Source organism: Methylorubrum rhodinum (genome assembly GCF_014199935.1).
GTDB lineage: Bacteria > Pseudomonadota > Alphaproteobacteria > Rhizobiales > Beijerinckiaceae > Methylobacterium > Methylobacterium rhodinum.
On the sequence record NZ_JACHOP010000023.1, the window covers coordinates 1 to 57,671 of the forward strand.

48 protein-coding genes (1 of these 48 running past the window's edge) are annotated in these 57,671 nt (G+C 70.4%); 27 read left to right on the plus strand and 21 right to left on the minus strand.

Translation table 11 applies throughout. The features are described from left to right. The 3 genes from HNR00_RS20245 to HNR00_RS20255 form a co-directional block, all read left to right on the plus strand. A partial coding sequence (locus HNR00_RS20245; protein WP_183572400.1) for a UDP-glucose dehydrogenase family protein occupies positions 1 to 957 on the plus strand: 957 nt, incomplete at its 5' end. Positions 958 to 1,413: 456 nt separating this feature from the next. Continuing rightward, positions 1,414 to 8,844, plus strand: coding sequence for a type I polyketide synthase (locus HNR00_RS20250; protein ID WP_183572403.1), 7,431 nt, complete (start codon positions 1,414 to 1,416; stop codon positions 8,842 to 8,844). Further along, complete coding sequence (locus tag HNR00_RS20255) at positions 8,841 to 10,214, plus strand: aminotransferase class I/II-fold pyridoxal phosphate-dependent enzyme (protein ID WP_183572404.1); 1,374 nt, start codon at positions 8,841 to 8,843, stop codon at positions 10,212 to 10,214. The genes HNR00_RS20250 and HNR00_RS20255 overlap by 4 nt, the downstream gene beginning before the upstream one ends. 183 nt (positions 10,215 to 10,397) lie before the next feature. Here HNR00_RS20255 and HNR00_RS20260 read toward each other — a convergent pair whose 3' ends face one another. From HNR00_RS20260 to dxs, 7 genes are all read right to left on the minus strand, one after another. Continuing rightward, positions 10,398 to 11,069, minus strand: a complete 672-nt coding sequence (locus tag HNR00_RS20260) for a spermidine synthase (RefSeq protein WP_183572406.1) — start codon at positions 11,067 to 11,069, stop codon at positions 10,398 to 10,400. 138 nt (positions 11,070 to 11,207) lie between these two features. After that, the gene (shc, locus tag HNR00_RS20265) at positions 11,208 to 13,208 is read right to left on the minus strand and encodes a squalene--hopene cyclase (RefSeq protein ID WP_183572408.1); all 2,001 of its coding nucleotides are present in this window, start codon (positions 13,206 to 13,208) and stop codon (positions 11,208 to 11,210) included. A gap of 42 nt (positions 13,209 to 13,250) precedes the next feature. Further along, positions 13,251 to 14,552 (minus strand): hydroxysqualene dehydroxylase HpnE, encoded by a 1,302-nt coding sequence (hpnE, locus tag HNR00_RS20270; protein WP_183572411.1) that lies wholly within the window; start codon positions 14,550 to 14,552, stop codon positions 13,251 to 13,253. Continuing rightward, positions 14,552 to 15,397 carry a presqualene diphosphate synthase HpnD gene (hpnD, locus tag HNR00_RS20275; RefSeq protein ID WP_183572413.1) on the minus strand — a complete coding sequence of 282 codons (846 nt, stop codon included), beginning with the start codon at positions 15,395 to 15,397 and terminating at the stop codon, positions 14,552 to 14,554. Before hpnD ends, hpnE begins: the two co-directional genes overlap by 1 nt. Continuing rightward, on the minus strand, positions 15,394 to 16,284 hold the full coding sequence (gene hpnC / locus HNR00_RS20280; RefSeq protein ID WP_183572415.1) for a squalene synthase HpnC: 891 nt from the start codon (positions 16,282 to 16,284) through the stop codon (positions 15,394 to 15,396). The genes hpnD and hpnC overlap by 4 nt, the downstream gene beginning before the upstream one ends. Then, on the minus strand, positions 16,281 to 17,306 hold the full coding sequence (hpnA, locus tag HNR00_RS20285; protein ID WP_183572417.1) for a hopanoid-associated sugar epimerase: 1,026 nt from the start codon (positions 17,304 to 17,306) through the stop codon (positions 16,281 to 16,283). The genes hpnC and hpnA overlap by 4 nt, the downstream gene beginning before the upstream one ends. 318 nt (positions 17,307 to 17,624) lie before the next feature. Continuing rightward, entirely contained in the window at positions 17,625 to 19,598 is a 1,974-nt protein-coding gene (gene dxs / locus HNR00_RS20290; protein WP_183572553.1) for a 1-deoxy-D-xylulose-5-phosphate synthase, read from the minus strand. 332 nt (positions 19,599 to 19,930) lie between these two features. Here dxs and HNR00_RS20295 point away from each other — a divergent pair, with 332 nt between their 5' ends. From HNR00_RS20295 to ettA, 4 genes are all read left to right on the plus strand, one after another. Next, positions 19,931 to 20,197: a hypothetical protein gene (locus HNR00_RS20295; protein WP_183572419.1), complete on the plus strand. Its 267-nt coding sequence runs from the start codon at positions 19,931 to 19,933 to the stop codon at positions 20,195 to 20,197. Between the two features lie 41 nt (positions 20,198 to 20,238). Further along, positions 20,239 to 21,081, plus strand: a complete 843-nt coding sequence (locus tag HNR00_RS20300) for a DNA/RNA non-specific endonuclease (protein WP_246390848.1) — start codon at positions 20,239 to 20,241, stop codon at positions 21,079 to 21,081. A 14-nt stretch (positions 21,082 to 21,095) separates the two neighbouring features. Continuing rightward, entirely contained in the window at positions 21,096 to 21,368 is a 273-nt protein-coding gene (locus HNR00_RS20305; protein WP_183572424.1) for a hypothetical protein, read from the plus strand. A 175-nt stretch (positions 21,369 to 21,543) separates the two neighbouring features. Next, positions 21,544 to 23,196, plus strand: a complete 1,653-nt coding sequence (gene ettA, locus HNR00_RS20310) for an energy-dependent translational throttle protein EttA (RefSeq protein ID WP_183572426.1) — start codon at positions 21,544 to 21,546, stop codon at positions 23,194 to 23,196. Between the two features lie 291 nt (positions 23,197 to 23,487). Here ettA and HNR00_RS20315 read toward each other — a convergent pair whose 3' ends face one another. The 8 genes from HNR00_RS20315 to HNR00_RS20350 form a co-directional block, all read right to left on the minus strand. Further along, the gene (locus tag HNR00_RS20315; protein WP_183572428.1) at positions 23,488 to 25,086 is read right to left on the minus strand and encodes a cytochrome c; all 1,599 of its coding nucleotides are present in this window, start codon (positions 25,084 to 25,086) and stop codon (positions 23,488 to 23,490) included. A 135-nt stretch (positions 25,087 to 25,221) separates the two neighbouring features. Further along, positions 25,222 to 25,485, minus strand: coding sequence for a hypothetical protein (locus HNR00_RS20320; RefSeq protein WP_183572430.1), 264 nt, complete (start codon positions 25,483 to 25,485; stop codon positions 25,222 to 25,224). Between the two features lies 1 nt (position 25,486). Beyond that, positions 25,487 to 25,984, minus strand: coding sequence for a TspO/MBR family protein (locus HNR00_RS20325; RefSeq protein WP_183572432.1), 498 nt, complete (start codon positions 25,982 to 25,984; stop codon positions 25,487 to 25,489). Further along, entirely contained in the window at positions 25,981 to 27,171 is a 1,191-nt protein-coding gene (locus tag HNR00_RS20330; protein WP_183572434.1) for a geranylgeranyl diphosphate reductase, read from the minus strand. Before HNR00_RS20330 ends, HNR00_RS20325 begins: the two co-directional genes overlap by 4 nt. Before the next feature lie 4 nt (positions 27,172 to 27,175). Continuing rightward, complete coding sequence (locus HNR00_RS20335; RefSeq protein WP_183572436.1) at positions 27,176 to 28,543, minus strand: BCD family MFS transporter; 1,368 nt, start codon at positions 28,541 to 28,543, stop codon at positions 27,176 to 27,178. Then, entirely contained in the window at positions 28,540 to 29,427 is an 888-nt protein-coding gene (gene chlG, locus HNR00_RS20340; RefSeq protein ID WP_183572438.1) for a chlorophyll synthase ChlG, read from the minus strand. Before chlG ends, HNR00_RS20335 begins: the two co-directional genes overlap by 4 nt. A gap of 177 nt (positions 29,428 to 29,604) precedes the next feature. Beyond that, a complete protein-coding gene (ppsR, locus tag HNR00_RS20345) occupies positions 29,605 to 31,071 on the minus strand; it encodes a transcriptional regulator PpsR (protein ID WP_183572440.1) in 1,467 nt (488 codons plus the stop codon). Between the two features lie 27 nt (positions 31,072 to 31,098). Then, on the minus strand, positions 31,099 to 31,986 hold the full coding sequence (locus HNR00_RS20350; protein WP_183572442.1) for a cobalamin B12-binding domain-containing protein: 888 nt from the start codon (positions 31,984 to 31,986) through the stop codon (positions 31,099 to 31,101). Between the two features lie 254 nt (positions 31,987 to 32,240). On the opposite strand from HNR00_RS20350, the gene bchF reads away from it, so the two are divergent. Genes bchF through hemA form a run of 14 tightly spaced genes read left to right on the plus strand, consistent with a single transcriptional unit; the run spans position 32,241 to position 47,797 of the window. Continuing rightward, positions 32,241 to 32,744, plus strand: coding sequence for a 2-vinyl bacteriochlorophyllide hydratase (gene bchF / locus HNR00_RS20355; protein WP_183572444.1), 504 nt, complete (start codon positions 32,241 to 32,243; stop codon positions 32,742 to 32,744). After that, a complete protein-coding gene (locus tag HNR00_RS20360) occupies positions 32,741 to 34,012 on the plus strand; it encodes a ferredoxin:protochlorophyllide reductase (ATP-dependent) subunit N (RefSeq protein ID WP_183572446.1) in 1,272 nt (423 codons plus the stop codon). The genes bchF and HNR00_RS20360 overlap by 4 nt, the downstream gene beginning before the upstream one ends. A 2-nt stretch (positions 34,013 to 34,014) precedes the next feature. Continuing rightward, complete coding sequence (gene bchB, locus HNR00_RS20365; protein WP_183572448.1) at positions 34,015 to 35,607, plus strand: ferredoxin:protochlorophyllide reductase (ATP-dependent) subunit B; 1,593 nt, start codon at positions 34,015 to 34,017, stop codon at positions 35,605 to 35,607. Beyond that, positions 35,582 to 39,298 carry a magnesium chelatase subunit H gene (locus tag HNR00_RS20370; RefSeq protein ID WP_183572450.1) on the plus strand — a complete coding sequence of 1,239 codons (3,717 nt, stop codon included), beginning with the start codon at positions 35,582 to 35,584 and terminating at the stop codon, positions 39,296 to 39,298. Before bchB ends, HNR00_RS20370 begins: the two co-directional genes overlap by 26 nt. Then, positions 39,295 to 40,188, plus strand: coding sequence for a ferredoxin:protochlorophyllide reductase (ATP-dependent) iron-sulfur ATP-binding protein (gene bchL, locus HNR00_RS20375; protein ID WP_183572452.1), 894 nt, complete (start codon positions 39,295 to 39,297; stop codon positions 40,186 to 40,188). The genes HNR00_RS20370 and bchL overlap by 4 nt, the downstream gene beginning before the upstream one ends. A gap of 13 nt (positions 40,189 to 40,201) precedes the next feature. Next, the gene (gene bchM, locus HNR00_RS20380) at positions 40,202 to 40,930 is read left to right on the plus strand and encodes a magnesium protoporphyrin IX methyltransferase (protein ID WP_183572454.1); all 729 of its coding nucleotides are present in this window, start codon (positions 40,202 to 40,204) and stop codon (positions 40,928 to 40,930) included. After that, the gene (locus HNR00_RS20385) at positions 40,927 to 42,372 is read left to right on the plus strand and encodes a BCD family MFS transporter (RefSeq protein WP_183572456.1); all 1,446 of its coding nucleotides are present in this window, start codon (positions 40,927 to 40,929) and stop codon (positions 42,370 to 42,372) included. Before bchM ends, HNR00_RS20385 begins: the two co-directional genes overlap by 4 nt. A gap of 16 nt (positions 42,373 to 42,388) precedes the next feature. Continuing rightward, positions 42,389 to 43,162, plus strand: a complete 774-nt coding sequence (gene puhA / locus HNR00_RS20390; RefSeq protein ID WP_183572458.1) for a photosynthetic reaction center subunit H — start codon at positions 42,389 to 42,391, stop codon at positions 43,160 to 43,162. Then, positions 43,159 to 43,827, plus strand: a complete 669-nt coding sequence (gene puhB / locus HNR00_RS20395; protein ID WP_183572460.1) for a photosynthetic complex putative assembly protein PuhB — start codon at positions 43,159 to 43,161, stop codon at positions 43,825 to 43,827. Before puhA ends, puhB begins: the two co-directional genes overlap by 4 nt. Before the next feature lie 16 nt (positions 43,828 to 43,843). Continuing rightward, entirely contained in the window at positions 43,844 to 44,329 is a 486-nt protein-coding gene (gene puhC, locus HNR00_RS20400) for a photosynthetic complex assembly protein PuhC (RefSeq protein WP_183572462.1), read from the plus strand. A 13-nt stretch (positions 44,330 to 44,342) separates the two neighbouring features. Next, the gene (locus HNR00_RS20405) at positions 44,343 to 44,639 is read left to right on the plus strand and encodes an O2-dependent cyclase accessory protein (RefSeq protein WP_183572465.1); all 297 of its coding nucleotides are present in this window, start codon (positions 44,343 to 44,345) and stop codon (positions 44,637 to 44,639) included. Then, positions 44,636 to 45,724, plus strand: a complete 1,089-nt coding sequence (gene acsF, locus HNR00_RS20410) for a magnesium-protoporphyrin IX monomethyl ester (oxidative) cyclase (RefSeq protein WP_183572475.1) — start codon at positions 44,636 to 44,638, stop codon at positions 45,722 to 45,724. Before HNR00_RS20405 ends, acsF begins: the two co-directional genes overlap by 4 nt. A gap of 1 nt (position 45,725) precedes the next feature. Further along, positions 45,726 to 46,535 (plus strand): putative photosynthetic complex assembly protein PuhE, encoded by an 810-nt coding sequence (puhE, locus tag HNR00_RS20415; RefSeq protein WP_183572477.1) that lies wholly within the window; start codon positions 45,726 to 45,728, stop codon positions 46,533 to 46,535. A gap of 44 nt (positions 46,536 to 46,579) precedes the next feature. Next, the gene (gene hemA, locus HNR00_RS20420; protein WP_183572479.1) at positions 46,580 to 47,797 is read left to right on the plus strand and encodes a 5-aminolevulinate synthase; all 1,218 of its coding nucleotides are present in this window, start codon (positions 46,580 to 46,582) and stop codon (positions 47,795 to 47,797) included. Positions 47,798 to 47,942: 145 nt separating this feature from the next. On the opposite strand, the gene HNR00_RS20425 is transcribed toward hemA, so the two are convergent. Next, a complete protein-coding gene (locus HNR00_RS20425) occupies positions 47,943 to 48,860 on the minus strand; it encodes a metal ABC transporter substrate-binding protein (RefSeq protein WP_183572481.1) in 918 nt (305 codons plus the stop codon). A gap of 184 nt (positions 48,861 to 49,044) precedes the next feature. Here HNR00_RS20425 and HNR00_RS20430 point away from each other — a divergent pair, with 184 nt between their 5' ends. The 6 genes from HNR00_RS20430 to HNR00_RS20450 all read left to right on the plus strand — a co-directional run bounded on the left by HNR00_RS20430 (position 49,045) and on the right by HNR00_RS20450 (position 53,871). After that, a complete protein-coding gene (locus HNR00_RS20430) occupies positions 49,045 to 49,560 on the plus strand; it encodes a Spy/CpxP family protein refolding chaperone (protein WP_246390841.1) in 516 nt (171 codons plus the stop codon). An 87-nt stretch (positions 49,561 to 49,647) separates the two neighbouring features. After that, positions 49,648 to 51,438: an ABC transporter ATP-binding protein gene (locus HNR00_RS20435; RefSeq protein ID WP_183572483.1), complete on the plus strand. Its 1,791-nt coding sequence runs from the start codon at positions 49,648 to 49,650 to the stop codon at positions 51,436 to 51,438. 18 nt (positions 51,439 to 51,456) lie between these two features. Further along, positions 51,457 to 51,753 (plus strand): hypothetical protein, encoded by a 297-nt coding sequence (locus tag HNR00_RS20440; RefSeq protein WP_183572485.1) that lies wholly within the window; start codon positions 51,457 to 51,459, stop codon positions 51,751 to 51,753. Beyond that, positions 51,750 to 51,875 (plus strand): hypothetical protein, encoded by a 126-nt coding sequence (locus tag HNR00_RS25870; protein WP_281383339.1) that lies wholly within the window; start codon positions 51,750 to 51,752, stop codon positions 51,873 to 51,875. Before HNR00_RS20440 ends, HNR00_RS25870 begins: the two co-directional genes overlap by 4 nt. An 85-nt stretch (positions 51,876 to 51,960) precedes the next feature. Beyond that, positions 51,961 to 53,001, plus strand: a complete 1,041-nt coding sequence (locus HNR00_RS20445; protein WP_183572487.1) for an aldose epimerase family protein — start codon at positions 51,961 to 51,963, stop codon at positions 52,999 to 53,001. Between the two features lie 318 nt (positions 53,002 to 53,319). After that, complete coding sequence (locus HNR00_RS20450) at positions 53,320 to 53,871, plus strand: GbsR/MarR family transcriptional regulator (protein ID WP_183572489.1); 552 nt, start codon at positions 53,320 to 53,322, stop codon at positions 53,869 to 53,871. Positions 53,872 to 53,892: 21 nt separating this feature from the next. Here the strand turns inward: HNR00_RS20450 and rsfS are convergent, their stop codons facing one another. From rsfS to HNR00_RS20475, 5 genes are all read right to left on the minus strand, one after another. Further along, positions 53,893 to 54,309 (minus strand): ribosome silencing factor, encoded by a 417-nt coding sequence (gene rsfS, locus HNR00_RS20455; protein WP_281383340.1) that lies wholly within the window; start codon positions 54,307 to 54,309, stop codon positions 53,893 to 53,895. Between the two features lie 593 nt (positions 54,310 to 54,902). Next, the gene (locus HNR00_RS20460) at positions 54,903 to 55,154 is read right to left on the minus strand and encodes a hypothetical protein (protein WP_183572492.1); all 252 of its coding nucleotides are present in this window, start codon (positions 55,152 to 55,154) and stop codon (positions 54,903 to 54,905) included. Positions 55,155 to 55,183: 29 nt separating this feature from the next. Continuing rightward, on the minus strand, positions 55,184 to 55,618 hold the full coding sequence (locus HNR00_RS20465; RefSeq protein WP_183572494.1) for a PRC-barrel domain-containing protein: 435 nt from the start codon (positions 55,616 to 55,618) through the stop codon (positions 55,184 to 55,186). Positions 55,619 to 56,218: 600 nt separating this feature from the next. Then, positions 56,219 to 56,824, minus strand: a complete 606-nt coding sequence (locus HNR00_RS20470) for a nicotinate-nucleotide adenylyltransferase (RefSeq protein WP_183572496.1) — start codon at positions 56,822 to 56,824, stop codon at positions 56,219 to 56,221. A 16-nt stretch (positions 56,825 to 56,840) separates the two neighbouring features. Next, positions 56,841 to 57,671: the 3' portion of a glutamate-5-semialdehyde dehydrogenase gene (locus tag HNR00_RS20475; protein WP_183572499.1), read on the minus strand. The gene runs 468 nt beyond the window's last position; only the last 831 of its 1,299 coding nucleotides appear in the window; its start codon lies off the right edge, out of view; its stop codon occupies positions 56,841 to 56,843.

Genomic DNA, 57,671 nt, shown 5'->3' on the forward strand with positions numbered 1-57,671 from the left:
GTCGTGACCAAATCGACCGTGCCGGTCGGCACCGGCGACGAGGTCGAGCGCATCATCCGCGAGGCCAACCCGGCGGCGGAAGTCGGCGTCGCCTCCAACCCCGAGTTCCTGCGCGAGGGCGCGGCCATCGGCGACTTCAAGCGGCCCGACCGCATCGTCATCGGCGCCGAGGACGCGCGCGCGGCGGACGTCATGCGCGAGGTCTACCGCCCGCTCTACCTCAACGCCGCGCCGATCATCGTCACGGGGCGCCGCACGGCGGAGCTGACCAAGTACGCCGCCAACGCGTTCCTGGCGACCAAGATCACCTTCATCAACGAGATCGCGGATCTCTGCGAGAAGGTGGGCGCCAACGTGCAGGAGGTCGCCCGCGGCATCGGGCTCGACAACCGCATCGGCTCCAAGTTCCTGCATGCCGGCCCCGGCTACGGCGGCTCGTGCTTCCCCAAGGACACGCTGGCGCTGGTCAAGACGGCGCAGGACTACGCCACGCCGATCCGGATCGTCGAGACGGTGGTCTCGGTCAACGACCAGCGCAAGCGCGCGATGGCGCGCAAGGTGGTGACGGCGGCCGGCGGCTCGGTGCGGGGCAAGACGGTGGCGCTGCTGGGTCTGACGTTCAAGCCGGACACGGACGACATGCGCGACGCGCCGTCGCTGTCGATCATCGCGGGTCTCCAGGACGGGGGCGCGAAGGTGGTGGCCTACGATCCGGAAGGTCTGGAGCAGGCGCGGCCGCTTCTGACCGGGGTGAGCTATGCCGAGGACGCGTATTCCTGCGCCTCGGGGGCGGACGTCCTGGTGATCGTGACCGAGTGGAGCGCGTTCCGGGCGCTGGATCTGCCGCGGCTGAAGGGGCTGATGAACGCCCCCGTGCTGGTCGACCTGCGCAACGTCTACACCCCGGCCGAGGCCGAGAAGCACGGCTTCGCCTATACCGGCGTGGGCGTTGCATAGTGCTCAGGGCGGAGGACGCCCGGCCGGATCGGCCTCGCGTCCTCCGCCTCTGATGTTGCAGTGCAGTTCTTCTGAGCGCCGTCCGGCGAAATCTTGTGCAACGGCAACGCGGCCGGCGCCGCTCGGCTGGGCACTCGCGCCCTGCTTGTAGGGCGCCGGAAACGACTTTCTGAAGTCTTCGGCGTGTCCTTACGGCGCTCGCGGCGAAATTGTGGCCGAACTCGACCGCGCGCAGCGCCGCCGAAGCTATCATTCGGCAGTCCTGGCCCGTGCCGTTTCGGCATACGCTCCCGCGTCGACTGATGAATACGCGCCACACAATCTCCCCATCTGATGGATTAAGGGGATGAGGCGACCGCGCGGGTTGGAGCGGCCCGGCGACCGTATTAGAGCTTCGGCTCTGCGGTCGCCTCGGGGCTGGTGCCCGCGTCGGAATCACGAGCGTAACGGATCGACGTGACAAACCGCAAAGACATCGCGATCGTCGGCCGCGCCTGCCGCCTCCCCGGCGCCTCCAGCGTCGAGGGGCTGTGGCAGCTCCTCACCGAGGGCCGCTGCGCCGTCTCGCGCATCCCCGACGACCGCTGGTCGCTGCCGGCCTACGCCCATCCGCGGGCCCAGGAGCGCGGCAAGAGCTACACCTGGGCCGCGGGCATCCTCGACGACATCTGGTCGTTCGATCCCGGCGTGTTCGGCATCTCGCCGCGCGAGGCCGAGCAGATGGACCCGCAGCAGCGGCTCTTGCTCGAACTCACCTGGGAGGCTTTCGAAGATGCCGGCCTGCGCCCGTCCTCGGTCGCGGGCTCGGACATCGGCGTGTTCGTCGGCGCCTCCTCGCTCGATTACGGCAACCTGCGCGTGCTCGATCCGGCCTCCAGCGACGCCTACGCCGCCACCGGCAACACGCTCTCGATCATCTCGAACCGCATCTCCTACATCTTCGACCTGAAGGGGCCGAGCTTCACCCTCGACACCGCCTGCTCGTCCTCGCTGGTCGCGCTCAACGCCGCGATCACGGCGATCGAGGCCGGTCAGGTCGACACCGCCGTGGTGGCGGGCGCGAGCCTGTTGGTCAGCCCGTTCAACTTCATCTCGTTCTCCAACGCGCAGATGCTCTCGCGCACCGGCCTGTGCCAGGCGTTCTCCGCGAACGCCGACGGCTACGTGCGCGCCGAGGGCGGCGTCGTCCTGATCCTGCAATCGGCGCAGGCCGCCGCCCGCTCGGGGCGCACGGTGCGGGGACGGATCGCGGCGAGCGGCGTCAATTCCGACGGGCGCACCACCGGCATCACCCTGCCCTCGGGCAACGCGCAGGCCGCGCTGCTGGAGCAGGTCTACCGCCAAGCCGGCATCGACGCGGAAAAGATCGCCTTCGTCGAGGCGCACGGCACCGGCACGCCGGTCGGCGACCCGATCGAGGCGGGCGCCATCGGCGGCAAGCTCGGCAAGACGCGGCGGGCGCCGCTGCCGATCGGCTCGATCAAGACCAATATCGGCCATACCGAGCCGGTCTCGGGCCTGGCCGGCCTGCTCAAGGCGAGCCTTGCCCTGGAGCACGACGTCTTTCCGGCCTCGCTGCACGCGGCCGAGCTGAACCCGGACATCCCGTTCGAGGCCCTGAACCTCGCGGTCAACCGCGCCCCGCTGGCGTTGACCCGCGGTGCGGAGCGCTTCGCCGGCGTCAACTCCTTCGGCTTCGGCGGCACCAACGCGCACGTCGTGCTGACCGACCCCGCCCCCGTGACGGCCGCGCCCGAGACCGGCCGCGCCCCGGAGGTGCTGCTGCTCTCGGCCCAGAGCCGCGCGGCGCTGAACGACCTCGCCCTCGACTACGCCGCCCGCCTCGATTCGGCCTCGGCCGAGGAGACCACCCGCATCGCCGCCGCCGCCGCGCATCGCCGCGAGCGCCTGCCCGTGCGGCTCGCCGCGCCGCTGACCGCGGGCATCGACCTCGCCGCCGCGCTCCGTACGCTGGCCGAGGGCGAGGGCGACGACGCGGCGGTCGTCGGGCAGGCGGTCGAGCGCAACGCCGACGTCGCCTTCGTCTATTCGGGCAACGGCAGCCAGTGGGTCGGCATGGGCCGCGAGGCCTATGACGGCAACGCCACCTTCCGCGCGCGCTTCGACCGCACCGACGCGCTGTTCGCCCCGCTCTCGGGCTGGTCGCTCAAGGAGGCGATGTTCGCCGACGACCTCGACAGCCGCCTGTCGCTGACGCGGGTCTCGCAGCCGCTCATCTTCGCGATCCAGAGCGCCTCGACCGCCGCGCTCCGCGCCAAGGGCCTCGCGCCGAAATTCGTGCTCGGCCACAGCGTCGGCGAGATCGCGGCGGCGGAAGCCGCCGGCATCCTCAGCCTGGAGCAGGCCGTCCGGGTCATCTTCCATCGCAGCAAGCATCAGGAGACGACGCGGGGCTTCGGCACCATGGCGGTGCTGCTCGGACCGGTCGAGGAGATGGAAGTTTTTCTCGCCGACTACCCGACGCTCGACATCGCCGCCTACAACAGCCCCAAGGCGATCACGGTCGCCGGCCCCGAGGCCGTCATCGAGTCGGCGATGAAGGCGTTGACGCGCAAGCGCCGCCGCGGGCGCAAGCTCGACCTCGAATATCCCTTCCACGGCCGCCTGATGGACCCGACCGAGCGTCCGCTCCTGCGCGACCTCGACGGGCTCAAGGCGTCCGCCGGCCACACCGCCATGGTCTCGACCGTGACCGGCACGGTGCTGCCCGGCGCCCGCTTCGGCGCGGGCTACTGGTGGCGCAACATCCGCGAGCCCGTGCGCTTCTGCGACGCCCTGCAGGAGGCGACCCGCCAGGGCGCCCGCGTCTTCGTGGAAGTCGGCCCACGCGCGACCCTGCTGCCGCATATCGGCGACGCCGTCGAGCCACTGGGCATCGAGGTCGCCTCGGTCGGCGTGCTCCACCGCAAGCCGGTCGGCGCCGACCCGATCGCCAAGGCCGTCGCCGCCGCCCTGGTGGCCGGCGCGCGTGTCGATGAGGCGCTGCTGTTCGGCGACGATCCGGCCGGCCCCGTCGCCCTGCCGCTCTATCCGTGGCAGCGCCGGAGCTTCCGCCTCGGCGAGACCGCGGAAGTCGTCGGTGCCGTGGTGCCGCGGCCCTATCACCCGCTGGTCGGCGCCCGCGTGTCCTCCGACGGCCTCGAATGGCACGGCCATCTCGATCCGGCCCTCGTGCCCGACCTCGAAGACCACCGCATCGACGGTCAGGTGATCCTGCCCGGCGCCGCCTTCGTCGAGATGGCGCTGCACGTCGCCCGCGAGTCGCTGCGCGCGGACGTGGCGACGCTCGCCGATGTCGAGATCGTGGCCCCCATGGTCTTCGCCGAGGAGGCCCTGCGCGAGGTGCTGGTGCGCCTGTCCGGCCATCAGATCCAGATCCTCAGCCGCCCCCGCCTGACCCAGGCCGCGTGGCAGCTCCACGCCTCGGCCAAGATCATCGAGGGCGACTTCCCGGCCCCCCTGCGTCGCGACGTCGGCCTCCCGGCGGATCACGCGGTGGCGGGCGAAGACCTCTATCGCCGGGCGCTCGCCTCCGGCCTCGGCTTCGGCGAGAGCTTCCGTCAGGTCGCGGCCTCGGCGCGGATCGACGAGACCACCATCGTCTCCGAGCTGAAAGCCGCGGAGGCCGATTCCCGCTACGGCCTCGTGCCGTCGCGCCTCGATTCCTGCTTCCACGGCCTGATCCTGCTCTTCGCCGAGCTGATGGGCGAGGGCGCCACCAAGGCTTACGTGCCGGTTCGCTTCGGCGAAATCCGCCTGCTGCGCCCCGGCGCCGTGATCGCGCGGGCCGAGATCCGCACGCGCCGCTGCAACGAGCGCTCGATCCTGGCCGACTTCACCCTCCTCGATACGGACGGCGCGGTGATCGCCACCATCCGCGAGGGCCGGTTCCAGGCCCTGCGCGCCAAGTCCGGCAGCGACCTCGATGCCTTCGCCATCGCGCAGGTCCGCGAACTCGCCACCGAACCGACCGCCCTGCCGCTGGAGCGCCGCCCGGCCCTGGCCGAGCGCCTGCGCCCGGCGCTCGCGGGCGCCACCGCCCGCAACGATGCCGAACTCGGCCCCGGCCACCTCCTGCTGGAGGGCTGGGCGACCGCGCTCGCCTACCGCCTCACGGAGGGCCTGAGCCGCAACGGCACGGTCGATCTCGCCGATCCGCGCCTGCCCGCCTCGCTTCGCCCCTGGGCGGTCAACGCCCTCTACGCCCTGGAGAGCAGTGGGCTTGCCACCCACGACGCCTGCGGGCGCGACGGCGGACGCTGGCGCATCCGGCAGGACGTGACCCTGCCCTCGCCCGAGGAGACGATGCGCTGGATCGCGGCGGACCAGCCGGAGCTGTCCGCCGAACTGGTGCTGCTCGCCGACACCACGGCGCTGGTCGCCCGCCTGCTCGCGGGCGAGCCCGTCGCCTCGGCGAGCCTGCCGCCCGCCGCCATCGACGCGTTCCACCTGCGCAGCGCCACCGCCCGGGCGTCGGCCGCGACGGTCGCCGACATCGTCGAGCGCAGTCGCGAGCGTCTGCCCCGTGACCGGGCGTTGCGCATCCTGCAAGTCGGCTTCGGCCCGCTCTCGGCGCTCGCCGCCGCCTTCGCCCGGCACACCGGCGCCGTCCTGAGCGTCTTGGAGACCGACCGGCGCTTGGCCGAGCGCGCGCGGCTGGCCCTCCACGCTCGCGTCACCGTCATCGAATCGGCCGAGGAACTGCCTGCCGATTCCTTCGACCTCGTGCTCGCCAGCGACGTGCTGCACCGGGCCGAGCCGAGCCTGCCGGCCCGCATCGGCGCGGCGCTCGCCACCGGCGGCCTGCTGATCGCCGTCGAGCCCGGCGCCTCGCTGTTCCGCGACCTCGTCTTCGGCTTAGGTCCCGACTGGTTCTCGGAGATCGTGCCCGATCAGCCGCTCTCGCGCCTGCCCGACGTGACCGGCTGGCAGCGGGCCTTGAGCGCCACCGGCCTCGTGCGCGTCTCCGCCGACCGGGCGGCGTCGGCCAACGGCGGCGACCTGCTCCTCGTCGCCGAGGCCCCGGCCCGGCCGGTCTCCGGCCACGGCCAGAGCTTCGCCTTCGTCGTCGGCTCGGACGACACGTTCGGGGCCGAGACCGCCTCGTCGCTGGCGACCCTGCTGATCGCCAGCGGCGTCCACGTCTCGATCATCCTCGATTCCGAGCAGTCGCTGCGGGAGCTGGAGCGCGAGACCCCCGACACCGTGGTGTTCCTGGCCGGCGCCTTCGCGCAGGAAAATGCATCCGAGGGCGAGGCCGCCGCGCGCCTGCGCGACCGCTGCCTCAGCCTCAAGCGCTGTGCCGAGCATCTCGGCAACCGCCAGACCCGGCTCTGGGTGATCGCCCCCGGCGCGACCCGCGACGCGGGCGGCGAGAGTGCGGCCGTCGAGGCCGGCGTCTGGGCCTTCAGCCGCACGCTCGCCAACGAGGCGGCCAACCTCGACATCCGCCGGGTCGATCTCGCCCCGGCCCTGTCCTCGAAGCTCGCCGCCGAGCGCCTGCGCGCGTTGATCCTGTCCGGCACGGCCGAAACCGAGGTCGTGCTCGACGCCGACGCCACCCGCGTCGTCCGCTTCCACCCCGGCCGCGCCGCGGGCATGGGCGGCGAGGCCGCGCCGGCGGCGCGACTGGAGCGCTCCAATACGGGGGGCCTCAACGAGATGGTCTGGGGGCCGGCGGAGCGCGCCGCCCCCGGCGCGGGCGAGGTCGAAATCGCGGTCGCGGCCACCGGCCTCAACTTCCGCGACGTGCTCTGGGCGCTCTCTATGCTCCCGGAGGAAATCCTGGAGGACGGCTTCGCCGGCCCGCGGCTCGGCCTCGAAGTCTCCGGCCGCATCGCCGCCATCGGCCCCGGCGTGGTCGATTTCAAGGTGGGCGATCCGGTCGTCGCCTTCGCGCAATCGGGCTTCGCCACCCACGTGGTCGTGCCCGAGATGGTCGTGGCGCCGATGCCGGAGGGGCTCGATCCGTCCGCCGCGGCCACCGTGCCGGTCGCCTTCCTCACCGCGTACTACGCGCTCGTGACCTGCGCCCGCCTGCGCAAGGGCGAGTGGCTGCTGGTCCATGGCGGCGCGGGCGGCGTGGGCCTCGCCGCGCTCCAGATCGCCCAATGGAAGGGCGCCCGCGTCATCGCGACCGCCGGCTCGCGGGAAAAGCGCGCCCTGGTCGAGGCTCTGGGCGCCGAGCACGTGCTCGATTCCCGTTCGCTCGCCTTCGTGGACGATGTCCGCCGCATCACCGGCGACGGCGTCGACGTGGTGCTCAACTCGCTGTTCGGCGAGATGATGGAGCGCTCGCTCAACTGCCTGCGTCCGTTCGGCCGCTTCGTCGAGTTGGGCAAGCGCGACTACGTCGCCAACACCCATATCGGCCTGCGCCCGTTCCGCCGGAACCTCTCGTATTTCGGCGTCGATCTCGATCAGGTGCTCCAGCACCAGGGCGAGGACGGCGCGCGGATGTTCCGCGAGGTCATGGCGCTCTTCGCCGACGGGGGCCTGCGTCCCCTGCCCTACCAGCCGTTTGCCGCCGAGGAGACCTCGGACGCGTTCCGGCTGATGCAGCAATCGGGGCATGTCGGGAAGATCGTGGTGACGCCGCCCGCTCCGGGCAGCGTCGCCCGCATCCGGCGCAACGCCTTCACGGTGAGCCAGGAGGGCGTCCACCTCGTCACCGGGGGCCTCGGCGGCTTCGGCATCGAGGCGGCCCGCTGGCTCGCCGATCGCGGCGCCACCCGCATCCTGCTCGTCGGCCGCTCGGGCAAGCCGAGCGATGACGGCCGCGAAGTCATCGCCGCGCTGGCCGCGCGCGGCGTCCGCATCGAGACGAAGGCCTGCGACATCACCAGCCGCAAGGCGGTCGATGCGCTGATTGCCGGCATCGAGGCCGGCGGCGAAAAGCTGGCCGGCGTGATCCACGGCGCGATGGTGCTTCAGGACGGCCTGATCGCGGCGATCGAGCCGGATACGCTCGACACGGTCATCGCCCCGAAGGTGATCGGCGCGACCCATCTCGACGCCGCCACCCGCGGCCGGGCGCTCGACTACTTCGTGCTGTTCTCCTCGGCCACGACCTTCATCGGCAATCCGGGCCAGGGCTCGTATGTCGCCGCCAACGGCTTCATGGAGGGGCTGGCCCGCCAGCGGCGCAAGCTCGGCCTGCCCGCGCTCGCGGTCGCCTGGGGTGCCATCGGCGATGTCGGCGTGCTCGCCCGCAACAAGGGCGTGATGGACACGCTCGCCTCCCGCGTTGGCGTCACGCCGATGGAGGCCCGCCGCTGCCTCGACCTGATGGCCGAGGCGCTGGAGGGCCAGGGCCCTGACGCCGACGAGGGCGTGATCGCGATTGCCGCCATGCACTGGGGCAAGGCGCGTGAGCGTCTCGCGACGCTCCGCTCGCCGAGCTACGGCAGCCTCGGCACCGACCAGCAGGCGGAATCCGGCGCCGTCACCGCGATCAACATCGGGGCGCTCCTGCGGAGCACGGACATCGACGCGGTTCGGAAAGTCGTCGCCGACGCCATCGTCGAGGACATCGCCCGCATCCTGCGCCTGCCCAAGGACGACATCAGCCGCGTGCGCCAGCTCTCCGAGATCGGCCTCGATTCGCTGATGGGCGTCGAACTCGGCGCCAGCCTGCAGGAGCGCTTCGCCCTCGACGCGCCGCCCGCGGGCATTTCGTCCGGCCTCACCGTCAACGAACTGACCGAGACGCTGATCCAGGCGGTCGCCGCCCCGGTGGACGAGGCGGCGGGTGTGACGCTCAGCCTCTCCTCGAAGCACGTCAGCAATCTGGACGCCGCGACCCTGGTGCCGTTCAACGAGCTGGTCGAGCGGAACGTCGCGGACATCAAAGAGATCCTGCCATGACCCAGTCGTCGCGCCCGCAGGACGGGCGCGCCGCGCTCGCCGGCTTCGTCACCAACCGGCTCGGCCGCGCCAACGCCGCGCGCCCCGAGCCGGCGGCGGAGACGCGCGCGCCCGCCCGCTCCGAACACCAGAGCTTCGAGAAGCTGACGGGCTACCGCGAGCTGAAGCTCCAGCGCTCGGCCGCCGACCTGATCGGGCTGAACAACCCGTTCTTCCGCGTCCACGAGACCCGCGCGGCGGCGACCACGCGGATCGACGGCAAGGCGTTGGCCAACTACTCGTCCTACGACTATCTCGGCCTCAACGGGCACCCGGCCGTGAGCGGGGCGGCGCGCAAGGCGATCGAGGCGTTCGGCACCTCGGCCTCGGCGAGCCGGCTGGTGGCGGGCGAGCGGCCGGTCCATCTCAAGCTGGAGCGGGCGCTGGCCTCGCATTACGGCACGGAAGCCTGCGTCATCATGGTGAGCGGGCACGCCACCAACGTCACCGCCATCGGCGCCATGCTGGAGCCGGCGGACGTGATCTTTCACGATGCGCTGATCCACAACAGCGTGGTCACGGGCGCGCAGCTCTCCGGGGCGCAACGCCGCTCCTTCGCCCACAACGACCCGGCCGCCCTGGAAAAGCTCCTGGAGGCGACGCGCCACGAACATCGCCGGGCGCTGATCGTGGTCGAGGGGCTCTACAGCATGGACGGCGACGCGCCGGATCTGGCCGCCTTCGTCGAACTGAAGCGCCGCTACGATTGCTGGCTGATGGTGGACGACGCCCACGGCCTCGGCGTGCTCGGCCGCACGGGGGCCGGCCTGCACGAGCATTGCGGCGTCGAGGCCTCCGACGTCGATATCTGGATGGGCACGCTGTCGAAGGCGCTCTCGTCCTGCGGCGGCTATGTCTGCGGGCCGGGGGTGCTGATCGAGTACCTGAAATGCACCGCGGGCGGCTTCCTCTACAGCGTCGGCATGTCCCCGCCGCTCGCCGCCGCCGCCGAGGCCGCCCTCTCGGTGATGCATGCCGAGCCCGAGCGCGTCGAGCGCCTGCGCCGCAACGGCGGGCTGTTCCTGACGGCGGCCAGGAAGCGCGGCCTCAACACCGGCACGAGCCTGGGCCTCGCGGTGATCCCGGTCATCGTCGGCGATTCGCTCAAAGCCGTGACGCTCTCCGACCGCCTGTTCAAGCGCGGCATCAACGTCCAGCCGATCATCCACCCGGCCGTGCCGGAGCGTTCGTCGCGGTTGCGCTTCTTCATGACCTCCGAGCACACGCCGGAACAGATCGCCGAGACGGTGGCGGCGGTGGCGGAAGAGTTGGCGGCGCTCGAGACCGGCGCGACGCTGATCGAGCAGTTGATGGCGCGCCGGGGGGCGTAAAGCGCCCAAACCCTCCCCCCTCTGCGGGGGAGGGTGTCCGCGGAGCGGACGGGAGAGGGGAACCACGGTTCCGCTTGGCCGCCCTCGACGCGAATTCTCTGGAAACGTCGTTCCCCTCACCCGACCCCCTTCGGGGGCCACCCTCCCCCGCGGAGGGGGGAGGGTTTTTGCCGTCGCGATTGATCAGGGCTTCCCGGCCAACCAGATCACGTGCCGCGCCCCGCGCTTGCCCCGCGCCCGCGTGGCCACTTCCTCGACCGTGAACCACGCCTGCCCGAGCCGCCGGGTGAAGGCCGCGTCGGGATGGGCCGACCACACCGCCAGCACGCCGCCGGGGCGAAGCGCCGCGCTGGCGGCCGCGAGGCCGGCAGTGTCGTAGAGACAGTCGTTGGCCGCGCGGGTAAGGCCGTCGGGGCCGTTGTCGACGTCGAGGAGGATCGCGTCGTAGGCGTTCACCCGCTCGCGGATCAAAGCCGCCACGTCGGCCGCGCGGATCGTGACGCGGGGATCGTCGAGGCTTCCGCCGGTCAGTTCCGCCATCGGCCCGCGGGCCCATTCCAGCACCGCCGGCACGATCTCGGCGACGGTGATCGTAGCTTTGGGCGGCAAATGGTCGAGCGCCGCGCGGAGCGTAAAGCCCATGCCGTAGCCGCCGATCAGCACCCGCGGCGCGGCGACGCCTGCAACCCGCTCGGCGGCGAGCCGGGCCAGCGCCTCCTCCGAGCCGAAGAGGCGGCTGTTCATGAGTTCGGTGCGGTCGAGCTGGATCGAGAACTCGGTCCCCCGCCGCATCAGCCGCAGCGTGCCGGCTTCGCCGGGGATCGGGGCGGTGTCGAGGTGTTCCCAGGGGATCATGCGTGGCGACGGTCTCTCCTCCCCCTTGCGGGGAGGAGTTGGAGGTGGGGGTGGCTCAGGAGGAAACGCAGCGGTGCCGCCTGCACGACCCCCACCCTCGATCCCTCCCCGCAAGGGGGAGGGAAGAAAACGTCGCGCTTACATCCCGAACTGCACTTCGCGGCTGTTCCCCCGCTTCAAATTGCGGAAGCGCGCCATGGCCCAGAGGGGGAAGAACTTCGGATAGCCGTGGTAGCGGAGGTAGAACACCCGCGGGAAGCCGGTGGCCGTGTAGCGCTCCTCGCTCCACAGCCCGTCGCCACCTTGCGTGCGCAGCAGGTAGTTGACGCCCCGCGCCACGGCCGGATCGTCGACCTCTCCCGCCGCCATGAGGGCGAGCAGCGCCCAGGCGGTCTGCGAGGCAGTGGAGTAGCCCGGCTCGAATTCGGGGTTGAGCTTGTAGGACGAGGCGTCCTCGCCCCAGCCGCCATCCGGGTTCTGGATGCGGATCAGCCACGCCACGGCCTTGCGGATCTCGGGCGACTGCGGATCGACGCCCGCGGCGTTCAGCGCGCAGAGCACCGACCACGTGCCGTAGATGAAGTTCATGCCCCAGCGGCCGTACCAGCTCCCGTCCTTCTCCTGGTCGTTGAGCAGGTAGGTGACGCCGCGGTCCAGCGCGCGGCTCGTCGCGCGGGTCTCGCCGAGCTGCGACAGCATCGAGACGACGCGGGCGGTGACATCCGCGGTCGGCGGATCGAGCAGCGCGCCGTGATCCGAGAACGGGATGTGGTTGAGGTAGTGATGGTTGTTGTCGGCATCGAACGCCGCCCAGCCGCCATCGGCGCTCTGCAGGCCCTCGACCCATTCGCGGGCGCGGGCGATGGCGTTGGAATAGTCCGGCATGTCGCTCACCAGCCCGTGCTGGCGCATGGCGCGGTCCATGGCCATCACGACGACGGCGGTGTCGTCGAGATCGGGATAGTGCGGGTTGGCGTACTGGAACGCCCAGCCGCCGGGGCGCACGTTCGGCTTGGTCTCGGCCCAGTCGCCCTTGATGTCGAGCACCTGAAGGGGCTTGAGCCAATCGAGGCCCGCGCGGGCGTTGGCCTCGGCCTGGGCGCCGCCGGCCTCGAGCATGGCATGGCTGTTCAGCGCCGTGTCCCAGACCGGGGAGAGGCAGGGCTGAACGTAGGCCTCGTCGTCCTTCTCGGCCACAAGCTTCTCGATCGCCTCCAGGGCGATCTTCACCTGCGGATGATCCGGCGGATAGCCCAGCACCTCGTACATCAGCACCGAGTTGACCATGGCCGGGAAAATGGCGCCGAGCCCGTCCTCGCCGTTCAGGCGCTCGCTGGTCCAGGCCACGGCCTTGTCGATGGCGCGCTGGCGGATGCCCTTGGGGAATTTGTCCTGCGTCCGCTGCAGCACGCGGTCGATCGCGCCGAAGATCGGCGTCCACGGCCAGGTGGCGTGCGGCGAGCCCGGCCAGGTGCGCACCGATTCGGGCGGGGTGACGAACAATTCGGCCACGCCGATGCCGCGCGGGTTGATGGCCCGCGGCTTCTTCGCCTGGATGACGAAGAGCGGCACCATGGTGCAGCGGGCCCAGTACGACACCTTGTCGAGGTGGAACGGGAACCACTTTGGCAGGTGCATCACCTCCACCGGCATCACCGGCACGGCGCGCCACGGCACCTCGCCGTAGAGCGCCAGCAGGATGCGGGTGAAGACGTTGGCGTTGGCCGCGCCCCCGCGCTGGAGGATCGCCTTGCGGGCCGCGCGCATGTGGGCGGCCTCGATGTCGTCGCCGATCATCTTGAGGGCGAAATAGGCCTTCACCGTCGCGCTGATGTCGAACGGCCCGTCATGGACGAGCGCCCAGCCGCCATGCGCCTTCGACTGCGTGCGCCGCAGGTAGTTGCCGATCTTGGCCTCCAGCCCGTCCCGCGGCACGGTCGCGCGGAAGTGGTGGAACAGGATGTACTCGGAGGGGATCGTCGCATCCGCCTCCAGCTCGAAGCAGATGTGACCGTCGGACTGCGTCATGGCCGTGAGCGCGCGGGTGGCGTCCTGCACGCCGCGCTCCACGTCGGCGAGCGACACGTCGCGCGTCTTCGGACGGTGCAGTTGCTCGACCTTGCCTGCCGCCTCGCGCATCGCCGTCGCCTCTCCGGACTGTCGTGATGCCGTGGTCATGCTTCAAGCGACTCCCTGTGCCTGTGCCCGCCCGCACATCCCGTTGCGGGACAATGCGAGCGCGGCGTTCGTCCCAGAGCGGACCGCACCCTCGATGGTCGAGGGCAGGCCCGTCTCCGTCCAATCACCCGCCAGAACGAGATTCGGAATGCGCGTCGCGGCGCTTGCGCGCCGCGCGGCCTCGGCGGGCGTGGCCGCGAAGGTCGCCCGCTTCTCCTTGACGATCTGCCAGCTAGGCAATTCCCGTGCTACCCCATTGAGTTCCGCGATCTCAAGCCAGATTTGTCGGGCCAGCTCCTCGCGGGGCGCATCGAGCAGCCGATCGGCCCCGCTGATGGTGACCGAGAAGCGGTCCGGATAGGCGAACAGCCACTCGGTGAGACCGCCGACGACGCCGAGCAGCAGCGGCGCGCCCTCGGGCGGGCGGACCGCGAAATGCGCGTTGACGATGGATCGGAACGCTTTGGGGGTCGGCGTGCCGGGCAGCAGGTCCTCGATCACCCACGGTGGCAGGGCCAGCACCACCGAATCGTCCGGGCCGATCACGGTCGGCTCGTCGGTGAAGTCGAGGCGCTCGACGCGATTCGGCCCGAGGCTGACCGCGCGCAGACGGCGACCGTAGCGGATCTCGGCGCCGCGCTCCGTCAGGAAGCGAATCGCCGGATCGACGAAGGCGGTGGACAGGCCCTCGACCGCCACCAGCGGGCGGCAGGCGCGCCCGCCCGCGCCGAGCGTCTCGCGCAGGATCGTGGCGGCCAGCCCCACATCGCTCTCGCGCGGATCGGTGTTCAGCGCCGCGAGCAGCACCGGATGCCACAGCCGGTCGTAGAGCGGGCCCTCGCAGGCCATCTTCTCGCCGATGGTGCCGCTCTTGCCCGGCGCGCTGCCGGAGGCCGCCATCATCAGCGAGAGCGGCGCGAGATAATCGCGGGCGCGGGTGCCCGGCACACGGCGCCCGGCGCGCAGCACCCACCACGGCAGGCGGCCGGGATTCGGGCGCAGGGTCCAGCGCTCGCCGGTGCGCAGGTCCGCGAACGGGAAGGCGGCCTCGTCCGGGCCGGTCAGCGCGTCGGCGGGCGCGCCGATCCGCTGCATGAAGTCGAGGGTCGAGCGGTTGCCCGACAAGAGCAGGTGGTTGCCGTTGTCGATGGTGAGCCCGAGCGCCGGGTCGTAATACGAGCGGCAGCGCCCGCCCGCCTGCTTGGCGGCCTCGTGCAGCACGACAGGGGTGCCGGCCTCGGCGAGCGAGACGGCCGCCGAGAGACCGGCAAGGCCGGCGCCGACGACGTGAACGGTGCCCGTCATCACACGATCCCGTGGCGCAAGGCGACGAGGAGGAGGGACAGCTTGCCCGGCTTCACCCGCTGGCGCGGGGGCGCCCAGCCGCGGCGGATCACGGCGTCGAGATAGAGCCGGTAGGCCGCGGCCATCAGGCGGGCCGCCTTGGTGGCGCGACGCGGGCTGCGCTCGATGACCGCCCAGGTCTGGCGGTAATGCTCTTGCGCCTCCGCGGCCACGGCCGCGCAGACCTCGCCGAGGCGCGGATGCGCCAGCGCCGTCTCCGGCGTCGGGTTCATCAGGCCGATCCTGTGGAACTTCTCCATCGGCAGGTAGAGGCGCCCGCGCGTCGCGTCCTCGTCGATGTCGCGCAGGATGTTGGTGAGCTGGAGCGCCCGGCCCTGGTGCCACGCGAGCTTGACGCCCGCCTCCTCCGGCATGCCGAAGATGCGCACGGACAGCCGCCCGACCGCGCTCGCGACCCGGTCGCAATAGAGGTCGAGCGTCGCCTCCGTGGGGGCGACGATGTCCTCGGCCGCGTCCATCGCCATGCCGTCGATGACGGCGATGAAGTCGTCGCGCTTCAGGCCGAAGCGGCGCACCGGCTCGACCAGTGGGCGCACGCGTTGAGGCGGATGGCCGGCATAGAGCGCGTCGATATCGGCGCGCCAGCTGTCGAGTTCGGCCGCGCGCAGGTCGCGCGGGCCGCCGTCGTCGGCGACGTCGTCCACCGCGCGGCAGAAGGCGTAGACGGCGTACATCGCCTCGCGCCGCTCCTTCGGGAGCAGCCGCATGGCGGTGTAGAACGACGAGCCCGCCGCCGGGAGCGCCGGGCCGGTCGCGGCCTGCATCGTGGTCGCGGCGGCACTCATCGTCCGGCTCTCGTTTTGGCGGCGCGGGGCCGGAAGGGGCGGCGCAGGAGCGTGACCGCGATGCCGCCGAGCGCGGTCAGCGCGAAGCCGGCCTTGCCGTGATGGACTTTTTCGGAAAGCGGATCGCGGGTCAGCAGGCCCTTGGTCAGGACGACGGCGAGCCGGTGGATCGCGGCGATCTCCAGGCTCAGGCGCAGATCGTCTATGAGGCCGGGCAGCGGCTTGCCCTCCTCCAAGAGGTCGAGGGTGCGCTGCGCGAGTTCGCGGATCACGGCGAGTAGCTCGGGCGTGGCCTTGTCGCGCCCGAGCATCGACACGTCGGCGCCGTGGCGCGCCATGGTGTCGAGCGGGATGTAGACGCGGTTCAGATTGCGGAAATCCTTGCCGCAATCCTGCAGGTGGTTGAGCACCTGAAGCGCGGCGCAGATCGCATCCGAGGTCGGCCACACGCACGCCGGGTCCTCGCCGTGCACGTCGAGGACGAAGCGCCCCACCGGCATCGCCGAATAGCGGCAATAGTGGATCAACTCGTCCCAATCGGCGTAGCGGTCCTTGCGCGCATCCATGCGGAAGGCGTCGAGGAGTTCGAGCGCGTGGGTCGGCGGAAGGCGGTGGGACGCCAGCTCGCGCTTGAGCGGCTCGACCGAGGGGTCCGAGCCGCCCTTGCCGGTGAGCGCGTCGGCGAGTGCGTCCAAGAGTTCGATCTTGCGCTCGGGCGACAGCCCGGTGTGGTCGGCGACGTCGTCGCCCGCGCGGACATAGTTGTAGAAAGCGAGGATCGCGCCGCGGTTCTTCGGGTGGATCAGGTGCGAGGCGACCGGGAAATTCTCGTCGCGCTCGCCCTTGCCGGTGCGGGCGTCGGTGGCGGTCTGAAGGCCGGCGCTCATCGCATGTACCCCGCTCGGCCGAACCAGGAAATCGCGTCCGACAGCCCCTCGCGGTAGGGCCGTGCGGTGTAGCCGAGTTCGGCGCGGGCTTTCGCGTCGGAGAAGAACATCCGGTATTTCGACATCCGCACGCCGTCGATCGTCGCGAGCGGCGCCTTGCCGGTCACTCGGGCGATCTGCTCGGAGAGGAAGGCGATCGGGTAGATCACCGCGTAGGGCAACTTGGTCGTCGGCGCCTTGCGGCCGACGAGGCCCGCGATGTCGGCGAGCATGGTCGCCAGCATCACGTCCTCGCCCCCGAGGATGTAGCGCTCGCCGATGCGTCCCTTGCGGAGCGCCAGCAGATGGCCCGCGGCCACGTCGTCCACGTGGGCGAGGTTGAGGCCGGTATCGACGAAGGCCGGGATTTTTCCTTGAGCGGCATCGAGGATGATGCGGCCGGTCGGCGTCGGCTTCACGTCGCGCGGGCCGATCGGCGTCGAGGGGTTCACGATGACGGCGGGCAACCGGTCGCGCGCCACCATCTCCTCGACGACGCGCTCGGCCACGACCTTGCTGCGCTTGTAGGCGCCGATGGCGGTCTCCGGCGTCAGCGGCCGGGTCTCGTCGGCGGGGGTGCCGTCGTCGTGCGGTTTGATGGTGGCGACGCTCGACGTGTAGACGATCCGCTCGACGCCGGCCTTGAGCGCCTCCTCCATGAGGATGCGGGTGCCGTCGCGATTGGTACGGACGATCTCTTCCATGTCCGGCGCCCACAGCCGGTAGTCGGCCGCGGCGTGGATCAGGTAGCGCCGTCCGCGCATGGCGGCGGCCACCGCCGCCCGGTCGCGCATGTCGGCCTCGACGATCTCGACATCGGGCCAGGTCAGGTTGGTGCGCGGCGAGGAGGCGCGCACGGAGATGCGCACGGAAAAACCGGCGGCGCGAAACACGTCCACCAGGGCGGCGCCCAGGAAGCCGCTGGCACCGGTGATCAGCACCGGCCCCACCTCGAACGGGCCGCTTCGTGTCGGCTCTGTCATGGTACTCGCGTGATCGACCGGGGAGCCCGCGCCCGCCGGCCGGCGGAGGTTGGGGCGAATGGAAGCGCCGCGCCCGCTCAAGTCTCCGATTCGGAGGCCCGAGGCGGTGCGGCGCTTCTCTCATTCATGGCGCAAGGCGGCAAGCTCCGCGCCTGCTCACTCAATCGCGACCGTCATTCCGGGGCCGCGCAGCGGAACCCGGAATCCACGACTGGCCGCGACGCCTCGTGAGGCCGCGCATCACGGGTGGATTGCACGCCTCCAGCGCGCCCCTTCGGGTCCGGGTTCCGCTGCGCGGCCCCGGAATGACGGTGGCGTTTACGCCAGCCGGAGACGGCCCGTGCGGCTGCCCTTCTTCTGCTCGGGGAGCGCCGAGCGCACGGCCTTGAGGATGCCCTCGGCATCGAGCCCGGCCTGCGCGTACATCTTCTCCGGCTTGTCGTGGTCCTGATAGGCGTCCGGAAGCGTGAGCGTCCGCACGCGCACCCGGCCCGCGTCCAGCACGCCGCGTTCGGCGAGCAGGTGCAGCACCATCGCCCCGAACCCGCCGACCGAGCCCTCCTCGACCGTCACCAGAACCTCGTGGTGGTTCGCCAGATCGACCACCAGCTCCGCATCGAGCGGCTTGGCGAAGCGGGCGTCCGCCACCGTCACCGCCACGCCCTCGGCCTCCAGGGCGTCGGCCGCCTTCAACGCCTCCGACAGGCGCGTGCCGAGCGAGAGAAGCGCCACCCGCGCCCCCTCGGGCCGGCGCACCACCCGGCCCCGGCCGATGGCGAGAGGCTCGCCCTTCTCCGGCAGCTCGAGGCCGACGCCCTCGCCGCGCGGATAGCGGAGCGCGATCGGGCCGCTGTCGTGCGCATGCGCGGTCGCCACCATGTGCACCAGCTCGGCCTCGTCGGCCGCCGCCATCACCGTCATGTTCGGCAGGCAGCAGAGATAGGCGAGGTCGAAGGCGCCCGCATGGGTCGCGCCGTCCGCGCCCACCAGACCGGCCCGGTCGAGGCAGAAGCGGACGGGCAGGTTCTGCAAGGCGATGTCGTGCACGACCTGATCGTAGGCCCGCTGCAGGAAGGTCGAGTAGATCGCCACGAACGGCTTGTAGCCTTCCGTCGCGAGGCCGCCCGCGAACGTCACCGCGTGCTGCTCGGCGATGCCGACATCGAAGGTCTTGTCCGGGTGCGCCTTGCCGAACAGGTCGATGCCGGTGCCGCCGGGCATGGCGGCGGTGATGGCCACCACCTTCGGATCGGCGTCGGCGGCCTTGATCAGGCTCTCGCCGAACACGCGGGTATAGGCCGGGGCGTTCGCCTTGGCCTTGGCCTGCACGCCCGACACCACGTCGAACTTGACGACGCCGTGATAACGGTCGGCGGAGGCCTCCGCCGGGCCGTAGCCCTTGCCCTTCTGCGTCACCACGTGGAGCAGGATCGGGCCCTGGTCGCTGTCGCGGACGTTCTTCAGCACCGGCAGCAGATGATCGAGGTTGTGCCCGTCGACGGGGCCGACGTAGTAAAACCCCATCTCCTCGAACATCGTGCCGCCGCCGACCACGAGCGAGCGGGCGTATTCCTCGGCGCGCACGGCGCGCTCGTAAAGGGCCTTGGGCAGGAGCTTGCCGAGCTGCTTGGCGGTCTCGCGCAGGCCCCGGTAGGTGCCGCCCGACGCCAGCCGCGCGAGGTAGGCCGACATCGCGCCGACGGGGGGCGCGATCGACATGTCGTTGTCGTTGAGGATGACGATCAGGCGCGAGTGGAGCGCGCCGGCATTGTTCATCGCCTCGTAGGCCATGCCCGCCGACATCGAGCCGTCGCCGATCACCGCCACCATGTTGCGGCGCTTGGGCGGTTCGGCACCCTTCGCCTTGGCGTCGGCCTCGGCGAGGTCGCGGCCGACCGCCATGCCGAGCGCGGCCGAGATCGAGGTCGAGGAATGCGCCGCGCCGAACGGGTCGTATTCGCTCTCCGAGCGCTTGGTGAAGCCGGACAAGCCGCCGCCCTGCCGCAGCGTGCGGATGCGGTCGCGCCGTCCGGTGAGGATCTTGTGCGGATAGCACTGGTGGCCGACATCCCAGACGATGCGGTCGTCGGGGGTGTCGAACACGTGGTGGAGCGCCACCGTCAGTTCGACCACGCCCAGCCCCGAGCCGAGATGGCCGCCGGTGACCGAGACGGCGTCGATCATCTCGGCGCGCACGGCGTCCGCCACGTCTTGGAGCTTGCTCTCGGGCAGAAGCCGCAGCCGGTCGGGCGTCTCAAGACCCTCGAGGATCGTCGTGTCCGCTAGTGCCAAAGTCGTCACCCATCTCTCGCGGCGGCCCTGCCGACCGGGCGGCGCGTCTCGCGTCGCACCCGGATCGAGAACCGCTCCATCCCAATCCTGCGCATCCCCGCCACTGCGTACCCGCAGTTTGGAAGACATTCGAACAGGCACCCTAACGCGATCCCGTCACAGGATGCCATGATCCGACTGCAACAGCGCCCAAGCATTCGCAGGATTCGTGCATCCCGCCTGCCCTCAGAGTTAAGGGACGCCGCCTGTTTCGCGCAACGATGGGCTCCAAGTATGGAGTTCGAGCGGTTCGATCAACATCGTGCCGCCCCGCACAGGCGATCTCCGGCACGATGATTCCCGTTTTCTCGCTCCCGATCCTGGTGCTCGCGGCTCTGATCGCGACCGCCGCGCCGGCCGCCGCCGCGGATGCCGGCCGCTCCCGGAGCGTCCGCCCGAGCGACTGCGCGTGGCCCGTCCGCTGCCGCCGCCCGCCGGGGCCGCCGGATCGGGACGTGCGGCCGTTCGACGGCACCTACCGCGGGGCACTCGGCCGCCCCTGCGGCATCCGCTGGCGCTACACCCCGTCCGGGCCCCGCCGGGTCCGGGTCTGCTTCTAGCGCTGGCCCCGATGCCCTTCCTCCCCCTCGCCGTCGTCGCGATGCTGGCCCTTTGGCCAAGCCTTTCGCTCGCCGACACGGCACCCGCCTGCCCGGCCCTGTTCGCCGACGGGCGCGCCCCGGTCCTGACCAATCCGAAGCTCGAAGAGCGCACCGTGCCGCTCTGCTTCGACGCCTTCGCGGTGCTGCATTCCGGCGTCGCGCGCACGCCGCTCTACGCCGCCGAACGTCTGACCCGCGCCAGCGTCTCCGCGGCCCGCCGGGTCGAGCGCGACGACGCGTTCCACGACGAGGACCGCCTGCCCGCGGACGACCGCGCCAGCCTGTCGGACTACGTCCATAGCGGGTTCGACCGCGGCCACCTCGCGCCCGCCGGCGACATGCCGAGCGAGGCGGCCCAGGCGCAGTCCTTCAGTCTCGCCAACATCGTGCCGCAGAACCGCACCGTGAACCGCAGTCTGTGGGCCGGCATCGAGGAGAGCGTGCGGCGGCTGGCCTCCGAGCGCGGCGAACTCTTCGTCGTCACCGGCCCGGTCTTCTCCGGCCGCTCGGTCGGCTCGATCAAGGGCCGGGTGCTGGTGCCGACGCAATTGTTCAAGGCGATCTACGATCCGCGCTCCGGCGAGGCCGGGGCCTATCTGGCGCCGAACGAGGCCGGGGGCGATTGGAAGGCGGTCTCGCTCGCGACATTGCGCGACACGGCCGGGATCGACGTGTTCCCCGCTCTCCCCGACGCCGCCAAGGCCAAGGCCATGGACCTGCCCGAGCCACGCGAGTTCTCCCGCGACGAGGTGCGGGGCGAGTCCTGGGGCGACTTCTTTCGACAGCTGGCCCACGACGTGCTCAAGCGCCTCTGGCGCGAACTGATGCGGGCAATTTTTTGAATGCCGGAGGCTCGATGACCCGCCGCAAGACCGACCCCGCCTTCACGCCTTTCGCCGACGATTCCTCGGTGCGAACCATCGCCGACCTCTCGTTCGAGAACGGCACGTCGCGCATCGCGCTGCACGGCACCCTCGACATCACCCGTGACCGCGAGGGACTGCGACGCACGCGCGATCTGAAGGCGACCCTCGACGCCATCGTGACGGCGCTGGAAGGCGAGGACTTGCCCGAGCAGGTGGCTGAGGAGCCGGAGGCCGCGGAAAAAGTCCAAAACCCCTTCGCCTGAGCCCCGTCCTTGCTCCTGCCCGGCGGCCCTGATACTCGGTCAGCAAATTCTTCACCCGTGAGCGGACGGCACTCGCGCGGCAGCCCTGAACCGGGGCCGGCCCCGCGCGGGACGGCGCGCATCCGCTGAAATCCGGCCCGGCCGGCACGGCCCCTCTTTCCAAGGACGAGCGCACATGGCCCGCGACTTCATCTACCACATGCGGGGTCTCAACAAGACCTACCAGGGCGGCAAGAAGGTCCTGGATAACGTCAACCTGTCGTTCTACCCCGACGCCAAGATCGGCGTGCTGGGTATCAACGGATCGGGCAAGTCGACGCTGCTCAAGATCATGGCCGGCATCGACAAGGACTTCACCGGCGACGGCTGGGTCGCGCAGGGCGCACGCGTCGGCTACCTGCCGCAGGAGCCGCATCTCGATCCGGACAAGTCGGTGCGCGAGAACGTGATGGAGGGCGTGGCCGAGAAGCAGGCCCTGCTCGACCGCTACAACGAACTCGCCATGAACTATTCCGAGGAGACCGCGGACGAGATGACCGCGCTCCAGGACAAGATCGAGGCGGGCAACCTCTGGGAGCTCGATTCCAAGGTCGATCAGGCCATGGAGGCCATGGGCTGCCCGAGCGACGAGCAGCCCGTCGCCACGCTCTCGGGCGGCGAGCGCCGCCGTGTCGCGCTGTGCAAGCTCCTCCTGTGGGAGCCGGAACTGCTGCTCCTCGACGAGCCGACCAACCACCTCGACGCCGAGACGGTGAACTGGCTCGAAGGCCACCTGCGCCAATACCCCGGCGCGATCCTGATCGTGACCCACGACCGCTACTTCCTCGACAATGTGACGAGCTGGATCCTCGAACTCGACCGCGGCAAGGGCATCCCCTACGAGGGCAACTACTCGTCCTGGCTGGTGCAGAAGCAGAAGCGCCTGGCGCAGGAGGGCCGCGAGGACATGGCCCGCCAGCGCTCCATCGCCCGCGAGCAGGAGTGGATCTCGGCCTCGCCGAAGGCCCGCCAGTCCAAGTCGAAGGCGCGCATCACCCGCTACGAGGAACTGGTCGCCAAGCAGCAGCAGAAGGTCGACGCCACAGCGCAGATCGTCATCCCGATCACCGAGCGGCTCGGCCAGAACGTCATCGAGTTCAAGAACCTGAACAAGGCCTACGGCGACCGCCTGCTGATCGAGGACCTGTCGTTCAAGCTGCCGCCGGGCGGCATCGTCGGCGTCATCGGCCCGAACGGGGCCGGCAAGACCACCCTGTTCAAGATGATCACCGGCAACGAGGAGCCCGATGCCGGTTCGATCGCCATCGGCGAGAGCGTGCATCTCGGCTATGTCGATCAGTCGCGCGACGCGCTCGATCCGAACTCGACCGTGTGGCAGGAAATCTCCGGCGGCAACGACATCCTGTACTTCAACAAGCGCGAGATCAATTCCCGCGCCTATTGCGCGGCCTTCGCCTTCAAGGGCGGCGACCAGCAGAAGAAGGTCGGCGTGCTCTCGGGCGGCGAGCGCAACCGCGTGCATCTGGCCGCGACCTTGCGCAAGGGCGGCAACGTCCTGCTGCTGGACGAGCCGACCAACGACCTCGACATGGAGACCCTGCGGGCGCTCGAAGAGGGCCTGGAGGATTATGCCGGCTGCGCGGTGATCATCAGCCACGATCGCTGGTTCCTGAACCGCATCGCGACCCACATCCTCGCCTTCGAGGGCGACAGCCACGTCGAGTGGTTCGAGGGCAACTTTTCGGATTACGAGGCCGACAAGAAGCGTCGGCTCGGAACCGATTCGCTCATCCCGAAGAAGCTGAAGTACAAGAAGTTTTCGCGCTGATTCTCGCCGGATCCACGCTTCGGCTCCCCCTCCCTCGCCCTTGACGCGCGGGAGCCCCGGGCGGTTCGCGCCGGCCGCTATCCGACCGGCGGCGAAGACGAGGACCTGCCGGCCCAGAAGCGCGGGACGTGCCGGACGGCCCGGTGGATGTCGGCCACATCGGATCCTCGGCGGCATCCCGCCGAGGACCGTCCTGCCAACCGCGCCGCGGTCGGAGAATCGCTGAGCGTCCTACGGCTGCGGTGGGGGGCGGAATCGGCTTGCGCGATCCTCCCCCGCCCCCGGAAACGCCTATTGCTGCTTCACTGGGCTTGCGCCGGTTGCCGGCGGTTGGCCGGGCACCGCGCTCGCCTGCTTCTCCGGATGTTTGATCTGGCTGTAGGCGAGATTAGCGAAGGAGCCGATCCGGGCCGGCCAGCTCAACTTGCCGTCGCCGGGCTCCTCGCGGGCGGCCTGGCAATAGGCAGAGGTGAGGCCGTTGACGATGTCGTCATCCTTGGCGCCGGAGGCGGCCGACTTCACCTTCGGCACGATGGTGGCGAGCTTCGGGATGAAGTCGTTGGCGGTCAGGCCCTTCAGTTCGGCGACGACGCCGTTCTGCTCGATCGCCGTCTTGACCCCCTCGTCCGCGATCGCGTCGCAGGGGGCGGTTCCGGCAAGCATGGACTGCGTCGCGGCCTTGGCCTCCGAGACGGCGCTGCCGGAATTCATCACCGGCGCCTTGTTGCCCCATGCGTTGCGGACGTAGTCGGTCACGTCCTTCACCTGCTGCTCGGTCATGTCCTGCCCGATCGCCGGCATCGGCGCGTAGCCGTTCTGCCCCGCGAGGCCGCCGTAGATCACCCGCAGCACCGTCTGCGGCCCTTCCGACTGGACCGAGGTGTTGCCGGCGAGCGCCGGAATCGCGCCCTCGACGCCCTTGCCGTCCGGCCGGTGGCAGGACGAGCAGTAGGTGAGGTAGACGTCGGCCCCCGGCGCGCCGGGCTGGTTGAAGGCCTGGAGGTCCTTCTCCTTGTAGGTCTGCTTGGCCGGAACCGTCCGCAGGTAAGCGACCATCGCCTTGAGGTCGGCGTCGGTCATCTTGGAGAGCGATTCCTCGATGGTCTGGCGCATCGGGCCCGCGGCGACGCCGGGGCGGTTGCCCGGCGCGGTGCCGGTCTTGAGGTAGGTCACAACCTCGGCGTCCGACCACGCGCCGATGCCCTGATGGCCGTCCGGCGTGATGTTGGGGGCGTACCAGCCGTCGATGACGCCGCCGCCCAGCTTGCCCGCGAGGCTCGAATTGCCGACGAGCTTGCGCTCGTTGTGGCACATGCCGCAATGGCCCAGGCCCTCGACGAGGTAGGCGCCGCGGTTGACCTCCTCGCTCACGTTCGGATCGGGCTTGAAGCGCGCCTCGGTGAAGAAGGCGGTGCGCCACGTGATCAGCGCGGTGCGGATGTTGTAGGGGAAGGGGATCTGGCTCTCCTTCCGCTTCTCGTTCACCGGGTCCAGCGACTTGAGGAAGGCGAAGATCGCCTTGGTGTCCTCGTCGCTCACCTTGGTGTACCAGCCGAACGGGAAGGCCGGATACAGGTATTCGCCCTCGTCGCCGATGCCGTGGCGGAACGCCTTCTCGAAGGTCTCGTAGCTCCACTTGCCGATGCCGGTCTCAGGATCGGGCGTGAGGTTCGGCGTCATGATGAGGCCGATCGGGGTGTTGAGGCCGTAATTGCCCGCATAGGGCTTGCCGCCGGGCGCCGTGTGGCAGGCGACGCAATCGCCTGCCGTCGCGAGGTATTCGCCGCGCTTGATCAGATCCGCATCGCCCCCCTGTGCCAGGGCCGGCGCGGCCGTGAACAGGGCAGCCAGCGCGAGCCATCCGGAGCCGCGTGCGGTGCGTCGTGTCATAAACCCGGTCTCCCGATCAGTGACGGCCCCGGACACTTTGGTCTTATTCTCAGTCGAGGAACGGGCTCGGAACGCGAGACGGTCCCGCTTGTTCCAGTCCTCGCGCTCACACCCACGCGATCAGACGGCAGCGAATCACCGAAATCTGATCATCATTTCCGTGAGATGGGCGAAAAGCGCGGCAAGGAGCCACGTCGCCACGATCGGCCAGTCCGCGCCGGTGAGCGCGGCCCGCACCGCGAGCATCAGCGCGGCGCCCGAGGCGAGGTTCGAGAGGAGCGCGGCGGGCTTGGGCCCTCGCCCGAACCGCAGTCGAAGGCCCACGAGCAGCAGCGCCTCCAACGCCACCAGGGCGACGATGACGTCGACGATGCGCCCGCTCGCGAACAGGTCGGCCATCTCACGTGCCTCTTGCGGGCGGGTTGAGCCGCACGATGGTGAGGTTGAGGCAGGCCGCGATGCTGACCCAGGCGAGGTAGGGCAGGTTCAGGAGGCCCGCGAGGAGCGAGGCGTGGCCGGCGGTGAGCGCCAGCGCGACGATGGAGAGCCAGAGCAGGCCGACTTCGGCCAAAGCCCAATCCGGCCGGCGGAGGCGGAAGAAGATCCAGCTCCAGGCGATGTTGAGGACGCTGTTGACCGTGAACGCCGCGACCAGCCGGGTGCGGGCGGCGGGGTCCGGGTCGGCGTTCCAGGCGAGCACCGCGGAGGTGGCGGTGAGAACGATGATGACCGTCCAGATCGGACCGAAGGCCCAGTCCGGCGGCTTCCAGGCGGGGACGCGGAGCGCGAAGTACCAAGCGTCGGTGCGGGTCGCCATCCCGCCCGCCACGGCGACGATCAGCGCCGCGAAGGCGGTGACGAGGGCCGGCCCCCAATCGCCCGCGAGCCAGGCCGTCACGGCGAGACCCAGCGGAACAGGTGCGCCAGATCCTTGAAGAAGATCTTTGCGTGCGCAGCCGGCTTCGCTCGCACCAATTCCTTGTTCATGTAGGCGTCCCAAGTGAGTTGCTGGACGTCCTTGTCCTTGCAGATCGCGACGAAGCGCTCGCGCAGGCCGTCGCTGCGGTACCAGACCCACTGCATCATCCCGAGGATCCAGAACACGCGCCCGTGCAGCCGCATGAACTTTTTGCGGGCCGTGGTCAGGGCCTTGGCGTCGCCGGTGGCGAGGAAGCTTTCGGCGGCCTCCGCCGAAAGCCGCCCGCCGAGCATGGCGTAGTAGATGCCCTCGCCCGAGGCCGGGGCGACGACGCCGGCCGCGTCGCCCGCGAGCAGCACGTCGCGGCCATTGTCCCAGCGCTTCAGGGGCTTCAAGGGGATCGGCGCGCCCTCGCGGCGCACCGTCTCGCAGGCATCGAGCCCGGTGGAGGCGCGCAGGTCGCGGATCGCCGAGCGCAGCGAGAACCCTTTCCGCATGCTGCCGGTGCCGATGCTCATCGTGTCGCCGTGGGGGAAGATCCAGGCGTAGAAGTCCGGCGAGAGGCGGCCCTGGTAGTAGACGTCGCAGCGGGTGCCGTCGTGGGTCTCGCTCGGGGGGCTGCGGACGATCTCGTGATAGGCGAAGACCTGCCGCATCTTGGCGTGGCCCGGAATCTCCGCCCGCCCGACCGGCGAGCCCGCCCCGTCGGCGCCGATGACGAGGCGGGCCTTCACTTGGATCTCCGGCCCGTCCTTGCCCGCCCGGTAATGCACCGTCGTCGCGCCCTCATCGCGAGAGATGCGCTCGAACAGGCCGTCGCGGCACTCCGCACCGGCAAGGCGGGCGCGGTCGCGCAGCCAGGGATCGAACTGGGCGCGGTCGACCATGCCGACGAAGCCGTCGCCCACCGGCATGTCCACGTGGCGCGCGCTCGGCGCGATCATCCGGGCGCTGCGGATGCGGGCGAGCAGCAGGTCGTCGGGGATCGCGAAGTCGCGGATCAGGCGCGGCGGGATCGCGCCGCCGCAGGGCTTGATCCGGCCCGCCCGGTCGAGGAGCAACACCCGGCGGCCGGCGCGGGCGAGATCGGTCGCCGCGGTGGCACCCGCGGGACCGCCGCCCACCACCACGACGTCGAAGGTCTCGGGAGCGCCGTGGTGGGTCATGGGGCTACCTCGCGTCGAATCCGGGATGGAGCTGGAAGGAGGCCGCCTGCGCCAGCGGGTTGGCGCGCCGCCCGACGGAGGCGTGCTCGACCCGCAGGGCGATCAACAGGGCGACGATGAACAGCACGGCCTCGGCCGCGAAGACCGTGGCGTAGGCGGTGACCGGCTCGGTCGCGACGAGGCGGGCCAGATCGACCGCGAGCGTTCCCAGGAAACCGCCCGCGCCGAAGGCGACGCCCTGCGCTGCGCCCCACACGCCCATGCGGGTGCCGCGCTCGGCCTCGCCGCCGCGGCCGGCCAGCGCCATCATCGAGCCGATGGCGGCGACCGCGTAGACGCCGTTGCCGAAGCCGAGCGCAGCGACCGCCGCCCGAAGCGGGAAATCGGGCCCGATCGGACCGCCTAAGGCGATGGCCCCCAGCGCCAGCGCCGAGAGGCCGCAGCCGACCGCCGTCCAGACCTTCAGCGAACCGAGCAGGGGCCCACCGATGAAGACGGTGATGCCGGCGACAAAGAGCATGCCGGCGAGCACGCCGCCGTGCTGAAGCCCGGCGAGCTTGGTGGTGGCGCCGGGCGTCATCGCGAAGACGAGGCCGGCATAGGGCTCCAAGATCAGTTCCTGCGCGCTGTAGGCCAGCATCGAGACGAAGATGAACAGCGTGAAGCGCCGCGCCGCGGGCTCCGCCAGCACCTGCGCCAGCACCGCACGGAACGGTTTTCTGGGCGTCTGGGGTGCGCTCGACGGCAGGCGCCGCGGTTCGAGCCCGAAAACGGCGAGCGTCGCCACCGCGAAGGCAATCGCCGACACGGTGCCGGAGACGGCGACCAGCCGCAGGCCCGAGAACGGATCGAGGAAGTGTCCTGCGAGCGGCGCCGTGACGGCGAAGCCCGCGATCATCATCACCCAGACGATGGTCGCCGCCGCGCCGCGGCGGCTCGATTCGACGCCGGTGGCGAGCAGGACGAGGAGGTTGGTGCCCGCCGCGCCGGCGCCCATGCCGACGAGGAGGAAGGAGAATACCGCCAGCGCCAGCCCCGCGGCGAGCGCGGTCTCAGCCAGAGCCGTCGCGACCGCGGCGCCGAAGCCGCCGAGGCAGAGCGCGGCCATGCCGCCGATGATCCACGTAGTGCGCCGCCCGCCGACATCCGAGCCGTAGCCCCAGCGCGGGCGCAGCACCTGCGCCGCGTAGTGGAGCGCCACCAGCGCGCCCGGCACGATCGCGGGCAGCGCCAGTTCCACCACCATCACCCGGTTGATCGTCGAGGTCATCAGCACGACCACGGCGCCGAGCGCCGTCTGGACGAGGCCGAGCCGGACGATCTGGAGCCAGGAGAACGAAGTCGAGAGGGAGGAGGCAGGGGCGTTGCTCATGACCCGACCCCTTGCACGAGGGGCCGCAGGGCGAAAGCCGCGACCAGCATGCCGACCACGTAGAGGGTGGTGCCGGTGCCGTTGTACCAGGCCGCGCGCGCGCGCGGCTCCTTGAGGAAGCGCGCCATCAGGGCGAGCTGGCCGGCGAGCAGCAGGCCGACCGCGCCCGCATGCCACGGCCGGTCCCAGCTCAGCAGCAGGGAGACCACCACGGTCTGCGGCAGCGCCATCACGAGGCAGGCGAACAGGGCGGCGTAGCGCGGACCCATCTGCACGGGGATCGAGCGCAGTCCGAGCGCCCGGTCGCCCTCGATCGACTTGAAGTCGTTCAGCGTCATGATGCCGTGGGCGCCGATGGCGTAGAGCAGCGCGACGGCGACGACGCGGCTGTCCGGCATCGCGGCGGCCATCACGGCGGCACCGGTGAACCAGGGCAGGCCCTCGTAGCAGAGGCCGCAGGCCGCGTTGCCCCACCAGCCGTTGCGCTTCAGCCGGATCGGCGGTGCGGAGTAGATCCAGGCCAGCACGAGGCCGAACAGGGCGGCCCCGAGAATCCAGGGGCCGAGCATCGCGGCAACGAGGAGCGACAGCACCGTCCAGCCCGCTGCGAGATAGAGCCCCCAGCGCCCCGGGATGCGCCCGGAGGGAATCGGCCGGTCCGGCTCGTTGATGGCGTCGACGTGGCGGTCGAACCAGTCGTTCGCCGCCTGGCTGGTCGCACAGACCAGCGGGCCGGCGAGCACAACCCCCGCGGCGATCACCGGCCACTGCCCCGAAGGCGCTTGGCCCGAGGACACGACCCCGCAGGCGAAGGCCCACATCGGTGCGAACCACGTGATGGGCTTGAGAAGCTCGACGACTGCGCTGGGTGCGGGCGTGGCCATGCCCGACGCTAGTGAGCCGCACCGCCGTGTGTCAAGTGAACTTTACACTTGCACTGTCACACTGCTGCGACATTGGATCGGTTTGCCGGCGTGCAAGATAATTCCTGCAACTGGCATCGGATGCCGGTGCCGCATCTGTGATCCGCAGGGATCGACATTCTCCGACAGGACCGCGGTTCACTGCTCGCGGTCGGGTCCCAGCTCGGCGTCACCCGCGTCGAGATCGCCGATGCCGTAGCGACGCATCTTCGCATAAAGACCCTGGCGGCTGAGGCCCAGCATCTCGGCGGCCGAGGCGCGGTTGTCCCGTGTGATGCGGAGCGCCGCCTCGATGCAGAGCTTCTCGATCAGGTCGGTCGTCTCGCGCACCAGCGCCTTCATCGAGACCCGGCCGACCAGTTCGGTCATCTGCTCGACGGAGCGGGGCAGGTCGTGTCCGCTCGTATGGACCGGGGCGGCCCGGCGCGGCGTCGCCCGGATGGTGAAGCCGAGGCAGGGCTGCTCGGCCGCGGGAGCGGAGACGGCGGCGACCTCGACCTCCTCGACCGAGCCGTAGGCGCCGCGCATCACCGTGGAGAAGTGGCGCACCGAGCCGTGCTCACGCAACGTCGTGAACAGGGCGAGGGCCTCGGTCTCCTCGCGCCCGAGCCAGCGGTCGAGGGCCTGGCCGCGCACCTGCTCCTCGGTGGCGAGCTGCACGAGGTCGAGGAAGGCGGTGTTGGCGGTGAGGATGCGCCGGCCCGGATCGGTTACGACGAAGGCCTCGGGCATCCGCCGAATCACGTCGAGGGCGCCCCCGTCCGAGGGCTGCCCGGCCTGCGCCGAGGCCAGCGGCGAGAGGCGCAGAAGGATCGAGGTCGAGCCCTCGCCGCGGAACAGCGAGGCCGAGAGCCGGGTCTCGCCCCGGCCGCCGCTGAGCCGCGCGACGAGGTCGCCGGCCTGCCCCGAGGCGCGAAGCCCCGCGAACAGCACGGCGATGTCGCGGGTGGTCGAGACCTCGAACAGGTCGGCGACGTCCTGGCCCAGGATGCGCTTCGGCGGCCGGCCGAGGAGGCGGGCCGCGGCCGGGTTCGCCTCGGTGACGCGCCGCGTGCCGGCATCGGCCACCAGCACCGGCTCGCCGGAGAGCTGGAACAGCAGCTTGTAGCGGGTCTCGGCGGAGCGCAGCCGGTCGTAGTCGCGCTCCAACGCCTGCTGCGTGTCGGCGAGCCGCCGCTGCAGCCCGGCCAGCGTCCGCAGGTCCTGGCCCACGACGATGATCGGCCCGCCCTTGCGCGGGCGCAGACCCGCATAGCGGATCGGCACGTCCGGGCCGTTGCGGGAGGGGTGGTTCACCTGCCGCCAGCGGGTCATCGTCCCGGTGGCGGCGTCACGCAGCAGCGCGTCGATCTTCGGTCGGCTCTCGACGGTGACCGTGTCGATCCACGGCCGCCCGCGCCAGGAGGCGATGTCCTCCGATTCGAGATCGAGCGCGCCGGAGGCGGTCTCTTGGATCACCCCGTCCTCGCCGACGATCATCGAGATGTCGCTCGTGGCCGCAAGCAGGAGCCCGGCCGCCTCGCTGTCGAGGAGACCGGCCGCCTGTTGCAGCGCCGGAGAGGGCCGCTGCGGGGGATGGCTCGCCAAGCTGCTCAAGATCACCACTTCGTGATGGCGCGAAAGGAGGTCCTTTCAACAGGCTCGGGACCGCATTTCAAGCAAGCTCTCGGAAATCAAGGGGGCAAGGCGCCCATCCTCGGCGGTCGCATCGGCGCCCACGACGCTCACGTGGTCGGGGTGGCGCACGAAATACGGCCCGCCGACGAGGATCTTCAGCGACGGATTGTTCGAAGCCCGACGCAGGCCCGCGATGGTCTGCGAAAGCCTGGGGACAAGTACGTCGCAGGAGAGCGTCAGACCGACCACGTCGAACCATTCGTGGGCGACGAGTTCGGCCGGATCGACGCCGGCATCCTGCCCGGCGGTGGTCACGTCCCAGCCCGACTCGCGGAAGATGCCGGCGAGCACCGCGAGACAGAACACGTGGGTCTCGCCGGGGCAGGGCAGCATCAGGATGCTGCGCCCGCGCGGCTCCACGCTGTCGTCGCCGAACCGGGCGCAGAGATCGCGGACGACCGCCTGGAGCCGCCCGAGCGCCACCGTGACCTCGATGAAGTCGCAGATGTCGTCCTCCCACAGGCGCCCGAGCTGGCGCGCGGCGGGCGTCAGCAGCTCGACCAGCACGCTCTCCAGCGTGAGGCCTTCGTCGAGGAAGCGCAGGAGGTGAAGGGTGAGGTCGCCCTCGGCTCGGGACAGCAGCAGATCGCACAGCCGCTCGACGTCCTCCGGGTTCGGCTGACGGTCCTGCAGCGGGGGCGCCGGCTTCGTGCGGGGGCGATGGACCAGCATGAGCCGGGGCAGGATCTCCGCTTCGACCACGCCCGCGAGGCGGCGGCGCATGCGCTCCGCATCCGGCTGAACGTCGAAGGCGGACGCCGCCAGCGTCTCACCGCTCACACTGCAGTCCCGCGCGGGCGCTGGGAGCTCCAGGCGTTCGCCGTAATGCCTCCAGCCTCCCATAGGCCTCTCCCAAACAGCAGCGGATCAAGCAGGTTAATGCAGGATACCCTGTCGCGCCTCTTAGCTGGACGTGTTCAGCTTCACGATACGCCTCTTCCGTGCGTTGGCAATGCCTTCGAATGAATACAATGCCAACAAGTGTCAGCGCGCCAGAGCGTCAAGCTGGATTGACACTTTGGCCGGGCTCGGCCTAGGCTTCGTTCGGGAAGAGGCCCTGCGAAGACGGGGTCCGAGGCAGAGCGGAGGCGGACGCCATGCGGCCACGCCAGGGCCAGCAAAGAGCGCTCTACACGAGCGAAGAGCGCCGGCGGCGCGACGCCTCGCCGTGGACCCTGGTCCAGGGCCTGCTGGCCCCGCTGCAATTCCTGGTTTTCCTCGTGAGCGTCGCCCTGGTGGTGCGGACGCTGGCGACCGGCGCCGGGGCGGAAGCCGCCCACGCCTCGATCGTGATCAAGACGCTCGTCCTCTACGCCATCATGGTGACGGGCTCGATCTGGGAGAAGGCCGTGTTCGGCCGCTACCTGTTCGCCCCGGCCTTCTACTGGGAGGACGTGTTCAGCATGCTGGTGCTGGCGCTGCACACGGCCTACCTCGCCGCCCTGACGACCGGCGCGCTCGACACGCACGGCCTGCTCGTCCTCGCGCTCGCCGCCTATGCCACGTACCTGATCAATGCCGGGCAGTTCCTGCTGAAGCTGCGGGCGGCCCGCCTCGAAGCGCCGACCCCGATGGCGCTCGCCGGGGAGAGCGCCCGATGAACGCCCACGCACCCGTCACCGCCGCCGATTGCGGCCCCGACATCCGCGTCGAGCGCGGCCAGCGCGCCGTCTTCTGCGGCCTCACCGGCATCGTCTGGCTGCACCGCAAGATTCAGGACGCGTTCTTCCTCGTGGTCGGCTCGCGCACCTGCGCGCACCTGATCCAGTCGGCAGCCGGCGTGATGATCTTCGCCGAGCCGCGCTTCGCCACCGCGATCATCGACGAGCGCGATCTGGCCGGCCTCGCCGACATGAACGAGGAACTCGACCGGGTCGTCACCCGGCTGATCGAGCGGCGCCCGGACATCAAGCTGCTGTTCCTCGTCGGCTCTTGCCCGTCCGAGGTGATCAAGCTCGACCTGTCGCGGGCCGCGCTCCGCCTGTCGCAGCGGCTCTCGCCCGGCGTGCGCGTGCTCAACTATTCGGGCTCGGGCATCGAGACGACCTTCACCGAGGGCGAGGATGCCTGCCTCGACGCGCTGGTGCCCAGCCTGCCGCAGGCCGAATCGGTGAGCAACGACCTTCTCGTCGTCGGCGCCTTGGCCGACGTGGTCGAGGATCAGTTCGCGCGGCTGTTCTCGGAACTGGGCATCCGCGCCCGCTTCCTGCCGGCGCGGCGCTCGGGCGAGATGCCGGCGGTGGCCCGCGGCACGCCCTACCTTCTGGCCCAGCCCTTCCTGACGGCGACCGCCCGCGCGCTCGACGAGCGCGGCGCCAAGCGCATCCCGGCCCCGTTCCCGCTGGGTGCGGAGGGCACCACCCTCTGGCTCAAGGCCGCGGCCGAGGCGTTCGGCGTCGATCCGGCGCGGTTCGAGACCGTGACCGCGCCGGGCCGCGCGCGGGCCGACCGGGCGCTGGAGCGCTACCGCGAGCGGCTTGCGGGCAAGCGGGTGTTCTTCTTCCCCGATTCGCAGCTCGAAGTGCCGCTGGCGCGCTTTCTTTCGCGCGAGGTCGGTGCCGATCTCGTCGAGATCGGCACGCCCTACCTGCATCGCGCCCATCTCGCCGCCGAGCTGGAACTCCTGCCCGCCGGCACGGCCATCGTCGAGGGCCAGAGCCTCGACGACGGGCTCGACCGCTGCCGCGAGGCGCGCCCCGACCTCACCGTCTGCGGGCTCGGCCTCGCCAATCCGCTGGAGTCCGAGGGGCTCTCGACCAAGTGGTCGATCGAGCTGCTGTTCACCCCGATCCAGGGCTACGACCAGGCCGGCGACCTCGCCGAATTGTTCGCCCGCCCGCTCCACCGCCGCGCCAAGCTGGAGGTGTAGCGATGCAACTCACCGTCTGGACCTACGAGGGACCGCCGCATATCGGCGCCATGCGGGTCGCCACCGCGATGGAGGGGCTGCACTACGTGCTGCACGCCCCCCAGGGCGACACCTATGCCGATCTGCTCTTCACCATGATCGAGCGGCGCGAGAAGCGCCCGCCCGTCACCTACACCACCTTCCAGGCACGCGACCTCGGCGGCGACACCGCCCTGTTGTTCAAGGATGCGGTGGCGCAGGCCCATGCCCGCTTCCAGCCGCAGGCGATGATCGTCGGGGCCTCCTGCACGGCGGAGCTGATCCAGGACGATCCGGGCGGGCTCGCCAAGGCGCTCGCCCTGCCGATCCCGGTGATCCCGCTCGAGCTGCCGGCGTACCAGAAGAAGGAGAACTGGGGCGCCTCCGAGACTTTTTATCGGCTGGTCCGCGCGCTTTCCGGTCCCGTGGTCGAGCGCAGCCCCCGCGAGGGCCGGCGCCCGCTCTGCAACATCCTGGGTCCGACCGCACTCGGCTTCCGCCACCGCGACGACCTGATCGAGATCCGAAAGATCCTCGAAGCGCTCGGGATCGACGTGAACGTCGTGGCGCCGCTGGGCGCCAGCCCGGCCGATCTCGGACGGCTGCGGGAAGCCGACTTCAACGTCGTGCTCTACCCCGAGATCGCCCGCGCGGCGGCGCAGCACCTCGAAAAGACCTTCCGCCAGCCGTTCATCGACATCGTGCCGATCGGCGTCGGCGCCACCACCCGCTTCGTCGAGGCGGTCGCCGCCCTGGCCGGCGTCGATCCGAGCCCGGTGCTGGCGGGCGTCCCCTCGCGGCTGCCCTGGTACTCGCGCTCGGTCGATTCGACCTACCTCACCGACAAGCGCGTCTTCATCTTCGGCGACGCCACCCACGCGCTCGGCATCGCCCGCGTCGCGGCCAAGGAACTCGGCTTCCGCATCGTCGGGCTCGGCACCTACAGCCGCGAATTCGCCCGCGAGGTCCGAGCGGAGGCCGCCCTCCACGGCATCGAGGCAATCATCGCCGACGATTATCTGGACGTGGAAGCCGCGATCCAGGCGGCGCAGCCCGAACTCGTGCTCGGCACGCAGATGGAGCGCCACGTCGCCAAGCGGCTGGGCATCCCCTGCGCGGTGATCTCGGCCCCGGTCCACGTCCAGGACTTCCCGGCTCGCCACTCGCCGCAGATGGGCTTCGAGGGCGCCAACGTCCTGTTCGACACCCTGGTCCATCCGCTGATGATGGGCCTGGAGGAGCACCTGCTCGGGATGTTCCGCGAGGACCCCGAGTTCCACGACGGCGCCGCCCCCTCGCATCTCGGCCGCACGCATGCCGGGCCCGCCATGGAGCCGGAGGCTGCACCGCCCGCCCCGGCGCCCGCTCCGATCGTGGTCGAGGCCGCCCAGGTCACCGTGGCTCCGATCCCGACCACGGCGCCCTGGAGCGCCGATGCCGAGAAGGAACTGAAAAAGATCCCGTTCTTCGTGCGCGGAAAAGCCCGCGCCAATACCGAGCGTTTCGCCCGCGAGCGGCAGCTCCCGCTCATCACCCTCGAGACCCTTTACGATGCCAAAGCGCATTTCGGCCGCTAGGCCCGACATCCGCATCGCCATCGTCACGCTCGACAATCACTTGGCGAGCGCGGTGGAGCGGGCACGCCTGCGCCTCGCCCGCGAGATGCCGGGCCTCACCTTGAGCTTCCACGCCGCCGCGGAGTGGGAGACCGATCCGGCCGCGCTCGCCGCCTGCCGGACCGAGATCGCCCGGGCCGACATCGTCGTCTCGGCCATGCTGTTCCTCGACGATCACGTCCGGGCGATCCTGCCCGCCCTGCTGGCGCGGCGCCCGCATTGCGACGCCATGGTCGGCTGCCTCTCGGCCGCCGAGGTCGTCCGGACGACCCGGCTCAACCGCTTCGACATGAGCGGCACCAAGCGCTCGGCGCTGGACTTCCTGAAGAAGCTGCGCGGCAAGCCCGGCGCGGAGGGCAACGCCGCCCGCCAGATGGCGCTGGTGCGCAAGCTGCCGCAGATCCTGCGCTTCATCCCCGGCTCGGCCCAGGACGTGCGGGCCTATTTCCTGACGCTGCAATACTGGCTCGCCGGCTCCGACGAGAACGTGGCGGGGCTCGTCCGCTTCCTCGTGCAGCGCTACGCCGCCGGCCCCCGCGCGGTCTGGCGCGAGATCGCCGCCGCGCCTGCCCCGCAGCACTATCCCGAGACCGGGCTCTACCACCCGCGCATGCCGGGCCGCGTCGGCGAGGATTCCTTGCGCGTCCCCGCGATGTCGGGAGCGAAGGGCCGCGTCGGCCTCCTGCTGATGCGCTCCTACGTGCTCGCCGGAAACACCGCCCACTACGACGGCGTCATCGCCGCCCTGGAAGCCCGCGGCCTCTCCGTTGTGCCGGCCTTCGCGGCCGGCCTCGACAACCGCCCGGCGGTCGAAGCCTTCTTCATGCGCGACGGGCGCCCCGCCATCGACGCGCTGGTCTCGCTCACCGGCTTCTCGCTGGTCGGCGGCCCCGCCTACAACGACGCGGCGGCGGCCCAGGATCTGCTGGCCCGGCTCGACGTGCCCTACCTCGCCGCGCAGGCGCTCGAATTCCAGACCATCGAGCAATGGCAGGAGGGCGACCGCGGCCTCTCGCCGGTCGAAGCGACCATGATGGTCGCGATTCCCGAACTCGACGGCGCCACCGCACCGATGGTGTTCGGCGGCCGCTCCTCGGCCTCCGGTCCGGACAACGCCCGCGACATGCGCGTCCATCCGGAGCGCGCCGCGCGATTGGCCGAGCGGGTCGAGCGCATGGTGTCGCTCCGGCGCAGGGCTAAAGCCGAGCGGCGGCTCGCCATCGTCCTGTTCAACTTCCCGCCGAATGCCGGCGCCACCGGCACCGCCGCCTTCCTCTCGGTCTACGCCTCGCTCCTCAACACCCTGCGGGGTCTGGCCGCCGACGGCTACACCGTCGAAATCCCCGAGAGCGTGGATGCGCTGCGCAACAGGATTCTGGCCGGCAACGCCGCACGCTTCGGCACGCAGGCCAACGTCCACGCCCGCATCTCGGCGGAAGACCATGTCCGCCGCGAGCCGCATCTGGCCGAGATCGAAGCGCAATGGGGGCCGGCGCCCGGCCGCCACCAGAGCAACGGCGCCGACATCCTCGTGCTGGGCGTGCAGCTCGGAAACGTCTTCGTCGGGGTGCAGCCCGCCTTCGGCTACGAGGGCGATCCGATGCGGTTGCTGTTCGAGCACGGCTTCGCCCCGACACACGCCTTCAGCGCGTTCTACCGCTACCTGCGCGAGGATTTTGCCGCCGACGCGGTGCTGCATTTCGGCACCCACGGCGCGCTCGAATTCATGCCCGGCAAGCAGACAGGCCTGTCGGAGCGCTGCTGGCCCGAACGGCTGATCGGTGCGCTCCCGAACGTCTACCTCTACGCGGCCAACAACCCCTCCGAGGGGACGATCGCCAAGCGCCGCTCCGCCGCGACGCTGGTGAGCTACCTCACCCCGAGTCTGGCCGCCGCCGGCCTCTATCGCGGGTTGATCGACCTCAAGGCCTCGGTCGAGCGCTGGCGCGCGCTGGAGCCGGAGGCGACCGCCGAGCGGGCGACGCTGGCCGAAGTGATCCAGTCGCAGGGCGCGGCCCTCGACCTCACCGCCGCCGAGCCGGCCTGGCACGGCGACGTGCCGGCCCGCGTCGCGGCACTCGCCGCTGCGCTGTCCGAGCTCGAACAGACCCTGATCCCGCACGGCCTCCACATCGTCGGCGAGGCGATGCCGGCGGAAGAGCGCGTCGATCTGCTGATGGCCCTGGCGGAGGCCTCGCATGGGCTGAAGCCGGCGCGGGCCGGCATCGAGCGGCTGATCGAGGGCGCGGCCTTCAACGAGGCGCTCTCGGCCGCCGGCCTGCCCCTCGACGAGACCGGCCGCACCGCCTTCGCCGACCTCGTGCGCATCGATCGCGACCTGTCGCGCGACCATGAGATCCCGGCGCTGCTGCGGGCGCTGGACGGCCGCTTCGTTCCACCGGTGGCGGGCGGCGACCTGCTGCGCAATCCGGCGATCTTGCCGACGGGGCGCAACCTGCACGGCTTCGACCCCTACCGTCTGCCCTCCGCCTTCGCGGTGGCCGACGGCGCCCGGCAGGTCGGGCGCGTGCTGGAACGCTACACCTCCGAGGGGCAGCCCCTGCCGGAGAGCGTCGCCATCGTCCTGTGGGGCACCGACAACCTCAAGAGCGAGGGCGGTCCGATCGCCCAGGCGCTGGCCCTGATCGGCGCCGCGCCCCGGTTCGACGGCTACGGCCGGCTGGCCGGCGCCGAACTGATCCCGCTCGCTACTCTCGGCCGCCCCCGCATCGACGCGGTCGTCACCCTATCCGGCATCTTTCGGGATTTGCTGCCGCTCCAGACCAAGTTGTTGGCGGAAGCGAGCTATCTCGCCGCCACCGCCGACGAATCGTCGGAGCAGAACTTCGTCCGCAAGCACGCGCTCGCGATCCAGGCCGAGCAGGGCTGCGACATTGAGACGGCGGCTTTGCGCGTCTTCTCCAATGCGGAAGGCGCCTACGGCGCCAACGTCAACCACCTTGTCGAGTCGGGTCGCTGGGACGACGCGGACGAACTCTGCGAGACGTTTTCCAAGCGCAAGTCCTTCGCCTACGGCCGCAACGGTCGCCCGGCGCCGCAGCGCGAGTTGATGCGTGCGGTGCTCGCCAAGGTCGATCTCGCCTACCAGAACCTCGATTCGGTCGAACTCGGCGTCACGAGCGTCGATCACTACTTCGACGGGCTCGGCGGCGTGAGCCGGGCCGTGGCGCGGGCCCGCGGCGCGGCGGTGCCGGTCTATATCAGCGACCAGACGCGGGGCGAGGGCCGGGTGCGCTCGCTGGACGAGCAGGTGGCGCTGGAGACGCGCACCCGCATGCTCAACCCGAAATGGTACGAGGGCCTGCTCGGCCACGGCTACGAGGGCGTGCGCCAGATCGAGGCGACCCTGACCAACACGGTCGGCTGGTCGGCGACTGCTGGCGCAGTTCAGCCCTGGATCTACGAGCGCATCACCGAGACCTACGTGCTCGATCCCGCCATGCGCGAGCGCATGGCGGCCTTGAATCCCACGGCCTGCGCCAAAGTCGCGAGCCGCCTGATCGAAGCCCACCGCCGAGGCTTCTGGACCCCCGACGCCGCCACCCGCGACGCACTCGACCGCGCCGAGGAGGAGCTGGAAGACCGGCTCGAGGGGGTGACACCCGGCATCACCGCAGGAGTCGCGGCATGAACATCGCCATCAGGAATCCCGTGCCGCTGCGCCGCGAGGAGGGCAGCGTGCAGGTCGCTCTCGATCCGACCGACCGGATCGAGACTGCGAAGGTCTTCGCCGTCTACGGCAAGGGTGGCATCGGCAAGTCCACCACCTCGTCGAACCTCTCGGTCGCCTTCTCGAAGCTCGGCAAGCGCGTCTTGCAGATCGGCTGCGATCCGAAGCACGATTCGACCTTCACCCTGACGAAGCGCCTCGCGCCGACCGTCATCGACGCGCTCGAATCGGTGAACTTCCACTCCGAGGAGCTGCGGCCCGAGGATTACGTGGTCGAGGGCTATAACGGCGTGATGTGCGTCGAGGCCGGCGGTCCGCCCGCGGGCACCGGCTGCGGCGGCTACGTCGTCGGCCAGACGGTGAAGCTCCTGAAGGAGCATCACCTCTTGGAGGACACCGACGTCGTCGTGTTCGACGTGCTCGGCGACGTGGTCTGCGGCGGCTTCGCCTCGCCGCTCCAGCATGCCGACCGCGCCTTGATCGTCACGGCCAACGACTTCGATTCGATCTTCGCGATGAACCGGATCGTGGCGGCGATCCACGCCAAGTCGAAGAACTACGGCGTGCGGTTGGGGGGCGTCATCGCCAACCGCTCGGCCAAGACCGACGAGATCGACCGCTTCAACGACGCGGTGGGTCTGCGCCGCCTCGCCCACTTCCCCGACCTCGACGTGGTGCGCCGCTCGCGCCTCAAGAAGTCGACCCTGTTCGAGATGGAGGATTCGCCGGAGCTGCGGGCGGTGACCGACGAGTACATGCGGCTCGCCGAGACGCTCTGGGCCGGGGACGACCCCTGCGAGGCGGTGCCGATGAAGGACCGCGACCTGTTCGAATTCCTCGGCTTCGATTGATCGGTTCCGCGCGATGAGCAGCTACGCCACCCGCCGCACCCAGCTCGAGACCTACTTCGACCGCACCGCGGTCGAGGCGTGGTCGCGGTTGACCTCGGACGCACCGGTCTCGAAGATCCGCGCCACCGTGCGGGCCGGGCGCGACGCCATGCGGGCGACGCTGCTCGACTGGCTGCCTGCCGACATGACCGGCCTGCGCCTGCTGGACGCCGGCTGCGGCACCGGCGCGCTGGCGGTGGAGGCCGCCCGCCGCGGCGCCACCGTGACGGCCATCGACGTGTCGCCGACGCTGATCGGTCTCGCCCGCGAGCGCCTGCCGGAGATCGCCGGGCCGGGCTCTATCGATTTCCGGGTCGGCGACATGCTCGATCCGTGGCTCGGCCGCTTCGATCATGTCGTCGCGATGGATTCGCTGATCCACTATCAGGCGCCCGACATCGTCCGCGCGCTGGCCGAACTGAGCTTGCGCACCGACGGCAGCGTCGTCTTCACGGTGGCGCCCCGCACCGCGCTGCTGACGCTGATGCACGCGGCCGGACAATTCTTCCCGAAGGCCGACCGGGCGCCCGCCATCGTCCCGATCACCGAAGGGGCCTTGCGCCGCCGGATCGCCCGCGAGCCGGCGCTGGAGCGGTTCTCGGTCGGCCGCACCCGGCGCATCAACAGCGGCTTCTATCTCTCGAACGCGATCGAGCTGAGGAACGGACGGCGCTCACCCGCGACGGAGGGCCGGTCGGCATGAAGACCGGCCTCACCCTCACGCAGGCCCTCCTGCGGCTCGGCCCAGCGATTCTTCCCTTCGCCGATGCCGCGACGAAGGAGCTGCCGCTCGGGCGGCTGATGCGGCTGTCGCTGTTTCAGGTCACGGTCGGCATGGCCGCCGTGCTGCTGATCGGCACGCTCAACCGCGTCATGATCGTCGAGTTGGCGGTCCCGGCCTGGATCGTGGCGGTGATGCTGTCCCTGCCGCTGCTGTTCGCGCCGTTGCGAGCGCTCGTCGGCTTCCGCTCCGACACGCACCGCTCGGTGCTGGGCTGGCGGCGCGTGCCCTACATCTGGTTCGGCACGCTTCTGCAGTTCGGTGGCCTGGCGATCATGCCGTTCGCCCTGCTGATCCTGTCGGGCGACACCACCGGCCCGGCCTGGGTCGGGCATGTCGCCGCCGCGCTCGCCTTCCTGCTCGTCGGCGCCGGGCTGCACACCACGCAGACCGTCGGCCTCGCGCTCGCCACCGATCTGGCGCCCGCCCATGCCCGGCCGAAGGTGGTGGCCCTGCTCTGCGCCATGCTGCTCGTCGGCATGATGGGCAGCGCGCTGCTGTTCGGCCTCGCGCTCGCGAATTTCTCCCCCGTCCGGCTGATCCAGGTGATCCAGGGCGCGGCGCTGGTCACCATCGTCCTGAACGGCATCGCCCTGTGGAAGCAGGAGCCGCGCAACGCCACCCTCACCCGCCGCGACGTGCCGCGCCCGAGTTTTTCGGAATCCTGGCAGGGCTATGCCGGCGAGCCGACCGCCCGGCGGCGGCTGGTCGCGATCGGCCTCGGCACCGCGGGCTTCTCGATGCAGGACATCCTGCTCGAACCCTATGGCGGGCAGATCCTGAACCTCAGCGTCGGCCAGACCACGGCGCTCACCGCCATGCTCGCGGCGGGCGGCGGCCTCGGCCTCGTGGCGGCGGCGCGCTGGCTCGCCCGCGGCGGCGATCCCTACCGGGTCGCGGCGGTCGGCTCGGTCATCGGCATCCTCGCCTTCTCGGCGGTGGTCTTCGCCGCCCCCCTGGCCTCGGCCCGGCTGTTCGCCGCGGGCGTGACGCTGATCGGCATCGGCGGCGGCCTGTTCGCCCACGGCACGCTCACCGCCTCCATGGCCAAGGCCGGCCCGGATGATACGGGCCTCGCGCTCGGCGCCTGGGGCGCCGTGCAGGCCACTGCCGCCGGCCTCGCCATCGCGGCCAGCGGCATCCTGCGCGATGTCGGTGCCGCGGTGGCGCAATCGGGCGTGCTCGGCGAGGGCATGAACGAGCCGGCCATCGGCTACCTCATCGTCTACCACGTCGAGATCGCGCTCCTGTTCGCCACCCTGGTGGCGATCGGCCCGCTGGTCCGCGTCGAGTCCCGCGAGCCCGCACGTCCGGACGAGGGACGCGCGCGCACCTTCGACCCCCTCGTCAACCGTCCCACCTGATCGGGAGGAGAGCGTCATGCCCAGAGGCGAGATCACCGGTTACATCGACGTCGCGCAGGTCACGCTCTACGCGTTCTGGCTCTTCTTCGCGGGGCTGGTGTTCTACCTGCGCCGCGAGGATCGCCGCGAGGGCTACCCCCTCGAGAACGAGGCGGCGGGCCGCCTCAAGGCCTACGATCCCATCCTGCTGCCGACGCCGAAGGCGTTCCGGCTGTCGAGCGGCCACACCATGTACGCGCCGCGGGCCGACGTCGCCTACGAGACCGGCATCCCGGCCGCCAAGCGCGAGCCCTGGCCCGGCGCCCCGTATGACCGGACCGAGTCCTCGCTCCAGGCGGGCGTCGGTCCCGGCTCCTGGGTGTCGCGCCACGACGAGCACGACCGCACCTGGGACGGCCAATACCGCATCGTGCCGCTGCGGGTCGCCGACACCTTCGTGGTCCACGAGGCGGGCCCGAACCCGATCGGCATGTCGGTGCTCGGCGCAGACCGCAACGTCGCCGGCACGGTCGCCGATCTCTGGGTCGACCGCGGCGAGTCGATGGTGCGCTACTACGAGGTCGAACTCGGCGCGGGCGGGCGCCGGGTGCTGATGCCGGCGACCATCTGCTCCACCAGCCTCTTCACCAAGACGGTCACGACCGAGGCGCTGCTGGCGTCGCAATTCGCCGACATTCCGGGCACGAAGGATCCGGATTCCGTGACGTTGCTCGAAGAGGAGCGGATCATGGCCTATTTCGGCGCCGGCACGCTCTACGCCACCCCCGCCCGCGCGGAGCCGCTGCTGTGAGCGAGTCGGAATTCCTCCCCGAGGGCACCCTGCGCGGGATGCCCGGCCCCCTGCCCGCGGGCGAGCGGATCCTGTGGCGCGGCGCGCCGACCTGGCGCGGCGTGCTGGTTCAGGTCTTCCATCTCCGGCCGGTGGTGGCGTGGTTCGCCGGCACCGCGACCCTGTTCGGCGTCGCCGCCGCGGCACAGGGCGGGGCGGTGAGCGCGCTCGGCGTCGTCGCCCCGACGCTGCTGATCGGTGCGGGCGGCATCGCGCTGCTGACCCTGCTGGCGTGGCTCGTCCACCGCACCACCGTCTACACCATCACCGACCGGCGGGTGGTCATGCATGTCGGCATCGCCCTGCCGATCACGCTCAACCTGCCCCACGCGCGCACCGAGGGGGCGGGCCTGCACCTGTTCCCGGACGGCAGCGGCGACATCCCCCTGCAACTGCCGCCGGGGGAGCGGATCGCCTACCTGCATCTCTGGCCCCACGCCCGGCCCTGGCGCGTGAGCCGCCCCGAGCCGATGCTGCGCTCGGTGCCCGAGGCCCGCGCGGTGGCCGAGTTGCTCGTCGGCGCGCTCGCCACGCAGGGACCGCGCGTCGTGGAAGGTGTGGCGACCGCGCCGGCCGAGCGTCCGCGTGCCGCGCCGCGGCCGGGCCGCCTCGCCGCCGCCGGCTGACATCGAGGAGAGGCCGATGCCGATCGAACTCCCTGCCCGCCGTCCGTCGAGCCCGCCGCCGCCGCGCCGCTCGCCCCAGTCGTTCGCCGTCCTCGGCATCGGCGCGCTGCTCGGGGTGGTGATGCTCTCGGTCTTCATCGGGCGCCAGCAGGGCGTCGGCCTCACCGAACTGCCTGCCGGCCGCCCGGTCGCGAGCCTCGGCTTTCGCGCCGAGGACCGGCCGGACGGCGCGGTCGAGCTGATGGGCGCCGAGGACAACCGGCTCGTCGCCCGCATCAATCCGGGCGAGGGCGGCTTCGTGCGCGGCACGCTGCGGGGCCTCGCCCAGGCCCGCCAGCGCGAGGGGCTGGGGGCCGAGCAGCCGTTCACGCTCACACGATTCGACAACGGCACCCTGGCGTTGGAGGATGCGGCCACCGGGCGCCATGTCGCGCTGGAGGCTTTCGGCGCCACCAACGCCGCCGCCTTCGCCCGCCTCCTGCCCGGCAACGAAACGAAATAGGGAGGGGCCGTCCATGACATGGATCGGCAAGCGAATCGTCGAGGTGCCCTGCACCGTCGAGATCGAGCAGACGCCCGAGAGCCTGCACGCCCACGTCACGCTCGATGCCGGCTTCGACATCGAGCCCGGCGACGAGGTGCAGGTCCACGACGCACCGACCGAGGTGCCCTACGGCGAGCGCCTCACCGTGCGCCGCACCGCCACCGTCACCCGCGCCGGAAAGCTGGAGCGGGCCTGGACCAAGCTGATCGCCCACTTGGAGCTGACCGAGCTCTACGAGGTGAGCTTTTCCGAACGGAGGACGCTGTGAACGCCAATGTCCAGCCCCAGGCCGGGACCCCGCTCCCGCGCCATCCGATCAACGAATCGACCAAGGCCGCCCAGGAGACGACCTTCCTCAGCCCCCGCTTCTACACGACCGACTTCGCGGAGCTCGACCGCACGAACGTCGAGCCGGTGCGCAAGGAATGGGACATCCTGATCGAGGAGCTGCGCTCCGACCCGAACAAGCGCCACTTCACCCGCAACGAAGAGTTCGATTGCGACCTGTCGCATCTCGATCCCGAATTGCGGAAGGAGTTCCTGGACTTCCTCGTCTCCTCAATCACCGCCGAGTTCTCGGGCTGCGTGCTCTATGCCGAGATGCGGAAGCGCGCCAAGAACAAGGACATCAAGGAGCTGTTCGGCTTCATGAGCCGCGACGAGGCGCGCCACGCCGGCTTCATCAACGACACGCTGAAGGACTTCGGCATCGGCGTCGATTTGGGCTTTCTGACCAAGTCCAAGAAGTACACCTTCTTCAAGCCGAAGTTCATCTTCTACGCGACCTATCTGTCGGAGAAGATCGGCTACGCCCGCTACATCACCATCTACCGCGAGTTGGAGCGCAACCCCGACCGGCGCATCCATCCGATCTTCAAGTGGTTCGAGAAGTGGTGCAACGACGAGTTCCGCCACGGCGAGGCCTTCGCGCTGCTGATGCGGGCCAACCCGAAGCTGACCTCGGGCGTCAACGTCTACTGGATCCGCTTCTTCCTGCTCGCCGTCTACGCGACGATGTACGTGCGCGACCATTGCCGCCCGGCCTTCCACAAGGCGCTCGGCGTCGATCCGAGCGAGTACGACTTCAAGGTGTTCCGCATCACCTCGGAGATCTCGAAGCAGACCTTCCCGATCACACTCGACATCGACGATCCGCGCTTCAAGGCCGGGCTCGACCGGCTGCTCGACTGCGCCCGGAAGATCTCGGAGGCGAAGGCGCAAGGCGGCATCGCGGGCAAGCTGACGCACGGCATCCAGTCCCTGCGGGCGGCGGGCATCTTCGTCCGGCTCTACCTGCTGCCGGTCAAGGAGCACGCGATGCCCGCCGACATCCGCCTCCAACCGGTCTGGTAGCATGGGGGACCTCGCCGCCCCGGCGTTCTTCGCCGTCCTGCTCTGGTGGGCCGCCACCGGGCTGGTGCTGGTGCTCCAGCACCGGCCCCGGCAGCACCATGCCCGCCTGATGCTGGCGGCGAGCGTCGGGCTGGCGGGCGCCTTCTGGGCGATCCGGGCGAGCGCGGGCGATTCGTCGGAGGCCGGGGCCTATCTCGGCTTCAGCGCGGCCATCGCGGTCTGGGGCTGGCAGGAGATGAGCTACTACATGGGCTTCGTCTCCGGCCCGCGCCCGGCGGCCTGCGCGCCGTCGCTTCGGGGATTCGACCGTTTCCTGGCCGCGCTCGCCACCAGCCTGTGGCACGAATTCGCGATCCTGGCCGGGGGCTTGGCGATCCTCTGCCTCACCTGGGGGCAGGCGAATCGCATCGCTCTTTGGACCTACGCGCTGCTCACGCTGATGAACGCCTCGGCGCGGCTGAACCTCTTCCTCGGCGTGCGCAACCTGCATGCCGAGTTCCTGCCGGCGCATCTCGGCTACCTCGCCTGCTACCTGTCGCGGCGGCCGATGAACCCGCTCTTCCCGGTCTCGGTCACGCTCGGCACCGCGATCACCGCTTTGCTCGTCCAAGGCGCGCTCGCGCCGGAGGCGGCGGCCGGGACGGTCACCGGCCTCGCCCTACTCGCAACGCTTTCCGCGCTCGCCACCCTGGAGCACTGGTTCCTGATGCTGCCGCTGCCCTCGGCGGCGCTCTGGAACTGGAGCCTGCCGGGGCGGGCCGCACCGGTCGCCGCCGATGCCCCGGAGCGCGGCGCCACCCCACACGATTGAGTTTCCGAGCGGACGCCAGAGCCGCGGATATCGGGAGGACGGCCATGGACTACGAAGCGTTCTTCGACCACGAGATCGCCGGCCTTCACCGGGAGGGCCGCTACCGGGTCTTCACCGATCTGGAGCGTCAGGCCGGCCGTTTCCCCTACGCCACCCACCACAGCCCCGCGGGCGAGCGCGAGGTGACGGTGTGGTGCTCCAACGACTATCTCGGCATGGGCCAGCACCCGACCGTGGTGCGCGCCATGCACGAGGCGATCGAGCGCTGCGGTGCGGGCGCGGGCGGCACCCGCAACATCTCCGGCACCAACCACTACCACGTGCTCCTGGAGCAGGAACTGGCCGACCTCCACGACAAGGAGGCGGCGCTGATCTTCTCCTCCGGCTACGTCTCAAACTGGGCGGCCCTTGGCACCCTCGGCTCGAAGCTGCCCGGCTGCGTGATCTTCTCCGACGAGGGCAACCACGCCTCGATGATCGAGGGCATCCGGTCCTCGCGCGCCGAGCGCCAGATCTTCCGCCACAACGATCCGGAGGACCTGGACCGCAAGCTCTCGCTGATCGAGCCCGGCCGGGCCAAGCTGATCGCCTTCGAGTCGGTCTATTCCATGGACGGCGACATCGCGCCGATCGACGAGATCTGCGACGTGGCCGAGGCGCACGGCGCGCTGACCTATCTCGACGAGGTCCATGCGGTGGGCCTCTACGGCGCGCGCGGCGGCGGCATCTCGGAGCGGATGGGCCTCGCCCACCGACTCGACGTGATCGAGGGCACGCTGGGCAAGGCCTTCGCGGTGCATGGCGGCTACATCACCGGCTCGTCCCGCCTGTGCGATTTCGTCCGCAGCTTCGCCTCGGGCTTCATCTTCACCACCTCGCTCCCCCCCGCGGTCGCGGCCGGCGCGGCGGCGAGCATCCGCCATCTCAAGACGAGCGGCGTCGAGCGCGCCCGGCATCAGGAGCGGGTCGCGCGGGTGCGTCAGGCGCTCGATTCCGCCGGCATCCCGGTCCTGGCCAACCGCAGCCACATCGTGCCGGTGATGGTCTGCGACCCCGTGCTGTGCAAGGCGATCAGCGACAGCCTGCTCGACGAGTTCGGCATCTACGTGCAGCCGATCAATTACCCGACCGTGCCGCGCGGCACCGAGCGCCTGCGCATCACCCCCTCGCCGCTGCATTCCAACGCCGACATCGACCATCTCGTCGATGCCCTCAGCACGATCTGGCGCCGCATCGGCCTGCGCCGGCAGGCGGCGGAGTGACGGTTCGGGTGTGCCGGCCGTGATCGCTCGGGGTGGCGCGACGACACGGTCGGCGGATCGGTGACGGCAGCCGAGCGTCGGGGCCGGTCGCACCGCGCGGCGGGACCGCTCTGCCGGACGCGATGACGGTTCGCGGCCCGCTCCCTCAGCTCAACGCCTCGCGAAACGCCTTCAGGTTCGCGCGCATCATCTCCAGATAGGTCGGTGCCGGGCCGTTCGGGCCGCTGAGTGCGTCGGAGAACAGGCGGGCGCCGACCTTGGCGCCGCTCTCGCGGGCGATCTGCTGCATCAGCCGGGGATCGGCGATGCTCTCCACGAACACCGCCGGCACCTTGTCCCGCCGGATCTGGCGGATGATGCGGGCGACGTCCTTCGGGCCGGCCTCGCTGTTGGTCGAGATGCCCTGCGGCGCCAGGAAGCGCAGGCCGTAGGCCGCCGCGTAGTAGCCGAAGGAATCGTGGGTCGTGATGATGCGCCGCTGTCCTTCGGGGATCGCCGCGAGCCCGGCCCGGATCTCGCCCTCCAGCGCGCCGAGCTTTTCGGTGTAGGCCGCCGCCCGCGCGGAATAGTCGGCGGCGTGGTCCGGGTCGGCCTTGGCCAGCGCGTCGCGGATGTTGGCCACGTAGGTCTTCACGTTGGCCACGCTCTGCCACGCATGCGGATCGGGATGGTCGCCCTCGCCGTGGCCGTGCCCGTGATCGTGGTCGTGATCCTCGCTGGCCGGGATCGTCTTGATGCCGGTGGAGGCCGTGACGATAGGGGCCTTGGTGCCCGAGGCGCGGATCAGCCGCTCGAGCCAGCCCTCGAAGCCGAGGCCGTTGACGACGACGAGATCGGCCTCCGCCACCCGGCGGGCGTCGCCCGGCGCCGGGCTGTAGCCGTGGGCGTCGGCATCCGGCCCGACGAGGCTCGTCACCGTGACGCGGTCCCCGCCGACCTGCGCGACGAGGTCGGCCAGGATCGAGAAGGTCGCAACCGCCTTCAGCTTGACCTCGCCCGCCGCGGCGCCGAACGGCATGAGCGCCGCCAGCACGACCAGAACCCGCAACAGCGCCCGACGCATCCCATACGCTCCCGACCTTCGATGGGCTCCGCATAATGTAACATTATCACATCGCCAAGGGTGCGGGCCTACGATGCCACCCGAACATGGACAACCTGTCATGCGCCGGACACCCTGCGGTGAGGCGAGCTTGTCCATTCTCGTCGGGCTTCGGGGGAAGTGTCTTACGGGATGGAGGACATCCATGCTGAATCGACGAATGATGGGCGCTGCCGCGCTCGGGCTGATCGGGATCGGCTCGGTCGCTCTCGTGGCTCAGGCCAACGAGCGGCCCGACCCGTTCGCCCGCGGCCATATGCACGGCCGCTGGAACGCGCTCTCCCCGGAGGATCGAGCCGCCTTCACCGATGCCCGCATCGCCGCGCTCCGCACCGGGCTGAAGCTCACCCCCGATCAGGAGAAGCTGTGGCCGCCGGTCGAGGCCGCGATCCGCGATCTCGCCAAGCAGCGCGACGCGCAGCGGGCGGCGAGGCGCGAGCGCGGGCGCATGGTCGACGACGCCCCCGGCGCGCTGCGCGGCATGGCGGATGCGGCCAGTGCCCGCGGCGAGGCCCTGCGCAAGCTCGCCGACGCCACCACGCCGCTCTTCGCCACCCTGGACGACGGCCAGAAGCGCCGCGCCATGGTGCTCGCCCGGCCGCTGCGCCCCGGCGGCGAGGGCCGCGGCTGGCGCCACCGCCATGGCCCCGACCGTGAGTAATCTCGACCGCGCTTGATCCGAGGCCGTTGCGGCGGCAAACACCCGCGGGGAGCCCTACCGCTCTCCGCGGAAAAGACACGGATAAACATGGCGCGCCGGCCGCTCCTGAGGGGCGACACCCTTCCCCTGCTCGGCCGCCTCTGGCGCGAATGGCTGTCGCCGCATCGCGGCACGCTGGCCGTGGTGCTGGTGCTGATCGCCATCGTCGGCGCCGCGACCGGCCTCTACCCGGCGCTGATCAAGGCCGCCTTCGACGCCTTCGATCACAAGGACACCTCGGCGCTCGCCTACGGGCCGCTGATCGTCATCGCGGTGACCTCGGTGCGGGGCTTCGCCCTGTTCGGGCAGACGGTGCTGACCAACCGCGTCGTCACCCGCGTCGAGGCCGACATGCAGGCGGCGCTCTACGGCCATCTGATCGATTCCGACCTGGCGCAGCTCGGCCGCGAGAGCCCGGCCGCCTTCACCCAGCGCTTCACCACCGACTTCGCCTTCATCAAGGAGGCGCTGACCCGCATCTCGACGGTGCTGCTGCGCGACCTCGCCATGCTGATCGCGCTGGTGATCGCGCTGATCTGGATGGACCCGCTGCTGACGCTGGCCGCCGCTGTCACCGTGCCCTTCGTCGCCGGGCCGATCGGCCGGATCGGCAAGAAGCTGCGCCGGGTCTCGACCACGACGCAGGAGCAGATGGGCGCCACCGCGAGCCTCATCACCGAGAGCCTGCAGGGCGCCCGCGTCGCCAAGACCTACGCGCTGGAGGGCTACCTCAAGGGCCGGGCGACGGAGGCGCTGGACGAGGTACGCCGCCTCAAGATGAAGGCCGCCAACGCCCGCGGCCGGCTCGATCCGCTCCTCGAAGTCGGCGGCGGCTTCGCGGTGGCCGGGGTGCTGGTGCTGGTGGGCCAGCGGGTGATGTCGGGCGACCGGACGGTCGGCGACTTCACCGGCTACGTCGCCGCCCTCCTGCTCGCGGCCCAGCCGGCCCGCGCGCTCGGCACCCTGAACGCGATCCTGCAGGAGGCGGCCGCCGCGCTCACCCGCTACTTCGCCCTGATGGACGAGGCGCCGACCATCCGCGAGAAGGCGGACGCGCGTCCGCTCAGCGTCACGCGCGGCGAAATCCGGTTCGAGGGTGTCCATTTCCGCTATCGCCCAGACGCGCCTGCGTTGGAAGGCATCGACCTCGTGGTGCCCGCGGCCTCGACCACGGCGCTGGTCGGGCGTTCCGGCTCGGGAAAATCCTCGCTCCTCAACCTCGTGCCGCGGCTGCACGACGTCATGGAGGGCCGCGTCCTGATCGACGGGCAGGATTTGCGCGACGTGACGCTGGCCTCGCTTCGCGCCCACGTGGGGGTGGTGTCGCAGGAAGTGGTGCTGTTCGACGACACGGTGGCGGCCAATATCGGTTTCGGCCGTCCCGGCGCCTCGCGGGCCGAGATCGAGGAAGCCGCCCGCGCGGCCGCCGCCCACGGCTTCATCGAGCGGCTGGGCGAGGGCTACGAGTTCCGCGTCGGCCCGAGCGGCGGGCGCCTGTCGGGGGGGGAGCGCCAACGCATCTCGCTCGCCCGCGCCTTCCTCAAGGACGCGCCGATCCTGCTCCTCGACGAGGCGACCTCGGCGCTCGATTCCGAATCCGAGCATCTCGTGCAGGCGGCCCTGGAGCGGCTGATGCGGGGCCGGACCACCCTCGTCATTGCCCACCGCCTCTCGACCGTGCGCGAGGCCGGCCGCATCGCCGTGCTGGAAGCCGGCCGCGTGGTCGAACTCGGCCGCCACGACGAACTGGTGGCGGCGGGCGGCACCTATGCGCGCCTGCACAGGCTGCAGTTGTCGGACGACTCAGGCGCAGTCAGGGCTGGCGCCGATCCGGCGTGATGCTAAGCTCACGCTTCGATGAGCCTGATCGACAACGAGCAGACGAAGCTCTGGTTTGTCTTGCCGCATCGGCTTTTTCCGAAAGCCGGGACCGCCTTTCGGGCCGATGCTCTGGCCACCGCGCTGAACACCGCGGCGACCTCTTGCTTCACGGTGGGGATCGCGACGCCGATCGCGGGGTATCTGTACAATGTCGGCGGTTTGCGAACGGCGCTGCCGTTGTGGGTTCTCGCCGGAGGGCTCGTCGCTTGGTTCGCGGCGGCCGTCGTCCCACATTTGAGCGCTCGTCGGGTTTTGAGGAGGCTGCGTGTATGAACGAGTACGCGATCCTGGCCTTCGTGGTGACGCCGCTCTTCGTCGTCGCGATGGGCTACGCCGCCGTTCGTCTCCACGAATGGGACCTCGACCGCCGCCACCGCAACGACCCGGCCGAGTGAACGGTCCGCCCGCGAAAGTGATCCGGCCGCTGCCACCGGCACCGCCCCTCGTGCGTCTCCCTTCCGGACAAGACGGAGACGCCGCATGACACCCGCACTCTTCGGACGCACCGCCGCGGGCGAGGCGGTCACCCGCCACGCGCTGGTGCGCGGGACGATGCGGGTCGAGATCATCACCTACGGCGCGGCGATCACCGCCATCAAGGTGCCGGACCACGACGGGCGATCCGCCAACGTCGTGCTCGCCCTCGATTCGGTCGAGGCCTACGAGACGGTGAGCCCTCATTTCGGCGCGGTGGCGGGCCGCTACGCCAACCGCATCGCGGGCGGGCGCTTCGCCCTCGACGGTCGGTCCTACACGCTCCCGGTCAACGCCCCGCCCAACACCCTGCACGGCGGCTCCGCCGGGTTCGGCAAGCGCAACTGGCGCGTCGCCGCCGCCGATGCCACGCGGTTGGCGCTCGCCCGGCGCAGCCCGGACGGGGAGGAGGGATTTCCGGGCGACCTCGATGTCGAGGTGGTCTACAGCCTGCCCGAGGACGGCACCCTGCGGATCGACTACCGCGCCTGGAGCGACGAGCCGACGGTCGTGAACCTGACCAATCACAGCTACTTCAACCTCGCCGGCGAAGGTTCCGGCGACGTGTTCGGCCACGAGGTCACTGTCTTCGCCGACGCCTTCACGCCGACCGACGCGACCCAGGTCCCGACAGGAGAGATCCGCCCGGTGGAGGGCACGCCGTTCGACTTCCGTGAGCCGGCCCGGCTCGGCGCCCGCATCCGCACGGGCGACCCGCAGATCGTGATCGCCAAGGGCTACGACCACAATTTCGTGCTGCGCGGGCCCGCCGACACTCTGCGCCCGGCGGCGACCTGCACCGATCCGGTGAGTGGGCGGCGCCTGGAGGTCGCGACCACGCAGCCCGGCTTGCAACTCTACACCGGCAACAACCTCGACGGCACGCTGGTCGGTCCCTCCGGCCGCACCTACCGCTCCGGCGACGGCGTCTGCTTCGAGACGCAAGGATTTTCCGACGCCCCGAACCGGCCGGAGTTTCCGAGCACCGTGATCCGGCCGGGGCAGCGGTTCGTGTCGAGCACGACGTATCGTTTTTCGACGGTGTGACGGCGACCTTCTCTTGCGCTTCCGACGACACGCGCCGTCGACACGAGGCGAAGCCGAAGCGATCCGGAATGCGACGGTCACGAAATTGGTTCGACATCTTCGAAAGGATTGATTTCAATCAACGCCGCGATCTTGTCCGACCGTGCGGAGCCCTGGATTGCCGACGCCTGCGTCTCGCAGTGACGATGTGGCGTTGCCTGCGCCGCGACAGCGAGCCTGAGCGACGCCGCTCTGCCGACCGGACCGACCGCGTCCCGATCCCTGCGACGCAGTGGCGCCGTCCTTGACATCCCACCACCGTGATCCGAAATTTCTGTCATGACCGAAATTTCGGATACGCCCCAAAAACTTCCTGCCGCCGTCGAGCGCTTCGTGCTGCACTGGGGCGATCTCGGCGGGCAGTGGGGGGTGAACCGCTCGGTCGCGCAGATCCACGCGCTGCTCTACCTGTCGGACCATCCGCTCGCCGCCGAGGACATCGCCGGCACGCTCGGCATCGCCCGCTCCAACGTCTCGACCTCGCTCAAAGAGTTGGCCGGCTGGCATCTGATCCGGCGGGTGCCGGTGCTGGGCGAGCGGCGCGACTTCTACGTCGCCGAGACCGACCTGTGGGAGATGGTCACCCGTATCGCCGCGGGGCGGAAGGAGCGCGAGATCGATCCGGCCATCGTGGCTCTGCGCGCCTGCGTGGCGGAGGCGAAGGGCGACCCTACCGTCGGCGCGGTGGCCAACCGCCGCCTCAAGGCGATGCTCGACTTCACCGAGACGCTCGACGGCTGGTACGCGCAGATGCTGCGGGTGCCGCACAACACGCTGGCGAAGCTGATTCGCCTGGGCGCCGGAATCGTGCGCTACCTGCCGGTCAAATAGGGGGAGGAGATCGCGGACCTTTCAGCCCGCGAGCAAATGCCCGCTCGGCCGGTCGGACCCCCAGATCTTTTCGAGGTTGTAGAAGCCGCGCACCTCGGGGCGAAAGATGTGGACGAGCACGTCGCCCGCGTCGATCAGCACCCAGTCGCAGGCCGGAAGGCCCTCGACGCGGGCGTTGCCGAAGCCCCGATTCTTCATCTCCTGAATGATCTTGTCGGCGATCGAACCGACATGGCGCTGCGAGCGGCCGGAGGCGATGATCATGGTGTCGGCGAGCGAGGTCTTGCCGACGAGGTCGATCTCGACGGTCTCCTCGGCCTTCATCTCGTCGAGGCAGCCGAGGGCAAGGGCCTTGAGGGCGCCGGACGCGGCGACTTGCGTATCGGAGCCGGTGGCTCCCTGGGAAAGGTGCGCGGACAGGGTCTCGGTTTCCGTCAATCAGCTGTGGCGACACCGCCACGAGCCGAAATTGGCCGCTTTCGACCATCTTTTCAAGCGTGCGCAACGCTCTACAGGCATCCGCTCGACGGCATGACCCGGCTTTCCGGCCCGTCATGGGCGTCGATCACGGTAAGCGGACACTCGACACCGATCCGCTCCGCGTCCGAGCAGCCTTCCGTCAGCGCGAGGTCGCCGCACCGTTGTGCCGGCTGTTGGGGTTCGTCGCGTCGGTCACGCCGGAACCTGCACTGGCCGCGGGAAGGTCGTTATTCGGCCTTTTCGACAGGCTCCCCGGCCGGGTTCCAACACCCAGGGCTCCCGTCCTGACTTCAGGATCGAGATCCTGCTTCCATGCCGTCTCGGCCAGGGACACGGTCGACGACCCGATGAGAAGCGGTACAGCCGGCCGTATCACAGGCTCTCCTGCCTGGATTCTTCTTACGCTAATAGGCACGGCGCCACGGGAGATGGGCGGCGGACGTCCCCGCCTGCCGCCCACCCTGGATCGCCGGTCCGTCACGCGAACTCGGCACCGAGGGCCTCGGGGCAGCTCGACCTTGGCTGATCGTCGCCTCAAGCCCTCGCGTCGGTCAGCGACGGGGCCCGCCGGTGGTCTGCCCGTACTGACGCGCGGCCGGACGCCGGGACGGCATGCTCGCGTTGCCGGCGTTGGTACTGCTGCGCCGCATCCGGTGCCGCTTCATCCGCACCGGCTCGAAGAGGCCGCCGTGATCGGTGCCGAGGCCACTCGACACGGTAATCGGGGCGGCGCTAACCGGTCCCGCCGCGGTGAGGCCGCCGAGGCCGGCCAGGACGGCGGCGGCGAGAAGCGTCGTCTTCATCGTCTCTCTCCCTATCGATGATCGGTCGATCAGCTCTTCTTCTTGGAATATTCGAACTTCGGCGCGTTCTTGAGGGTGTCCTTGTCCGTGTCCACGTAGACGGCCCACTTTCCGTCGGCGTTGTGGATCGCGACGCTCGACGGATCGAGGACGACGTAGCTCTCACCGAGTCCCAGGAAGCCTCCGACGCTGACGACGACGCCGGTGATGGTCCTGCCGTTCTCGATCGCCAGATCCTCGACCTCGCCCACCGTTTCCTTCTTGTTGTTGTAGACCGTCGTACCGATGAGCTTCGACGACATCACGTCGGCCGGCTTGACGGTGGCGTACTTGATTTTGACGGTGGCCGTGTTGGCCATCTTCATGCCCGCCTCGGCGCCGGCCACCGGTGCGGCGTTGTCCTGGGCCAAGGCCGGGACGGTGAGGCAGGCGAGCGTCAGGGCTGCGAGAGTCGGACGGCGCATCGTCGATTCCTGAATTATCACGGGATATAAAGATCGGAGCAGTCGAAAACCGGAAGTGAGGAAGTCCTGCCTCCGGTTCGAAGCACGTCCGCTTCTCGATCTGCCCGGCCACAACGACTTTATCCGTCATTCGTTCAGCGATTCCTCGAAAAATTCGGACGCTGCTTGTCATTCCGTTCGGCTCGTCGCCGTAGGCCGGCGATGGAACGATGGACGGCGCCGGACATTGCTGGAGCAGGCACGACTTTATCCCTGCAAGGAATGTCCAGACCCGTGGTTGCTCGCAGATTCGGCGCGGCACGCGCTTTCGCAACGGCGATGCTTGTTCTCGGCCCGGCATCGACCGCTCCCGCCCTCGGGCAGTCGGCCGCCAGTCGCATCGACCAGCCGACACCCGCCACCCTTCCTCCGGACGTGTCGACGGCTCCGGGGGACACGCAGCGAGAGACGGGGAAGACCGATCCGGTTTCCCCGCCCGGCGCGCTCCAGTCGTCGACTGACGTGATGGAATCCGGGAAGTCGGTTCAAGGTCGTGACGGCGCGGATCGGATCAACCCGCTTCAGCACCTTCCCAAGGACATGCGCTGACAGTTGCCCCCGTCACGCTCCGGCCTCTCCCCTCTCGCGCAAAGCCGTCGAGGACAGGTCCGAGCGGGGACCGTGCAGGAGGGTCCAGGCCGGCGCCGGACGGGATGCGAGCGAGGCGGCTTCCGCCTCGGGGATCCGGGCCTTCCGGAAGGCTTGCGCCGCCCGCGCCCGCGGGGCCGTCAAGGTGTGGCCCGGCCGGTCGATCACGGCGACCGGCAGCAGCGAGAGGATCGCCTCGAAGCGGCGCCAGCGATGGAAGGTGGCGAGCGAATCCGCTCCCATGATCCAGACAAAGCGCAGCGTCGGTCGGCGCCGGACCAGCCAGCGTAGCGTCTCGACCGTGTAGGCGGTGCCGATCTCGGCCTCGAAGCCGGTGACGGCGATGCGCGGATCGGCGGCGAGCGCGCGGGCGCGCGCCATCCGTTCCTCCAGCGGGGCCAGCACGCCGCGGTCCTTGAGCGGGTTGCCGGGGGTCACGAGCCACCACACCCGGTCGAGCCGCAACCGCCGCAGGGCGGTCCGGCTGACGTGGAGATGACCCTCATGGGCCGGGTTGAACGAACCCCCGTAGAGGCCGATCCGCAGGCCCGGAGCGGCCGGCGGCAGACCGTGTTTCACGCGTTGAAACGGACGATCACGGCCGGGTCTGGCCGCTGCCGTGGACGCGGTACTTGAAGGTCGTGAGTTGCTCGACGCCCACGGGGCCGCGGGCGTGCATCCGGCCCGTGGCGATGCCGATCTCGGCGCCGAAGCCGAACTCGCCGCCGTCCGCGAACTGGGTCGAGGCATTGTGGACGACGATCGCCGAATCGACCTCGTTGAGGAAGCGGGTGGCGGCATCAACGTCGTCGGTGATGATCGCGTCGGTATGGTGCGAGCCGTTGGCCTCGATATGGGCGATGGCCGCGTCCAGCCCGTCGACCACGCGGGCCGAGATGATCGCGTCGAGATACTCGGTGCGCCAGTCGGCCTCGCTCGCCTGCGTCACCCGCGGGTCGGCGAGGCGGACGGTCTCGTCGCCGCGCACCGCGCAGCCGGATTCCAGCAGCGCCTCGATCAGCGGCTTGAGGTGGGTCCTGGCGACCGCGGCATCGACCAGCAGCGTCTCGGCGGCGCCGCAGATGCCGGTGCGGCGCATCTTGCTGTTGAGGAGCACGGTGCGGGCCATGCCAAGATCGGCGGCGGCCGCGACGTAGACGTGGCAGATGCCGTCGAGATGGGCGAAGACCGGCACCTTGGCCTCGGACTGGACCCGCTCGACGAGGCTGCGCCCGCCACGGGGCACGATCACGTCGACGCAGCCGTCGAGGCCGGTGAGCATCAGGCCGACCGCCGCGCGGTCGCGGGTCGGGACGAGCTGGATCGCGTCGGCGGGCAGGCCGGAGCGGGACAGCCCCTCGCTCATCGCCGTGGCGATGGCGGTGGCGGTGCGGTGCGAATCCGATCCGGCGCGCAGGATCGCGGC

Excerpts from the sequence above, each read along its gene's own strand:
- HNR00_RS20255 (WP_183572404.1), top strand. The coding sequence starts at position 8,841 with ATGACCCAGTCGTCGCGCCCGCAGGACGGGCGCGCCGCGCTCGCCGGC.
- HNR00_RS20260 (WP_183572406.1), bottom strand. The coding sequence starts at position 11,069 with ATGATCCCCTGGGAACACCTCGACACCGCCCCGATCCCCGGCGAAGCC.
- shc (WP_183572408.1), bottom strand. The coding sequence starts at position 13,208 with ATGCGCGAGGCGGCAGGCAAGGTCGAGCAACTGCACCGTCCGAAGACG.
- hpnE (WP_183572411.1), bottom strand. The coding sequence starts at position 14,552 with ATGACGGGCACCGTTCACGTCGTCGGCGCCGGCCTTGCCGGTCTCTCG.
- hpnD (WP_183572413.1), bottom strand. The coding sequence starts at position 15,397 with ATGAGTGCCGCCGCGACCACGATGCAGGCCGCGACCGGCCCGGCGCTC.
- hpnC (WP_183572415.1), bottom strand. The coding sequence starts at position 16,284 with ATGAGCGCCGGCCTTCAGACCGCCACCGACGCCCGCACCGGCAAGGGC.
- hpnA (WP_183572417.1), bottom strand. The coding sequence starts at position 17,306 with ATGACAGAGCCGACACGAAGCGGCCCGTTCGAGGTGGGGCCGGTGCTG.
- HNR00_RS20295 (WP_183572419.1), top strand. The coding sequence starts at position 19,931 with ATGATTCCCGTTTTCTCGCTCCCGATCCTGGTGCTCGCGGCTCTGATC.
- HNR00_RS20300 (WP_246390848.1), top strand. The coding sequence starts at position 20,239 with ATGCTGGCCCTTTGGCCAAGCCTTTCGCTCGCCGACACGGCACCCGCC.
- HNR00_RS20305 (WP_183572424.1), top strand. The coding sequence starts at position 21,096 with ATGACCCGCCGCAAGACCGACCCCGCCTTCACGCCTTTCGCCGACGAT.
- ettA (WP_183572426.1), top strand. The coding sequence starts at position 21,544 with ATGGCCCGCGACTTCATCTACCACATGCGGGGTCTCAACAAGACCTAC.
- HNR00_RS20315 (WP_183572428.1), bottom strand. The coding sequence starts at position 25,086 with ATGACACGACGCACCGCACGCGGCTCCGGATGGCTCGCGCTGGCTGCC.
- HNR00_RS20320 (WP_183572430.1), bottom strand. The coding sequence starts at position 25,485 with ATGGCCGACCTGTTCGCGAGCGGGCGCATCGTCGACGTCATCGTCGCC.
- HNR00_RS20330 (WP_183572434.1), bottom strand. The coding sequence starts at position 27,171 with ATGACCCACCACGGCGCTCCCGAGACCTTCGACGTCGTGGTGGTGGGC.
- HNR00_RS20335 (WP_183572436.1), bottom strand. The coding sequence starts at position 28,543 with ATGAGCAACGCCCCTGCCTCCTCCCTCTCGACTTCGTTCTCCTGGCTC.
- chlG (WP_183572438.1), bottom strand. The coding sequence starts at position 29,427 with ATGGCCACGCCCGCACCCAGCGCAGTCGTCGAGCTTCTCAAGCCCATC.
- HNR00_RS20350 (WP_183572442.1), bottom strand. The coding sequence starts at position 31,986 with ATGGGAGGCTGGAGGCATTACGGCGAACGCCTGGAGCTCCCAGCGCCC.
- bchF (WP_183572444.1), top strand. The coding sequence starts at position 32,241 with ATGCGGCCACGCCAGGGCCAGCAAAGAGCGCTCTACACGAGCGAAGAG.
- HNR00_RS20360 (WP_183572446.1), top strand. The coding sequence starts at position 32,741 with ATGAACGCCCACGCACCCGTCACCGCCGCCGATTGCGGCCCCGACATC.
- bchB (WP_183572448.1), top strand. The coding sequence starts at position 34,015 with ATGCAACTCACCGTCTGGACCTACGAGGGACCGCCGCATATCGGCGCC.
- HNR00_RS20370 (WP_183572450.1), top strand. The coding sequence starts at position 35,582 with ATGCCAAAGCGCATTTCGGCCGCTAGGCCCGACATCCGCATCGCCATC.
- bchL (WP_183572452.1), top strand. The coding sequence starts at position 39,295 with ATGAACATCGCCATCAGGAATCCCGTGCCGCTGCGCCGCGAGGAGGGC.
- bchM (WP_183572454.1), top strand. The coding sequence starts at position 40,202 with ATGAGCAGCTACGCCACCCGCCGCACCCAGCTCGAGACCTACTTCGAC.
- HNR00_RS20385 (WP_183572456.1), top strand. The coding sequence starts at position 40,927 with ATGAAGACCGGCCTCACCCTCACGCAGGCCCTCCTGCGGCTCGGCCCA.
- puhA (WP_183572458.1), top strand. The coding sequence starts at position 42,389 with ATGCCCAGAGGCGAGATCACCGGTTACATCGACGTCGCGCAGGTCACG.
- puhC (WP_183572462.1), top strand. The coding sequence starts at position 43,844 with ATGCCGATCGAACTCCCTGCCCGCCGTCCGTCGAGCCCGCCGCCGCCG.
- HNR00_RS20405 (WP_183572465.1), top strand. The coding sequence starts at position 44,343 with ATGACATGGATCGGCAAGCGAATCGTCGAGGTGCCCTGCACCGTCGAG.
- puhE (WP_183572477.1), top strand. The coding sequence starts at position 45,726 with ATGGGGGACCTCGCCGCCCCGGCGTTCTTCGCCGTCCTGCTCTGGTGG.
- hemA (WP_183572479.1), top strand. The coding sequence starts at position 46,580 with ATGGACTACGAAGCGTTCTTCGACCACGAGATCGCCGGCCTTCACCGG.
- HNR00_RS20425 (WP_183572481.1), bottom strand. The coding sequence starts at position 48,860 with ATGCGTCGGGCGCTGTTGCGGGTTCTGGTCGTGCTGGCGGCGCTCATG.
- HNR00_RS20430 (WP_246390841.1), top strand. The coding sequence starts at position 49,045 with ATGCTGAATCGACGAATGATGGGCGCTGCCGCGCTCGGGCTGATCGGG.
- HNR00_RS20435 (WP_183572483.1), top strand. The coding sequence starts at position 49,648 with ATGGCGCGCCGGCCGCTCCTGAGGGGCGACACCCTTCCCCTGCTCGGC.
- HNR00_RS20440 (WP_183572485.1), top strand. The coding sequence starts at position 51,457 with ATGAGCCTGATCGACAACGAGCAGACGAAGCTCTGGTTTGTCTTGCCG.
- HNR00_RS25870 (WP_281383339.1), top strand. The coding sequence starts at position 51,750 with ATGAACGAGTACGCGATCCTGGCCTTCGTGGTGACGCCGCTCTTCGTC.
- HNR00_RS20445 (WP_183572487.1), top strand. The coding sequence starts at position 51,961 with ATGACACCCGCACTCTTCGGACGCACCGCCGCGGGCGAGGCGGTCACC.
- HNR00_RS20450 (WP_183572489.1), top strand. The coding sequence starts at position 53,320 with ATGACCGAAATTTCGGATACGCCCCAAAAACTTCCTGCCGCCGTCGAG.
- HNR00_RS20460 (WP_183572492.1), bottom strand. The coding sequence starts at position 55,154 with ATGAAGACGACGCTTCTCGCCGCCGCCGTCCTGGCCGGCCTCGGCGGC.
- HNR00_RS20465 (WP_183572494.1), bottom strand. The coding sequence starts at position 55,618 with ATGCGCCGTCCGACTCTCGCAGCCCTGACGCTCGCCTGCCTCACCGTC.